Consider the following 57,671-nt stretch of genomic DNA (forward strand, 5'->3'; position numbering starts at 1 on the left):
CACCCGCTTCGACAAACTCGCCGTGCGCTACGCGGCCACCGTGCACGTCGCCGCCATCAACGAATGGCTGTGACCGACTTCGACACAGGCCCTAGACCGCCGGGTCCGACACCTCGGCGAGCCGGCGGCCGGCCGGACGCCGGTGCGGCAGCGCCGCCAGGCCCAGCACGAGCAGCAGCAGGACCACGCCGACCAGGAACGGCAGCGACAAGGTGGGCTGGCCGAGCCACTCCCACGGCACGTGCCAGCGCGGATGCGGCTCGTCCAGGTGGTGGGTGAGCATCAGCGGCACGCCCAGCAGGATCGGCGCGGTCCAGAACAGCATCGCGACGCCGTACAGGACCTTCGTCGGCCCCTGCACCAGCGGCCGCTGTCCCTCGATGCGCCGGCTGGCCCAGCCGAACAGCACCCAGCCGCCGACGGTGCCCAGCACGAAGCCGAGTAGCGCGGCGGGGTAGGCGGTGCCGGGGGTGGCGCGACTGAGGGTGATGTTCGTCGAGCCGTCGGCGGTGAGTTCCATGGCGAGGATGTGGTCGCCGCGTTCGGCGTACACGGTGACGTCGGAGGGGATGGACGCCCTGTCGCACTGCGGACTGCCGGAGACGCAGTCGTAAGCGTTGGCGTAGAAGGGCTCGTGGCGCTCCCACCCGGCGGCGTCCAGGCGTTGCCGTAGGTCGCGGAGGCCGCCGGCCGGCGTCTGGTCGAACGACGCGGTCAGCTCGGCCAGCGCGTACTCGCCGCCGTCGCCGAGCAGCAGCTCGGACATGAGGTCCTCGTTCAGCGGGTGGCTGTAGATGAGGAACACGGCGGGCGGGTCGTCCTGGTCGAGGTGGCTGACCTGCCGATCCGGATAGAGCTGCCCGACCACGGCGGCGAGGTCCCGGTGGTCGAGCGGGCGGGAGCCGAGCCACGCGAGCCAGGTGCCGAACGACCCGGCGAACAAACCGCAGACCACCGCGAAGACCGATGCCCAGGCCACCACGGTGCGGCTCGCCGGCCGTCCCAGCCGGGCGCGCAGACCATGGCGTACGAGATTCGCCGCCACCCGGGTGCGCCGGTGTGCCGCGCCGACGTCCCGTATTGTCTCCAGGATCTCGGCACCGCGCGCCCGGCGGTAGTCACGGGGGTAGGCAAGCAACAGCCAGCGGTGCATGGGTTTCTCCCTACGGGGCCGCGACGGCGGGGGTGTCAGGCGGTGCGGGGCCGCAGGGCGCGCAGCCGGGACTCGGCGGCGGACGCGAGCTGCCGCAGCCGTTCGGTCTGGCGGGCCAGCTCGGCCTGGCCGTCGGCGCGCAGCCGGTAGTAGCGGCGCAGCCTGCCGTCGACGACCTCTTCGTGGCTGAGTTCGACGAGACCCTGCGCGACCAGGCGGTCCAGCGCGGCGTAGAGCGTGCCCGGCAACAGGTTGACGCGACCGCCGGACAGACCGGCGACCTCCTGGATGATCCCGTAGCCGTGGCGCGGCTCGTCGGCCAGCGCGGTCAGGATCAGGAACGTCGCCTCGCGCATCTCACTCACCGAGGCAACATATACAGTCAATCAATACATCGTCAACGGTCGCCGAGCAGTCCGCGTTCGGTCAGGAAGGCGCGCAGCGTCCCGGCGTCCTCGGCGGACATCAGCCACCGGGGGATCACCGTGGCCGGCATCCCTCCCACGTACACGATCCAGAAATCAGGGGTCTCGGTGACGCGCTCCACGCCGTCCCAGGCGATGCCGCCGGACTCCGAACCGCTGCGCATCATGATGTTGCGGTCGTCGATGTCGTAGCCGCCCTCGACCGCGTAGCCGCCGGAGCGGCGCCGGGCCCGCCACCGCACCCACGGCGCGTACAGTATCGACAGCACACCTGCCACGATGAACGCGGTCCACAGCGACGCGAAGCGGCCACTCCGCTCCGACGCCTGCGAGGCGATCCAGCCGATCACCCCGATCGCGGCGAGGGCCGCGCCGATGTAGCCGAACCGGCGCAGCCGGGCGGCGGCGAGCGCGGCGGCCACCCGGGCCGGATAGGCGGGGTCGGCCGGTACGGCGAAACGGATCTGCACGCCCGAACGATAGTGCCCCGCCCGCCTGTCCCGGGCTGGACCCGCGTAGCGCGCCGGTCAGGTCCGGCGCAGCACCAGCGTCACGAAGCCGAGCACGCCCCGGTATCCGCGCAGCCACTGGTCGCGGTGCTCCCGGGCGGCGGCGAGCGCCCCGGCGGCGTCCGGATGACCCGGGTTGTCAAGCGCCCACTCGGTCAGCGACCCGGTCCACGACCACTCGTAGTCGTCCCACTCGGCGGTGTCGCTCACGTGCGCGTACACCGGGGTCCAGCCGACCTGCTCGGCGGCCGCGACCAGACCGGGCAGGTCGGTGTGGTCGTCGGGCTTCGCACCCAGCGCGGACAGCGCCTCCGGCGTCGGCGGCACCTGCCAGAATCCCTCGCCCACCATCAGGATGCCGTCGGCGTTCACGTGCCGGCCCGCCAGCTCCAGCGTCCCGGTGAACCCGCCGAACGCGTGCGTCGACCCGACACAGAGCACCAGGTCGTAGTCGCCGTCCGGCACGTACGACCGGGCGTCGCGCTCGTGCAGCGTGAGCCGGTCGGCGAGGCCGCGCACGGCGGCGGCCTCCGCGGCGCGCTCCAGCGCGTACGGGCTGAGGTCCACGCCGTCGGCGTGCCCGTCCGGGTAGTGCGCGAGGGCCTGCAACGCCCAGGCGGCCTCACCACAGCCCAGGTCGAGAATCCGGGCCGCCGGCCGGCGACCGGCCCGGCGCAGCAGCCGGTTGACGTTGACGCCGGAGAGCGGCGCCGCGATCGGGTGGTGCGAGTGCGCGATGCTGCTCAGGCGTTGACGGTCCATCGCCGCAGTCAACACGAGACGGCCCGGCCCGCGCACCCCGGTTGCCGCGGTGGTCAGAGCCGGCAGACGATGGTCGCGTCGTCGGTGGCGACGCCCTTGCGTGCCTCCGCCTGCCGGACCCGGTGAATGACCTCGGCCGGGCCGTCGGTCTCCAGCAGGCGCAGCAGGCCGGGCCAGTCGGTCAGCCCGAACGTGTCAACGAGCCGGCTCGCGCCGTTGCTGAGCAGCGCCGCCACTGTCACGCCGTCCGCCGGACCGCTGCCGGTCACCGCCTCGTCCACGACCGTCGGGTCGTCCTTCGCGACCCAGAACCCGCCAGGGCTGTTGCGGCGGGATCGCAGTTCCATCAGCAGCCGCCGGTACTCGTCGCCGCCCTCGGGCACGTCCTTCAGCCGCTCCTCGAAGGACCGGGCGATCACCACCTCACGCGGATCGTGCGCGACGACCGGCTCACCCGTCGTGCGGCCCACGACCGCCACCGCGTCGCCGAGGACCAGGTGCTCGACCAGGTCATCGGAGAACCGGAGCATCGCCACCGCCGCGAACGGGCTGATCGGATGGGCGACGTCGCACGTGTCGCGGTGCGCGTCGGTGACCCGCTCGACGCCCTCGGCCAGCACGTCGCGCAGGCTCCGCTCCTCGGCCAGCACGTCGCGCAGGCTCCGCTCCTCGGCCAGCGCGCCGAGCAGCGCGCCGCCGAGCCGGGTCGCGTACCAGGCGATGCCGTGGTGGCAGACCTCGTCCGCGCCGGCGATGCCGCCGGCGCCGTCGACCAGTACCAGGCCGCACGGTACGGCACCGGCGAAATCCTCGTTGCTGCGCCCGGGGTGCCCGGCGTCGGTCGCCAACGTCACCGTCACCACAGCCGTCTCCGTCCCTCGGGGTCAAGCCGGCGTAGTGAACACCCCGACGCCGCACCCTGGCAAGCCTTCACCGGAACGCTTGGGCGATAAAGGCGCATGTATCGCCGAAAAGGGAGTTTTTCGTTGCCCTGTCGATCAACAGCCGGGAAAGCGTGGGACTGCACCGCGTGGCAGCTCAAGATTTGCTCAAGTTCGATCGACATCGACGATGGGAATTCCCGCTGTTGCTAATCTCCGACCATCTGCAACCAACGGGGAGTGAAGATGAATCGAAGAATGCGTCTGATCGCGTCGGCCGCAATTTCCACCGCCCTTGCGCTCTTCGGAATGGCCGGGGTCGCCACGGCGGCGCCGGTGTCCGAGAAAACCGCGACCACATTCTCGTCGGTGAGCGCCTCTACGGCTCTCGACTCGGGCGCCCTGCTGGCGGCGTCCGACTACCGGAAAGAAGCCACCTCGTATTTCTCGGTAACCTACGCCGTGGCGGGGGGTGACAGCACGCCGTGCTCCGGCATGGCATTCGTCGGGCAGACGTGGAACGGCTACATCGAGGCGAGCACGACAGTTACCTGCTCCTTCGTGCCTGCATTCTCCACCACCGCCCGGGCGAAAATCACTCTTGGTCGTCTCGGCAGCGTCAAGTCGACGAAGAACTCCACGTGCGACAAGGCGAAGTTCTGCGCGGCGTCCACCAGTTACAACGGGGGCTCGAACGGCAAGACCTGGTGCAACGAGGCCTTCGCGACCGCAGCGAATTTTGTCAACCGCTCCGGATCCACGATCGTCTGCATCAATACCTGAGTGGATGAGTGAAGGGCGGCGGCCACGGATATCCGTGCCGCCGCCCCATTCGCTCAACGGGTCAGGGCCGGAGAGCTGGCGAGCGTCTTGTCGAGACGCACGCTCTTGGCGCTCCTGCCCTGGTCTGTGTCACGAATCGCGCGGCGGCTTCGTCTTCTGCGGGTGGAACGTCTCGTGGCGGGCCAGCATGGCGACGAACTCGCCGATCTTGCGCGTGCGGGTCTCCGCGCGCTTGACCGCGTTGAGCCGGTGGATGAGCGCGAACCGGTTGGCGCTGGTGAGCACGTCGAACATGGCCTGGGCAGCGGGCTCGGCCGCGATGGCGGCGAGCAGGTCGGCCGGCACCTGGGCCTCCGACGGCGGGGCGTAGGCCGCCGCCCACCGCCCGTCCGCCTTCGCGGCCTCCACCGCGGCCCGGCCCGCCGGCGTCATCCGCCCTTCCGCCTCCAGCCGGGCCACGTGCGCGACGTTGCGCTGCGACCAGGAGCTGCGCGCCCGGCGCGGGGTGAACCGGATCCAGGAGCTCTCGTGGTCGCGCTTGCGGGCCTGCCCGTCGATCCAGCCGAAGCACAACGCCTCGTCGACCGCCTGCTGCCAGGTCAGCGTGGTGACGGTGCCGCCCTTGCGGGTCAGGGCGAGCCAGACGCCGGGCGAGGTGTCGTGGTGGGCGGACAGCCACGCGCGCAGCGCGTCCGCATCGGCCACGATCAGCTCGTCCAACTCAGCGGTTCCCATGACCGGCAGGCTATGCCAGGGGTACGACGCTACGGCCGGACGCCCGGCTCAGCCGCCCGCTGATCCCCGTCGGCCGGCGGGTCGGCCGCCCGCCGCAGTCGCCGCCCGGCCACCAGAATCGCCACGCCCGCGCCGGCGAGCCCCGCGCCGATCAGCCCACCCCCGATCCCGGCCGCCGGATCGCGCTCACGGAACGCGTATCCCACGGCCGAGGTCAGGATCGACCCACCGAGGGCGATCGCCATCCACCCGCCGAGGATGTCCTCCTTGTCGGCGAAGGCGTTCGTGGTGATGAGGACGAGGAGCACCATGGCAGCGGCGACGCTGACGAGGAGCAGCGCCGCGAGGATCAGCACGGGGTCGCGCGGGAGCAGCCCGGCGGTCGCGGCGAGCACGTAGATGATCGCCGCCGCGATGAGGTTCGCGAGCACGTTCGTCATCACGTTCGCGGCGAAACTTCGTAGGCCGCCGCGCGCGGTGTCGTCGCTGATGGCGTCCCCCGATCGCCGTCGATGCCTTCCAGAGCGAGGCTAGGACGGCTGGGCGGCCCGGCACAACGCCCGGTGCCGACGGGTGTGGTCACGACATCCGTGAGTCGTGCGACTTCCGGGCGGCCAGCAACTCGTCCAGGTGCGCCTCGCTCCACGACCGGGCGGCCGCGACCAGTGTCAGCAGGCTTCGCCCCAGCGGCGTCAGCGCGTACTCCACGCGCGGCGGGTTCTCGTCGTAGGCGGTACGCGTGACAAGCCCGTCGCGTTCCATCGCCCGCAACGTCTCGGCCAGCACCTTCGGCGTGATCGTGCGCAGCGGCACCCGCAGTTCGGTGAACCGGCGCGGCCCGTGCTCCAGGCACAGCACCACCATCGCGGTCCACTTGTCGCCGATCCGCAGCGGCATCGTCAGCGACGGGCACGCGGGGTGGAACATCTCCGGATCGAGCGGCGTCACCGCCCGAGCGTAACCCGGTACCGTTGCGGTAACCGGCACCCGGCACCCTAGCGTCGCGCCATGACCAGCATCGCCGTCTTCGGCGCGGGCGGCCGGGCCGGCCGCGCGATCACCGCCGAGGCACACCGCCGCGGCCACCGCGTCACAGCCGTCGTCCGCGACCCCGCCCGCCATCCCGGCCTCACCTCCGCGGTACGCGGCGACGTCACCGACCCGGAGGCGGTCGCCTCGATCGGGTACGGGCACGACGCCGCCGTCCACGCGGTCAGCCCGGCCTCCGGGCCGCAGGCGCTCGCCGCCGTCGGCCTCGATCCGGGGTTCTTCGTCCGCGCGGCCGACGCGCTGCTGCACGGCCTGGCTCGCGCAGGCGTGCCGCGGCTCGTGGCGGTCGGCCTGTTCGCCACGCTCACCGACACGCACGGCCGGCCCCTCCACGACGACCCGGCCGTTCTGCCCGCCGAGCTGCGGCCGTTCGCGCTCAGCCACGCCGCCGGCCTGGACCGGCTCCGCGCGGCGGACACCACTGTCGACTGGCTCGTGCTCACCCCACCGGCCGCGCTGGCCGTGGACGGTCCCCGCACGGGGCGGTACCGCCTCGGCGGCGAGCAGGCTCCGGCACTCGCGCACCTGTCGTACGCGGATCTGGCGGTCGCGGCGGTCGACGAGATCGAGTCGCCGCGCCACCACCGCACGCGGGTGTCGGTCTTCGGGGACCCGCCGGTCTAGCCGCCCGCCGCGTTGTGCCGCGCGACCAGCGCCGGCAACTCGTCCAGCGAGTCGATGCGGAACAGGCACCGGTCGGCCACGTCCGGCATGTCGAGGATGTGGCCCCACGGTCCGCGCCGGATCAGGCACGCCGTCATGCCGGCGGCCATCGCCGGGGCGGCGTCGTTGTCCGGCCGGTCACCGACGTACAGGATCGCGGACGCGTCGCCGCCGCCCTCGCGGACCACCCGGTCGAAGAACTCCGGCGCCGGCTTCGCCACGCCCCAGGCCGCCGACGTGCCGATCACGTCCACCGGCAGGTCCAGCGCCCGCAGTGTCGCCTCGGCGTGCTCCGGCTGGTTGCCGGCCAGGCCGACCCGCAGGCCCTGCTCCCGCAGGGCTGCCAGGCACGCCCGCGCGTCCGGGTACAGATCCTCCTCGCCGAACGACTCCGGGTCACCGGCCGCGACCCGGCGCGCGAGTTCGGCGGTGAGGTCGAAGTCCGGCCGGAAGGCCCGGAACACCTCCTGGTAGTCCAGGCCCCGGGCGATCACCGCGCCGAAGACGGCGGAGAACGTGTGCCTTGGTACGCCGAGCCAGTCCGCCCAGGTCGCGAACTCGCGCGTCTCGTCGAGGATCGTCCCGCCCACGTCGAAGAAGACCGTCCGGATCATTCGCGGATCGTACTGTCGTTGATCAGCCTGTGGGGGACGCCCGGGTGGCGCAGACTGCCCGCATGAATCCCGCCTTCCTCCCCGAACCGCCGCAGAGCCCGGCGGCGAAAGCCGCTTACGAGGACGACCTCGCCGCGGACGGCTACGTCAACAACCTCACCCGCGTCTGGTGCTGGCGACCCGACGTGCTGATGTCGTTCCAGAACACGCGCACCGAGCTGCTGGCCGAGTCCACGTTGTCCCCGCGGGAGGTGGCCGTGCTGGTCACCGCCACCGCCGCCGCGCGGGGCGACTCGTACTGCTCGCTGGCCTGGGGCGCTCGGCTGGCCGGGATGAGCGACGAGGAGACCGCCGCCGGGGTGCTGCGCGGCGACGAGGCGGACCTGTCGGAGCGGGAGACGGCGCTGGCCGACTGGGCCCGCCGGGTCGTGACGGATCCGAACGCCACCACCGAGGCCGACACGCGACGCCTGCGCGACGCCGGCCTGAGCGACCGGGAGATCTTCGAGGCGACCACGCTGATCGCGTTCCGGCTGGCCTTCTCCACGGTGAACGACGCGCTCGGCGCCCGGCCGGACGCGCAACTGGCGGAGAAGGCGCCACGGCTCGTCCGGGAGGCGGTCACGTTCGGCCGCCCGGTCTGAACGAGCGCGCCCGCGACTCGGCCGGGGCCGCCTCGGGGCAGCGGCGCGCCACATGAGCGGAGATCATCGTCTGGTGACCGACACCGCCGTGTACACGTTGGCCGTTCCGCCGTTGTTCGCCGCCCTCGAGCCGGCACGCGACATCCTCATCGCCGGTGCCGGTGCCGGCGGCGGCTTCGACGTCTACGCCGGCCTGCCGCTGGCACTCGCGCTGTGGCAGGCCGGCAAGCGGGTGCACCTGGCCGGCTTCTCCTTCTCGGAGCTGGAGCTGCTCGACCGGCAGGTGTGGGTGGACGAGCACGTCGCGGCGATCCGGCCGGACACCCTCAGCCCGGACTGGTACTTCCCGGAGGGGCACCTGGCCCGCTGGCTGGCGGGCCGGGACCTGCCGTCGACCGTGTACGCCTTCCCGCCGCTGGGCGTGCAGCCGTTGCGTGAGGCGTACCGGCACCTGGTCGACCGGCTCGGCCTCGACGCGATCGTGCTCGTCGACGGCGGCACCGACATCCTGCTGCGCGGCGACGAGAGCGGCCTGGGCACCCCGGTGGAGGACATCACCAGCCTGGCCGCCGTGGCCGGGCTGGACGTGCCGGTCCGGTTGGTGAGCAGCCTCGGCTTCGGCATCGACGCGCACGACGGCGTCAACCACGTCGAGGTGCTGGAGAACCTTGCCGCGCTCGACCGGGAGGGCGGCTACCTCGGCGCGCTGTCCATTCCCGGCTCCAGCCGTGAGGCGGTGCTCTACCGCGAGGCGGTCGCGCAGGCCCAGGCCGCCACCCCGCACCGGCCGAGCATCGTCCAGGGGCAGATCGCCGCCGCCACCGGCGGGGCGTGCGGAGACGTACGGTTCAGCCGGCGCACCGGCGACGGCGACCTGTTCGTCAACCCCCTCATGGCGATCTATTTCTCCATCGACCTGCCCCGGCTCGCCGCCCGCTGCCTCTACCTCGACCGCATCGAGAACACGATCGGGCGGCGGCAGGTCGTCACCCGCATCGAGGCGTTCCGCGACGAGCTACGGGCCACCCGCATCCCCCGGGCGTATCCGCACTGACGCCCACGGCATGTCGTACCGGTGTGGGAGGGTCCGGACATGACGACGTTCGTGCTCATCCACGGTGGCGGTGGCAGCGCGTGGGACTGGCACCTGCTCGTTCCCGAGCTGGCCGCCCGGGGTCACGACGCGGTGGTGCCGGAGCTGCCGATCGGCGACCGGTCGGCGGGGTTCGCCGAGTTCCGCCAGGCGGTGATCGACGCCGTCGGCGAGCGCGACGACCTCGTGGTGGTCGGGCACTCGTACGGCGCGTTCACCGCATCGCTGGTCGCCGACCGGCTGCCGGTGCGCCTGCTGGTCCTGCTCACCCCGATGATCCCTCGACCTGGTGAGAAACCGGGGGACTGGTGGGGCAACACCGGCTACCGCGAGCCGGAAGGGCTCAGCGAGGAGCAGCAGTTCTACAACGGCGTGCCCGCCGAGATCGTCGCCGAGGCGCCGGCGCACGGCCGGGAGCAGGTCAGCACGGAGTGGGACGAGCCGTGGCCGCTGGTCGCCTGGCCGGACGTGCCGACGGCGGTGCTGATCGGCCGCGACGACCGGTTCTTCCCCGCCGACTTCCAGCGCCGGGTGGCCGCCGACCGGCTCGGCGTGGTCCCGGACGAGATCGACGGCGGTCACGCGGTGGCGCTCAGCCGTCCCGGCCCGCTCGCCGACCGGCTGATCGCCTACCTGGCGTCCTGACCGTCCGGCCGCCGGGTTCAGGAGGAGGCGCTCCTCGATGACCTCGCGGGCCTGCCGCCGCTGCCCGGGCCGGTCTGGCGACCATCCTGGCCCGGGTGATCAGGGCTGCGACGTCCGCCGGGCCAGATGGACCGTGACGTCGGCGGTGAGTTCGACCGCGTCCGGCAGGGCGTCCCGGATGCGGCGGAACGCCTGCTCGCGCACCGGTGGTGGCAGTTCGAGATAGGCCGAGACGGTCGACAGGAGACCGACGTAGTCGTCGGCGCTCGTCGTGATCCGCCGCTCGATCTCCGACTGGCGTACGTCGGTGAACCACTCGGACGCGCGCAGCTCGGTGCCGGGCCACTGCATCCCGGCCGCGGGTGGCGTCCCGTCCGGCGACGGGATCTCGTCGTCGGCGAGGAACTCGGACCGGGCCGCGGCCACCGCGTCGCGCAGCGCCGGGTCGGCCAGCCGCAGCGGCCCGCCGAACGAGGCGAACACCCCACCCGCCGCGAGCAGCGCGGCGATCCGCTCCCACCGCCGGTCCGGGTCGGTCCAGTGCAGGGCCGCCGCCGCGTACACCAGGTCGTGGCGCTCGTCGGCGCGCAACTGCTCGAACGCGGCCTGCCGGACCTTCACCCCGGCCGGGACGTGCCGGCGCAGTTCGGCGAGCATCGCGGGGTCCGGGTCGGTGGCGGTGACCGCGATGCCGCGCCGGGCGATCAGGCGGGTGGCCTTGCCGGTCCCGGCGCCGATCTCCAGGGCGGTCCGGACGGGCCGGTCCGCGTACGCCAGCACCAGGTCGGCGAGCTCCTCGGGGTAGCCGGGCCGGAACCGCTCGTACGCCTGCGCGACGGCTCCGAAACTCAACGCACGACCGGGCATGCCGAGCATCCTCCCACGAGCGTCCGCTCGTGCCGTGTTCTGGCAGGCGGTCCGGACGGGACCACACGAGACGACCACCATTGATAGGCTCCAATCTCGCTTCAGGGCTTACAGAAGGGTCGGTCATGCGGTTCTCACGGGTGGGCGCACGTCTGGTCACTGTCACTACTGCGGTGCTGACGCTGGGGGCGGTGACTGCCGCTCCGGCGGCCGCCGACGCCGGCAGTTGGCGGGCCTACGGCAACACGAACCCGATCACCTCCAGCTCCAGCGCCTGGAGGTGTGGCAACACCCACGCGATCGCCACCGACATGGTCGCCCAGGTCTGCGCGATCCGGTCGGCAGGCGGGGGTGCCGTGCAGGGAGCGGTGATCGTCCGCAACAACCGGTCCAGCCTCGGCCCGGCGGCCGCGTCGGTGTCGCTCTCGAACTACTACCGAGAGAGCCAGGGCTCTTGGACGTGCCCGTCCTCGGGAGTGGCGGCCAATTCCTGGTCCGTGTGTTTCGGGGCGACCATTCCCAGTTTGCCCAGCCTCGCCGCCACCGGCAACTCGCTGGGTGTGGGCCTCGGCAGCAGCGCGTTCGTCTAGGGCTCGCCGAGGTGACGAGATCCGGTGTCCGGTTCGGCGTTCAGCCGGAGCCCGGCCACCAGCACGAGGGACGGACATCATCGCGATGATCAGATACAACCTGAATAACCTGGAAAGGTCTGTTATGCGTTTTTCACGGCTGGGCGTACGTCTGGTTACTGTCATCACTGCCGCGCTGACGCTGGGGGCGGTGACCGCCGCGCCGACCGTGGCTGCCGCGCCCGCCGCGCCCGCCGCTGTCGCTGCCGCCGACGACGGCGCGTGGCGGGCCTACGGCAACACGAATCCGATCACGAGCAGTCCCAGCACCTGGAGCTGTGGCAGCACGGAGACGATCACCACCAACGTGATCGCCCAGGCCTGCGCGATCCGGACGGTGAATGGGGATCGGGTGCAGGGAGCGGTGATCGTCCGCAACAACCGGTCCACCCTCGCCAGCGTGTCCGCCTGGACGACGGTGTACCAGTTCAACGGATCCCTACTGGGTGAGTGGAAGTGCCCGTATTCGGGAGTGGCGGCCAATTCCTGGTCCGTGTGCTTCGGCGTGACCCGCACCTGGTCCAGCTCCGTCTTTGCCGGGGGGGCCGCGCTGGGTCTGGAACTTGGCACCAGCTCGCTCGTCTAGGGCCCCCACAGAATTGCTACCGAAGCTGAGCTCCGAGCGGTAACGAGGTCTCCGGTGTCCGGTTCGGCGATCGCAGCGGAACCCGGATGCCGGAGACCTCACCCTCGCCGCCTGCGTCGGCGCGGCGGTAGAGGTGCGGGGCGTCAGCGCGCGGCGCGCGGCACGGAGCCCGTCCGCCGGTCGCCGCCGGAGCGCTTGAGCAGTAACACGCCGCCGCCGATGAACACGAGGCTGAGCACGATCCCGACCAGGTTGCCCTGGGCGAGCGTGGAGAAGATGCCGAGCAGGCCCAGGATGACGGCCACGCCGCCGACCAGACGCATGAGGTAACGACCGACTGACTTGCCCCGTGAATCCACCATGGACGCTCGTCTACCCCTGCCGCGCCGCCGCGAAACGGGCGGCCGGGTCAGCGGTCGGCGAGCAGCCGTTCGCGGACCTCGCGGCGCAGGATCTTGCCGATCTGGGAGTACGGCAGCTCGTCGACGATCACGACGCGGCGGGGCACCTTGTAGCCGGCCAGGTGGGTGCGGCACGAGGTGCGGATCGCCTCCGGCGTGGCGGCCACCGCCGGGTCGACCACCACCGCGGCGACGACCTCCTCGCCGTCGTCGGTGGGCATCCCCACGGCGGCGGCCTCCCGTACGCCGGGGACGCGACGCAGCGCCTCCTCCACCTCGGACGGGTAGACGTTGAAGCCGCCGGTGATGATCAGCTCTTTGATCCGGTCGACCACCGTCACGAAGCCGTCGGCGTCCATGGTGACGATGTCGCCGGTCCGCATCCAGCCGCCGGGCAGCAGCACCTTCGCCGTCTCCTCCGGCCGGTGCCAGTAGCCGGAGAACACCTGCGGGCCGCGTACCAGCAGCTCGCCGGCCTCGCCCGGGGCGCGGTCGCGGGACGGGTCCTCCGGGTCGACGATGCGCACGTCGGTGGAGGGGAACGGCACCCCGACGGTGCCGGGACGGCGGGTCGGGGCGACCGGGTTGCCGACGGTGATCGGGGACGTCTCGGTCATCCCGTACCCCTCGACAAGCAGCCCGCCGGTCACCTGCTCCCACAGCTCCACTGTGGCCGGGGGCAGCGACATCGCGCCGGAGATCGCGTACCGGATGGAGGTGAGGTCGACGCCGCGCTCCCGGGCGGCGGTGGCCAGCTTCGCGTAGACCGGCGGCACCGCGGGCAGGAACGTCGGCGGTTGGCGCCGGACCGCGTCCAGCACCTGGTCGGCGTCGAAGCGGGGGAACAGCACCAGGGTGGCCCCGATGCTCACCGCGAAGGTGAGACAGAGCGTGAGCCCGTAGGCGTGGAACAGCGGCAGCACCGCGTACACCGTCTCCGCGCCGTCGCGCAGGCCCGGCACCCAGGCGCGGCCCTGCGCGGCGTTGGCGCGCAGGTTGCGGTGGGTCAGCACCGCGCCCTTGGGCTCGCCGGTGGTGCCACCTGTGTACTGGAGCAGCGCCACGTCGCCGGCCTCCGGCGCGGGATGTCCGGCGGGCAGCGGCCCGGCGGCGGCGACCAGCTCCGACCAGGGCAGCGCGCCGGGCGCGGGGGCGGTCATCGCGGCGCGGGCGGCGCGGACCTTCGGCAGCGGCGCCCGCAGCGCCCACCGCTTGAGCCGCGGCAGCGCCGCGGTGAGGTCGACCGACACCACGGTACGCACGGCGCCGCGTCCCGCCACCAGCGGCGCGACCTTGTCCCACGCGATCGCGACGGCGGCGCCGTGGTCGGTGAGCTGCCGGTCCAGTTCGTCGGCGGTGTAGAGCGGGTTGTGCTCGACGACGACCGCGCCGAGACGCAGCACGGCGTAGAAGGCCACCACGTGCTGCGGGCAGTTCGGCAACACCAGCGCGACCCGGTCGCCGGGCCCGACGCCGAGCCGGCGCAGCGCCTCGGCGGCGTGGGACACCTGGTCGGCCAGCTCGGTGAACGTGGTGGTGGCGCCGTAGAAGTCGAGCGCGACCCGGGGCCCGAACCGCCCGGCCGCCTCGGTGAGCAGGTCGACGAGCGAGCCGCCGGGCTCGGCGATGTCGGCCGGGACGCCGGGTGCGTAGCTACGGGTCCAGGGTCGCTGGGCGGTCGCGTCCATCGCCGTTACTCCTCGTCGCGCGGATGACGCCCCCAGCCTAACGTGACCGCCGGGTAACCTACGCTCACGTAGGTTGCCGCGTCGGTCACACCCGCCGCAGGTCAGCGGCGGCCGGTCGAGTGCTGGTGCATCGCCCGCCGGCCCTTGACGATCCCGACGACGATCACCGCGGCGAGCGCGATCACGCCGATGATGACGAACCAGCGGACCGCCTCCAGCAGCAGCCCGAGCAGGATGATCACACCGGCGGCCACGCCGACCACCCAGAGTAACGCGCGCATGTCCCAGCCTCCCGTCGTACGGTCGGCCAGGCGCTTTCCCGCTGGACGGGCGGGCATGCCGCCGCCGGGTGGATCAGTGCCGGGCCACGTACACGGTGTTCGCCGCCTCCCGGCCCTGCAACGGGTTCGGGAACCGGACGACGTGCGCCACCGAGGTCGGGAACACCTCGGTCAGCGTGCGCTGGAACGCCGGGTCCGGCGGGTCGTTCGACCACAGCGCGAAGACGCCCTCCGGGTGCAGCAGCGCGGCCAGCCGGCGCAGCCCGTCGACCGTGTAGAAGGCGGCATGGCTGGGGTGCAGCACCTGTCGGGGGGAGTGGTCCACGTCCAGCAGCACCGCGTGGAAGCGGCGCCCGGGCTCGTCGCTGTCGAAACCGCCGCCGGCGACCGCGGCGAAGAAGTCGGCCCGGACGAAGCGGGTACGCGGGTCGGTGGCCAGCCCGGCCGCGAACGGCAGCAGATCCCGCCGGTGCCAGTCGATCACGTCCTCGATCGCCTCGACCACCAGCAGCGACCGCACCCGGGGATCCTCCAGCGCGGTACGCGCGGTGTAGCCGAGCCCGAGCCCGCCGACCACCACGTCCAGCGCGTCACCGGTCAGCGGGGCCAGCCCGAGCCGGGCCAGCTCGATCTCCGCGACCGGGAAGGCGCTGGACATGAGGTACTCGTCGTCGAGCTTCACCTCGTACACGTCGGATTCCAGCGCCGGGTCGCGGCGCCGCCGCAGGCTGATCTCGCCGATCGGCGTCTCCCGCCAGGCCAGTTCCTCGAAACGCGCGCCCACCCGTGTCCTCTCCGCCGATCCGTCCCCGGGATGCTACCGGCCGGTCCCGGCCCGGCCCGGCGGAACGGCGGCGGCCGGCGGTCAGCCGGCCGGACGGGTGGCCACCACGACGGTGTCCAGCGCGTCGACGGTGCCGCCGTCGGTGGCCGGGACCGGCCGGCGAGCCGTCTCGGCCCGCCGCACGCGCAGCCCGGCCAGCCCGTCGACCACCGCCTCCGGCGTGAGCAGGATGGCCGGGTCCTGCGGGCCGCCGACGCCTCCGGAGAGGTTGGCCAGGTCGTGCCCGACCACCACGAGTGTGCCGCCGGGGCGCAGCGCGGACTTCGCCGCGGCGAGCACCCCGGCGAACTCGGGGGCGGGCAGGTGTAGGTAGCTGATCAGCACCAGGTCGTAGCTGTTCGGCACCGGCCGGTACGCGGTCACGTCCGCGACCCGCCAGTCGACTGTGACGCCCCGCGCGGCGGCCAGTTCCCGGCCCCGGTCGACGGCCACCGCGGAGAAGTCCACGGCGTTCACCCGCCAGCCCTGGCCGGCCAGCCAGACCGCGTTGCGGCCCTCGCCGGCGGCGATGTCCAGTGCTGAGCCGGGGGTCAGGCCGGCGACCGACTCGACCACGAATCGGTTGGGCTCAGCGCTCCACACCAGTCCGGGCGTGTCGGCGTACCGGCTGTCCCAGGCGCTGCTGTCCACTGTGTCCCCTCCTTCGGCGGCCCCACACCGCCATGGTGACCGTACCGGCCACGGCGAGCGCTCCCACGGCGAGTCCCCAGGCCGGCGGCAACTGCTGTGCGAGCACGAACACGCCCATCACCACGACGAACCAGCCGAATCCCCGGCGCAGCAGATCGGCCGGGATCCGGGCGGTGAGCCGGCCGCCGAGCAGGCTGCCGACGACGGCCGCGGCGGTGACCCCGGCGGCCAGCCCCCAGTGGATCTGCACGCTGGACAGGTAGCCGGCCAGACCGGCGAACGACTTCATCGCGATGACGACAAGCGAGGTGCCGACCGCGACCGGCATCGGCAGGCCGCCCAGCAGGGCCAGTGCGGGCACGACCAGGAAGCCGCCGCCCGCGCCGACCAGGCCGGTGACCAGGCCGACGACCACGCCGTCCCCGACCACCCGCAGCATCGGCAGCTCGTGCGGCACCGGCCGGCCCTCGGCGGACCGGCGGCCCCGGATCATCGCGACAGCGGTGGCGAGCATCATCAGGGCGAACCCGGTGAGCAGCAGACCGGCCGGGACGAACTCGGCCAGCCGGCCGCCCGCGTACGCGCCGGTCATGCCGGCCACGCCGAAGATGAGCCCGGTACGCCAGCGGACCCGGTTCGCAAGCGCGTGCGGCAGCACCGCGACGGCGCTGGTCACGCCGACGACGAGCAGCGAGGTGGCGATCGCCTCCTTGGCGGGCAGGTCGGCGACGTAGACCAGCAGCGGCACGGCGAGGATTGACCCGCCACCGCCGAGCAGGCCCAGCGTCACGCCGATCAGCACCGCACCGGCCAGCGTCAGCGCGAGCGTGGTCACCTGCGGTCCCCGTCGCGCAGCTGCCCCACGATGGTGTCCAGGTCGCAGCTCGCGCCGCGGTTGTACGGCAGCTTGCTCAGCATCATGCCCATGGCGCAGGTGTTCGTGAGCGCGGCGAACGTGAGGCCCGCGCCGATGAACGCGGCGACCCACTTCAGGCCCGGCACGAACACCGACCCGAGGATCGCGGCGAGCACGATCGAGCCGGCGACGAGGCGTACCTGGCGCTCCAGGTCCCAGCGGGCCTTGCCCTGGTTGACCTGCGCGCCGGTGGCCTGCCAGGCCAGCATGCCGCCGTCGAGCACCTTGAGGTTGGGCAGGCCGACGGTGGCCAGCGCCTGCCCGGCCTGGCCGGCCCGGGCGCCGGAGCGGCAGATCAGCACCACGTCCTCGTCCAGGTGGCCGCGCAGCTCCGCGCGGTGCTCCCGGAGCAGGTCCAGCGGCACGTTGTACGCGCCGGGGATGTGCGCGGCCTCGAACTCGCCGGGCATGCGCACGTCGAGCATCCGGGGCGCGCGGCCGGCGGCGATCAGCTCACGCAGGCCGGTCGCGTCGATGGTGGTGGGGGTGGTCGTGGTCATGCGGTTTCTCCTTCACGGGGTGTTCTCGGGCAGCGTCCAGCGCCGGCCGGCGTGGGGACACGCCGGCCGGGCGCCAGGGGAGAGGTCAGGCGGTGGGTGCCATCCGTACGCCGGCCGCCTCGGCCCGGCCGTACGAGTCGTCGATCAGCACCACGTCCCGGCCGGCGTTGGCGAGCAGGGACGCGGCGGCGGTGGCCCGGTAGCCGGAGCCGCAGTGCACCCAGATCGTCCCGGCGGGGATGTCGGCGAGCCGCTTCGGCACGTCGGGCAGCGGCACGTGCACCGCGCCGTCGATGTGCCCGGCCTTCCACTCGTTCGTCATCCGCACGTCGAGGACGACCTGCGGCTCGGGCAGCCCGGCCGGCGTCTTGCCGGCCTGCGCGGCGGCGAGCGCCGGGAAGTCGGCAACCGCCATCTCCCGCAGCTGCGACGGGTCGCTCGTCCACTGCTCGGGCTCGCCGGTGGCCTGGGCGGCCGGGCGGTCGATGCCGATGCGGACCAGTTCCCGCTGGGCGTCGGCGACCTGCTCCGGGGTCTGCGCCAGGAACGTGATCGGCACGCCCCAGTCGATCAGCCAGCCGAGCCAGGTCGACATCGGCCCGTCCAGGCCGAGGCTGACGGTGCCGGCCAGGTGCGAGGTCGCGTACGCCTTGCGGTGTCGCAGGTCGACCACCCACTCGCCGGCGGCGATGCGGCGGCGCAGCTCGTCGGCGTCGGCGCGGGCCACCGGCGTGAGGTCGACCGGGGCGGGACCGGCGGCGTTGGCGACGCCCATGTGGGCGTAGTACGCCGGGTAGGCGTCCAGCCCGGCCAGCGTCTCGGTGACGAACTGGTCGGCGGCGAGCCGCAGCACCGGGTTGGCCTGCTTCTCCCGGCCGATCGTCGACTCGGGGGCGTCGGCCTGGCTGGCCGAGCAGAAGCTGCCGAAGCCGTGGGTGGGCCAGACCTGCGCGCCGTCGGGCAGCAGGTCGGCGAGCTTGCGCGCCGAGGCGTACTGGTGGTGCGCCAGCTCGTGCGCGTACTGCTTGCCGAGCAGGTCGGTACGGCCGGTGGTGCCGAACAGCAGCGACCCGCCGGTGAACACGCCGACCGGCGTCCAGCCGCCGTCGTGCGCGTCGAGCACGTACGACAGGTGGTGGAACGTGTGGCCCGGGGTGCCGAGCACTCGCAGGCGCATCGTGTCCGACACCGGCACGGTGTCGCCGTCGGAGACCGCGGTCCGGTCGAACTCGACGGTGTCGGCGGCGGCCACCAGGTACTGCGCGCCGGTGATCCGGGCCAGTTCCAGGCCGCCGGAGACGTAGTCGTTGTGGATGTGCGTCTCGACCACGTGGGTGATCCGTACGCCCTTGGCGCCGGCCAGGTACAGGATGCGGTCGATGTCGCGCTGCGGGTCGACCACGATCGCCACCCGGCCGTCGGAGGCCAGGTAGCTGCGGTCGCCGAGCGAGGAGGTCGCGATGACGGACACGTCGAGAGTCATGCCGTTTCCTCTCTTTAGCCTATATACCCCGGGGGGTATGTGGGTTGCAGTCTGCGGCCTGGGATCTCCAGGCATGTGGTTACCCGCCCGCGTCGTCGTCACACGGCGCGGACGGGATTCAGCCGGTCAGGCGGGCGCCGTCGGGCCGGGTGAGAGCGTCGGGTCGGGGTGTGTCAGGCCAGGGACATGAAGAGCTTCTCCAGCTCCTCCTCGGTCATCTCCGGCTCCTCGCCCGCCTGGCGGGCGGCGTCGCAGTAGCGCATGCCGGAGGCGATGATCTTGAAGCCGGCCCGGTCGATGGCCTTGGAGACCGCGGCGAGCTGGGTCAGCGCGGCGCGGCAGTCCTCGCCGTTCTCCATCATCTCGATGACGGCGTTGAGCTGCCCCCGGGCCCGCTTGAGCCGGGTCAGCGCCTCGCCTGTCATCTCCGGTCGAAGATTCACGTCGTACCTCCTGCGCTCGAAGATACCCCAGGGGGTACCCGTGCCGCCACCCCGGATCAGGCTGCGGCCTGTGCCCGGACCTCGTCCATGTCCAGGGCGCGGACGGCCCGGATCAGCTCCTCCAGCCCGGCCGTCGGCAGTGCGCCCGGCTGGGCGAAGACCAGTACGCCGTCCCGGAACGCCATCAGCGTCGGGATCGACCGGATCTGGGCGGCGGCCGCCAGGGCCGGCTCGGCCTCGGTGTCGACCTTGCCGAAGACGATGTCCGGGTGCTGCTCGCTGGCCTTCTCGTAGACCGGGGCGAACGCCCGGCACGGGCCGCACCAGCCGGCCCAGAAGTCGACAAGCACGATGCCGTCCCGGTTGACGGTCTCCGCGAAGTCGGTGGTGGTCAACGCCACGCTGGCCATCGGTACCTCCGTTGGTTCGGTTCCGCCATGTGTAACACACCCCCGGGGGTATCCATTCCGCGGTGGCGACGCGATCCGGGCGTCGACACGCAGGGTCGCCGGGACATCGACGGAGCGCTTATCCTGTGCGCCGGCGATCCCGGCGGAAGGGACACGATGGCGTCGCGGCAGGACCAGCTCCACTCGTACCAGTTCACCGTCCAGCGGGCGGTCGCCGCGCTCGTGATGCGGGAGACGGACCCGCCGCGGTCACCGTTCCGCCGCTTGGCCGGCGCGGGTCTGGCCAGCATGCTGGTCGCGGCGATCGCGCTCGGCGGTACGGCGCTCTACGGCCTGTTCACCGGCGGCGGGGACTCCTGGCGCGAGACCGGCGCGGTGATCGTGGAGAAGGAGTCGGGGGCGCGGTTCGTCTACCGCGACGACAGGCTGCACCCGGTGCTCAACTACGCCTCCGCGCTGCTGATCATCGGGGCGGAACGGCCGAGGACGGTGCTGGTCGGCCGCCGCGCCATCGACGGCGTGCCGCGCGGCCTGCCACTCGGCATCGCCGACGCGCCGGACTCGCTGCCCGCCCCGGACCGGCTGGTCCGCGACGCCTGGACGCTCTGCTCGGTCACCGGCGACGAGGCCGGACGCGGGGAGGCCGGGCGTCCGGCGGCGGGGCGCGGCGAGGCCCGCTCGGTGCTGCTCATCGGGCGGGCGGCCACCGGCGGCCGGGCGCTCGGCGACCAGGGTCTGCTCGTCCGGCACCCGGACGGCGGCCTGCACCTGCTCTGGCACGACCGGCGCTACCTGCTGCGCGACACCGACCGGGTGCTGGCCGCGCTGGCCGCCACCCGGGAGCGCGCGGTGCCGATCGCGGCGGCGCTGCTGAACACGCTGCCGGCCGGCGCCGACCTGGCCCCGCCGCCGGTGGGTGAGCTGGGCGCGCCCTCCGAGCGGGTCACTGGCGCGACCGTGGGCGACGTCTACCTGGTGCGCAACTCCGGCGGCGGGCGGCAGTACGCGGTGGCCCAGCGCGGCGGCCTGGCCGGCATCACCGAGTTGCAGGCGGCGCTGCTGCTGGCCCGCACCGGCCAGGGTGAGCCGGAACCGATCACGCTCGGCCGGTTCGCGGCGTTGCCGAAACTGCCCGGCCTGGTCCCCGGCGGGCCGACCGCGCCGCCCGCGGTGCCGCCCGGGCTGGCCGCCGCCGAGGGGGGTGCGCTCTGCGCGCGGGCCGGCGACGACACCGGCGTACGCGAGATCCGTCTCGGCGTCACGGTGCCGGACCCGGCCGCCGCCGCTCGGCCGCCCGGCGGACGGGCCGGACCGGCCGACGAGGTGGTGGTGGAGCCGGGACGCGGCGCGCTGGTGGAGGCGGCCGCCTCACCGGGCGCGACGGGCGGCGCGATCTGCGTGGTCACCGACCTGGGCCGGCGGTACGCGCTGACCGGCGCGGACGTGCCGGCCATGCTCGGGTACGCGAACGTGCGCCCGGTGCGCCTGCCGGCGGGCATGGTGGACCTGCTGCCGGCGGGCAGCCCGCTGGATCCGGAGGCCGCCCGCACGGTGGCCGCGCCCGCCTGACCGGCCGGGCGGCGACGAGCGACCGCGAACGGCCGGGATAGTGCCCGCCACGGCGCGCGGCGGGGCCGGGAGGCGCTGGGGAGCGGGTCAGCCGGCGGGGCGGCGCAGCACCGTCACCGCGAAGCCGGCGTCGTCCCGCCAGGGCCGCAGGTCCCAGGTGGCGAAGCGGTGCTCGGGGCGCAGCCCGGCGGCCACCGCGTCGGCGTCGAGGTCGGCCACCGGGTAGCCGCGGTCGGTGGCGAAGCCGACCACCACCAGTCCGTCCGGGCGCACGTGCGCGGCGACGCGCCCCAGCACGTCCCGTTCGGTGCCCGGGGCGACGAACACCATCACGTTGCCGGCCAGCACCGCGGCGTCGAACGGCTCGGCCTCGCCCTGGGCGGCCAGGTCCAGCTCGGCCAGGTCGGCGACCAGGAAGCGGGGACCGGGGTGGTCGGCGCGGGCCGCCTCGACGAGCGTCGGGTCGGCGTCCACGCCCACCACGTCGTGCCCGCGCGCGGCGAGTGCGGCGGCGACCCGGCCGGTGCCGCAGCCGGCGTCCAGGACGCGGCCGCCGGGCGGCACGAGCGCGTCCAGCAGCCGCGCCTCACCGGTCAGGTCGGCGCCCTCGGCGGCGAGTTGGCGGAACCGGTCCACGTACCACTGCGAGTGGCCGGGATCCGTGTCTGTCACCCAGCGGGTCGGCTTGCCCATGAGGCCACCGTAGCTGATCTTGTGGCGGCGGGTCAGGCGAGCGCCAGGAACGTGCCGGCGGCGAGCGGCCCGCCCAGCGCGACGCCGGCCAGCACCTGCGGCCAGGTGTGGTCGGCCAGCCGTACCCGGGACCAGCCGACGGCCGCGACGAGGGCCCAGCCGAGGTTCGCGGCCGGGCCGGCCAGCGGCACCAGCACGGCGACGGTGGCGGCGGCGACCGCCGCGTGGATGCTCAGCTTCCACCAGTGGTTCACCAGCGCGCAGGCCGCGCCGACCACGAAGACCACCACGATCACGGCGAACAGTTCGGCCGGCGCGCGAACCGCTGCCAGCAGCAGCAAACCGGCCGCCACCGAGGCCAGCCCGATCGACAGCGGCCGGGCCCGCTGTGTGCGGTCGCCGACGTGCCGGTCGGTGAGGCGCCCCCGGCGTACGCCGTGCACGAGCACGCCGATCGGAATGACGGCGCAGAACGTCAGCGCGATGCCGCCCCAGAGCAGGAACTGGCCCGCCGAGTGGCTGACGCGGGCGGCGGCGATCAGCGGCAGCGCCGTGACCAGGACGGTCGGGGCGAGCGCCTCGGTGAGCAGCCGGGCCGCCCGCGCGCCGGCCCGGCGCTCCCCTGATGCTCGCACCCGATCATCCTGGCACGGACGCTCAGCCCTTCTCGGCCCCGCTGGTGAGCCCCTCGGTGAGCATCCGTTCCCCGGCGAAGAACAGCACCACGATCGGCAGGGTGAGGATGACCGAGCCGGCCATCAGCACGGTCTTCGGCACCTCCACCCCGTCGGCCAGCAGCGACAGGCCCAGCGACACGGTCCACCGGTCCGGCCGGTCGACCATGAACAGCAGCGCGAACAGGTACTCGTTCCAGGCGATCATGAAGTCGTACAGCGCGACGGCCATCACCGACGGCGCGGCCAGCGGCAGGCTGACCCGGCGGATGATGCCGAGCCGGCCCGCGCCGTCGATCGCCGCCGACTCCTCCAGGCTGATGGGGATCGTCTCGAAGTAGTTCTTCAGCATGTAGACCGACACCGGCAGCGTCTGCGAGATGTAGACGAGCACCAGGCCGGTCAGCGACCCGCGCAGCCCGGCCCGGGTGAAGACCACGAACAGCGGGATCGCGATGACGATGGACGGGAACAGGTAGACCGCCAGGAACAGCGCGCTGACCTGCCGGCGGCCGAAGAACCGCAGGCGGGACACCGCGTACGCGCCGGGAATGGCGATCACCAGGGTGAGCGCGGTGGCGGCCAGCGCCACCAGGCCGCTGTTGCGGATGAACGTGAGGAAGCCCTGGCCGCCGTCGGAGACGGACTTCAGCACCTCGGCGTACGTGGCGACGGTCAGCTCACCGAACGGCACCCAGAGCGAGCCGGGTTCGAGCAGCAGGCGTTCGATCGGGCGTACCGACAGCACCAGCATGTACCAGAACGGCAGGAGCGTGACCACCAGGAACCCGGCGATCACCAGCCGGCGCAGCCAGCGCAGGCTCACCGTCTCGATCCGGTTCCGGTCCATCACGCCTCCCGTCGCGCGCCGAAGAAGCGCAGGTAGATCGCCACGAACACGAGCAGCACCACGGCGAGCACGACGGCCTGGGCGGCGGCCGCGCCGATGTCGGTGCGGGCGGTGAGGAACTGGTAGACGCGGACGCTCACCACCTCGGTGCCCGCCGCGCCGCCGGTGAGCAGGTAGACGTCGTCGAACTTGTTGAACGTCATGATGAACCGCAGGACGCCGATCAGCGCGATCACCGGCATGAGCTGCGGCAGCAGGATGTGCCGGAACCGCTGGGTGGGCGTGGCCCCGTCGACCCGGGCGGCCTCCTCCAGCTCGCCCGGTACCGCCTGGAGCCGGGCCAGCAGGAACAGGAACGCGAACGGGAAGTAGCGCCACGCCTCGAACGCGATCACCGTCCACAGCGCGGTGGACTCCTGGGACAGGAACGGCACCGGCTGATCCCAGCCGAGGAAGCGCCGCCCCCAGTCGTTGACGATGCCGAGCTGGGGGTCGAGCATCACCTGCCAGACGAACGTCATGGCGACCACCGGCGCCACGTACGGCAGCAGCATCGACGCGCGGACCAGCGTGCGCCCCCGGAACGGCCCGCGTACGGCCAGCGCCGCCACCAGGCCGACCACTATCGAGCCGGCGGTGCCGCCGACGCTGTAGAGCACAGTGGTCCAGAGCGTGTCGGCGAACCCGGGCGTGTGCAGCACCCGGTCGATGTTGTCCAGCGTCAGCTCGCCGAACAGGCCGGTCTTGCGCAGTGTGGCCAGGCGTACCCGCTGGAAGGCCAGCACCACCGTCCAGACGATGGGTATGCCGATCACCGCGAGCACGACGAGCAGGGTCGGGGCGACCAGCGCGAGCCCGGCGCGGGACTCGCGGCGGCGCAGCGTCAGCGGGCGTCGGCCGGGTCGGCGGGGTCGCTCCGGTGCGGGGGAGCGGCCGGCCTCCGGCGCGGTGGTGGTCAATTGACGCCCTTGGCTATCGCCTCGACGTCCTTGCGGGCGCGTTCGGCGGCGGCGCGGGCGTCGGACTTGCCGCCGACCACGTCGGCGAGCGCCTTGGGTACGGGCAGCTCACCGAGGATGGCGCCGACCAGCTTGCCCTGGTTCTCGGTCAGGCCCCAGCGCTGGAACGTGTCGGGGCTGCGCCGCAGCGTGGCGAGCACGTCCTCGCCGTACACCTCGGACAGCGGCTTCTTGGTGTCCACTCCGGCCGGGCTGGTGTTCCAGGCGGTGCGGAACTTCTGCTTGTCCTCTCGCGTGCCGGTGCGCACCGGGAAGCGCCCCTCGGGGGACATGCCGAACCAGCGCGGGTAGCCGTCGGAGAGCATGTACTCCACGAACGACTGCGCCGGGTCGGCCGCGCCGTCGAGCACCGACCAGGAGCTGACCTCGCCGTACTGGGCCGGCTCGGTGCCGTTCGGGCCCTTGATCGCGGTGACGAACCCGCTGTTGCGCGCCAGCCACGCCGGGTCGGACTGGCACTGCGGGCAGGTGGGACGGGCGTCGGCGCGCAGCCCGGCCAGCTCGTCGAGGATGAACGGCGACCAGATCAGCATGGCCGCCTTGCCGGCGAAGTAGGTGGCCCGGGTGGTGTCGACGTTCTGGGCGCCCTTCACCGAGTGGTTGCGCATCAGGTCGCCGTAGAAGCGGAACGCCTCGACGCACTCGGGGGAGTCGAGCGTGACAGTGCCGGAGTCGTCGGTCAGCCGGCAGTTGTTCGCCAGCGCCAGGTGCTCGAACGTCTGCTGGGTGAACACGTCGCCGGGGGCGGTGGCCGCGGTGATGCCGGCGACGCCGCCGGTGTTCAGCTTCGCCGCCGCGGCGGCGATCTTCTCGTACGTGTCGGGCGCCGGCAGGCCGGCGGCGGCGAACAGGTCCTTGCGGTAGACGAGCAGCTGGCCCCACCCGTCGCTCGGTACGGCGAGCTGCTTGCCGCCGTCGCCGGTGAGTTCCAGCGCGCGGGGCGTGAACGTGTCCCGGCCGAGCCGGTCGATCACCGCGCCGTTGGCGTCGGCGTCGACCAGTTCGTTCGCGGACAGCGTGCGCACCCCGGCCAGGGAGACCGAGCCGACCACGTCGGGCAGGTCGCCGGCGGCGGCGCTGGAGGCGATCAGGGCCGGGAACTGGTCCTCGTTGACGGTGACCAGGTTGACCTTGACGCCGGTCTTGGCGGTGTAGTCGGCGATGATCGCCTTGGTGGCGTTCACGCGGTCCGCCACGTCTTCCAGGCTCCAGACGGTGATCTGCGAACTGTCGGATTTCTGCCCGTCGTCGCTGCATGCGGCCACGCCGGTCCCGGCCAGTGCCAGGATCAGGCTGATTGCGAGCCGCCGCGTGGAGGGTGATGACATCGGTGGCACTCCTCTCGAAAGAGCACGGCCTGCCGCTAATACCCATCGATTCCTCAATCTAATCACATATGCCCATTTCTTAGGTTAGAATCGGGGCCGGTACTTTCTTCGGAGCGACGCCATGAGCAACTGGGTTGTCTCTCTGGCCGGGCCCCGGCACGTACGCCTGGAGCCCTGCCCCACGGACCGGCTCGGTCCGGGTCAGGTCCGCGTCCGCACCCGCTACTCGGGCATCTCCGCCGGCACCGAACTCACCCTCTACCGGGGCAGCAATCCGCGTCTGCGCAAGGACTGGGACTCAGTTAGCCGCATGTTCGTGCCCCGGCAGACCACGCCCGCGTACCCGGTGGTGGGTTTCGGCTACGAGGAGGTCGGCGAGATCGTCGAGGTCGCCCCCGACGTGGCCGGGCGGCGGCCCGGCCAGCTCGTCTGGGGCATCTGGGGGCACCGCGCCGAGGCGGTGCTCCCCGCGACGGCCGCTCGTCCGCTGCTGCCCGGCCTCGACCCGCTCGCCGCCGTGTTCGCCCGGCCCGGCGCCATCGCGCTGACCGCCGTGCTCGCCGGTGACCTGCATCTGGGCGACTGGGTGGGCGTCTTCGGGCAGGGCGTGATCGGGCTGCTCGGCACGCGCCTGGCCGCGCTCTCCGGCGCCCGCGTGGTCGCCGTCGACCGGATGCCCGGGCGGCTCGCGCACGCCACCCGGCTCGGCGCCCGCCGGGTGGTCGACGCCGCCGCCGACTCGCCCGCCGCCACGCTGCGGGCGGCCACCGACGGCCGGGGCGCCGACGTCTGCCTGGAGCTGTCCGGGTCGTACCCGGCGCTGCACGAGGCGATCCGCGCCACCGCCCACGCCGGCCGCGTCGTGGCGGCCGGCTTCTACCAGGGGTACGCCCACGGGCTGGAACTCGGCGAGGAGTTCCACCACAACCGGATCCAGCTCGTGGCCGCCCAGGTCTCCGGGCCGGACCCGGCACCCGGCACGGCCGGCCGGTGGTCCGGGACGCGGATCGCTGACACCTTCATGGACCTGGTGGCCGAGGGCAGCGTCGACCCGCTGCCGCTGGTGAGCCACGTCGTCGACGCGGGCGCGGTGGCCGACGCCCTGGCGTTGCTCGACCGCGGTGACGGTGACGTCCTCCAAGTGGTGCTGAGGTTCTGATGGACATTCCGCTGGCCTGCCAGGAGCAGTTGCTTCCCGGCGCCGACCTGACCCAGAAGTACGCCCTCGCCGTGTCCCTCGGCTACCAGGGCATCGAACTGCGCGGCCGGGGCGACCACGCCCTGGCCCGGCGGCGCCCGGAGCTGCGCCGCGCCCGCGCCGCCGGGGTGGTCATGCCGACCGTCTGCGTCGAGATGGACCACTTCATCGGCGACTTCGACCCGGTCCGCTCCCGCGACGCGGTGGACAACCTGCGCTCCCAGCTCTCGGTGATCGCCGAGCTGGGCGGCGTCGGCGCGATGACCCCGGCCGCGTGGGGCATGTTCTCCCGCCGGCTGCCGCCGTTCGAACCACCCCGCTCGGCCGAGGGCGACCGGCGGGTGCTCGTCGACGCCCTGGGCGAGCTGGCCGGGCACGCCCGCGCCGAAGGGGTCACCATGTTCCTCGAGCCGCTCAACCGGTACGAGGACCACATGGTCAACCGGCTCGACCAGGCGGTCGAGCTGTGCCGGGCGGTCGGGTCACCGGCGCTGCGGGTGGCCGCCGACACCTACCACATGAACATCGAGGAGGACGACCCGCACGCCGCGCTGCGCGCCGCCGCGCCGTACCTCGGGCACGTCCAGGTCAGCGACTCCAACCGGCACCAGCCCGGCGCCGGGCACCTGGACTGGGGCGCGTTGCTGGCCACGCTCGACGCGATCGGCTACACCGGGTGGCTGGCGCTGGAGTGCCGGCTACGCGGCGAGCCGGTCGCCGCGCTGCGCCAGGCCGCCACCGCGCTGGCCCAGGCCCGTCCCCGGCGGGCCGCCGCATGACGCTGACCACCGGGGTACGCGCCGACGCCGAGCGGCACGCCCGGCTGCGCCGCCTCGCACTGGCCACCCTGGACGCCAACTGGGAACACGACCACACGGTCCCCTCCCGCACGCTCTACCCGCACCAGTGGAGCTGGGACTCGGCGTTCATCGCGATCGGCCTGGCCCACGTCCGCCCCGACCGGGCCTGGCGGGAGCTGCGCACGCTGTTCGCCGCGCAGTGGGTCGACGGGCGGGTGCCGCACATCGTGTTCAACCCGGCCTCACGCGCCGGGCCGTACTTCCCCGGGCCGCAGTTCTGGGACTCGGCACGCGCCGACGGCGCACCGGTCCGGGCCACCTCCGGGATCGTCCAGCCGCCGGTGCACGCCCCGGCCGCCTGGCTGGTGCACCGCCGCGCACCCGGCGAGGCGTCGGTGGCCGCGCTGCGCCGGCTCTACCCGAGGCTTGTCGCGCAGCAGCGCTACCTGACCGGGCGGCGCGACGCCGGGGGCGGCGGGCTGGCCGCGATCGTGCACCCGTGGGAGTCCGGGCTGGACAACAGCCCGGCCTGGGACGCGCCGCTCGCAGGGGTGCCCGCCGACGAGGCGGTCATGCGCGCGTACCGGCGGCACGACACCGCGCACGCCGACGCGGCGCAGCGCCCCACCGACCTGGACTACGCGCGCTACGTCGCGCTGGTGGAGTCCTACCGGGCCGGCCGCTACCGGGACGAGGGACTGCTCGGCCGGCACCCGTTCCTGGTGGAGTGCCCACTGGTGAACGCCGCCCTCGGCGTCTCCGAGTACGCCCTCGCGCGCATCGCCTCGGTGATCGGCGCCGACCCGGGGCCGCACCGCGACCGGGGCGCCCGGATCACCGAGGCGCTCGTGGCCCGGCTGTGGGATCCGGTCACCGGCACGTTCCGTCCCCGCGACGTGCGCGCCGACCGGCTCGTGCCCGCCCGTACCGTGCTCGGGCTGATGCCACTGGCGCTGCCCGAGCTGCCGACCGCGCAGGTGTCCGCGCTGCTGGCCGAGGCGTGCTCGCCGCGCTTCGGGCTGGCCGCCCGGATGGACCGGCCGCTGCCCACGTACGACCGCACCGCGCCGGACCTCGAGCCGCTGCGCTACTGGCGTGGCCCGAGCTGGATCAACACCGGCTGGCTGCTCTGGCAGGGACTGCGTACCCACCGCCGGGCGGACCTGGCCGCCGGGCTGCGCGAGTCGATGCTCGACCTGGTCGACCGGGCCGGCTGCCACGAGTACTTCCACCCCGACACCGGCGCCGGTCTCGGCTCACCGGCGTTCAGCTGGACCGCCGCGCTGGTGCTCGACGCGCTCGCCCAGGAGTGACACCGGCGGGCGCCGGGTACGCCGACGCCCACCAGGTCCCGTGCGGGCTCAGGCGATGCCGGACGGGGCACCACCACCGATGCGCAGCGCACTCATCGGCGTGTCGTCGACCGCGTAGCCGAGCGCGTCGACCACCTCGACCACGCCGCTTACCTGCCGGGCCAGCCGCACCGCGAGTTGCGCCGTGGAGCGGCGCTCCACCTGGCCGGTGAGCGTCACCACGCCCCGGTCCACTGTCACGTCCACCACGCCGTCGCGGACGCCGAGGCTGCGCCACAGCACCTCCTCGACCACGTCGCGGCGGATGCCGGCGTCCGGGCGCAGATGCACCTTGAGCAGGTCGCCACGGGTGACGATGCCGACCAGGCGGCCGAGGTCGTTGACCACAGGCAGCCGCTTCACGCCGCGCGCGTCCATCAGCCGGGCCGCCTCCACGATCGTCGCGTCCGGCGTGATCGTGACCGGGGGAGCGGTCATCAGGTCGGCGGCGAGCGTCGCGTCGGCCTTCGCCCGCGCCTCGCGGCGGTGCCGGTCCGGCAGGATCCGCCGCTCCCGGGGCTGGCCCAGGAACTCCACCTTGTACATCAGGTCCGCCTCGGACACCACACCGAGCACCCGGCCGGACTCGTCCACCACCGGCGCCGCCGTGACGTGCCGGTCGGTCAGCACGTCGACGATCTCCCGGTACTCCGTGCCCTCCCGCACCGACGCCACGTTCCTGGTCATCACGTCCTGTACCTGCCACGTACGCATGGCGAACCTCCCGTTGTCCGCCTCCGACGCTAGGCGGCGACCGTGGGCCGGGGCAGGGGCGCAAAGACCAGGTCAGGGGGCCGGAGGTCCCGAATCACCCAGCCGCGACCGGTTCGGCGACCTCGTCGAGGGGCGGCTCGGCGGTCAGCAGCTCGGCCGGCACCGGCTCGACCTGCACCCGGCAGTCGTGGAACGTCGGCGCCGCGCCCAGGTCGGTGTCCCGGACGCCGGTGACCGCGTTGACAGTGGACCGGCCGGGGCTGCGCCGCGCCCAGTACGCCTTGTAGGTGAACGCGCACCCCGGCCGGCCCGCCTCGTCCACCGCCACGGCGGCGAGGAACGCGCCCCTGTCGTTGTGCACGCGCACCGCGTCGCCGTCGGCGAGCCCGCGCGCCGTCGCGTCGGCCGGGTGCAGGTGCACCAGGGGCGGCCCGGCGCGGCGGGCGTGCCAGGGCAGGGAGGCGAACGTGGAGTTCATCAGGTAGCGGTTGGCCGGGGTGAGCAGTGTCAGCGGGAACCGGCGGGCCAGCTCCGGGTCGGCCGCCTCGGCCGGTGGCGTGTAGCCGGGCAGCGGGTCCACCCCGAGCGCGGCCAGTGCCGGGTCGTGCAGCCGGGCCCGCCCGTCCGGGGTGGGGAAGCCGCCCTCGGCGTACGGCGCGGAACCCACCGGCACGCCGGTGAGCCGGGCGTACGTGCGCTCGCGCAGCTCCTCGTACGTGATCGGCGCGTCGGCCAGCAACTGCCTGGCCAGGTCCTCGTCGCTGTCCCGGAACGCCGGATGGTCGACGCCGAGCGCGGCGGCGATCCGCCGGAAGATCTCGGTGTTCGGCAGCGCCTCGCCGGGCGCGCGGGTCACCGGCAGGTTCAGCGTCGTGTAGTGGTGCCCGTAGGACGTCTGCAGGTCGAGGTGTTCGGGCTGCATGGTGGCCGGGAGCACCACGTCGGCGTAGTCGCAGGTGTCGGTCCAGCGCTGCTCCAACACGACGGTGAAAAGGTCGGCGCGGGCCAGCCCGGTGAGCAGCCGGGCCTGGTCCGGCGCGGTCGCCGCCGGGTTGGCGTTGAACACCACGAGCGAGGTGACAGGCGGGTCGGCCTCCCCGGTGAGCACGGCGGCCAGCCGGCTCATGTTCAGCGTCCGGGCCGGTGGGGCCGGCATGCCGCGCGGCCGGATCACCGGGCCGTTGTCGACCGGGTGGTGGCCGCTGGTGGTCACCAGCGCCCCGCCGCCGGGGTACCGGAAGTCGCCGGTGACCAGCGGCAGCGCGCAGATGGCCCGGATCGCCTGCCCGGCGCCGTGGTGGCGTTGCAGGCCCAGCCCGACCCGTACCGCCGTCGGCCGGGTGGTGGCGATCCGGTCGCCGAGGCCGCGTACCGTCTCGGCCGGTAGGCCGCACTCGGCGGCGGCCCGCTCCACCGGCCACTCGTCGAGCCGGGCGGCCAGCTCCGGCCAGCCGGTGGTGTGCGCGGCCAGCCACGCTTCGTCGGCCGCCCCGGCGTCGCGGACGTGCCGCATCAGCCCCAGCGCCAGCGCCGCGTCGGTGCCGGGTAGCGGCGCGACGTGCTCGTCGCCGCGGGCCGCCGTGTCGGTACGCAGCGGGTCGATCGTCACCACGTACGCGCCGCGCTCGCGGGCCTGCTGCACGAACGGCCACAGGTGCAGGTTGGTGACGAGCGGGTTGGCGCCCCAGAGCACGATCAGCCCCGCCTCGACGATCGACTCCGGCTCGAAGCCGACCGAGGCGCCGTAGAGCGAGCGCAGCGCCGCCCGCGCCGCCGCCGTGCAGATGGTGGTGTCCAGCCACGACGCCCCCAGATGGGCGAAGAGGCGGGGGCCCATGGTCCAGCCCTGGACCAGGCCCATGGTGCCGGCGAAGTAGTAGGGCAGCACCGACTGCGGGCCGTCCCGCTCGATGCTCGTCCGCAGGCCGGCGGCCACCCGCTCGACTGCCTCGTCCCAGCTCGCCGGCCGGTACGCGACCCGGCCGGCGCCCTTCGGTCCGGTACGCACCCAGGGCGTGGTGAGCCGGTCCGGCCCGTTCACCGCGTCCAGGTAGCGGTTCACCTTGCCGCAGAGCGCGCCCCTGGTGAACGGGTGGTCCCGGTCGCCGCGCAGCGCGACCGCCCGGCCGTCGTCGACGGTGAGTTGCCAGACGCAGGTGTCCGGGCAGTCCAGCGGGCAGGCGCCGGGGTGGGTCGTGAGGGATCCCATGCGCGGATGCTACCGATGCGACAGGCCACCCGGCCTCCGGCTTTCCCGCCACCCGGTGGGTGGGGCGTTTGGCCGGTGCGGGGGGCGGGTACCCGCCGGGGCCGACCGCGTGGCGTGGTGCCCGCCGGCGGCGAGGGGAGGGGTGGGATGCGGTTCCCCCTGTTCGTCGAGGCGGTGGCGCGGCGGGCCGAGTTGCCCACCGACGAGGCGGCGACCGTCTCCCGGGCGGTGTTGCAGACCCTCGCCGACCGGATCACCGCGGACGAGGCGACGGACCTGGCGGCGCAGCTGCCGGACGACGTGGGCGGCTATCTGGAGCCCGCGGGCACCGCCACCACGGGTGGCGCCGTCGACTTCCTGTACCGCGTGGCCGAACGCGCGGCGGTGGACCCGGCGGTCGCCGAGGTGGGGGCCGTGGCGGTGCTCGCCACGTTGCGCGACACGGTGACGGTGGGGGAGTTCCACGACCTCGTCGCGCAGCTCCCGAAGGGCTTCGACGCCATGGTGGACCCCATCCCACGCCCGCCGTACGATGTCTGAGCACGCTCCCCGCGATCCGGGTTGAGCTGCGGCACCGAGGCCGCCGCCACGAAGATTCGACGGCCAGGAAGTATTTTCACCGTAAAATAATTCGTGGGCGGTCACGTACGCTGAAAATCGTCTACGCGCTAGAGGGATGATCGGACGAATTCCTCCATCCGACGTTCCAGGGTGCCTTCCTCCCTTCGGGTCAAGCCTGATCGGCCCCCTTCCGGCCCGGGCTGTGAGCCATATTCTGCTTCCAATGTGAAGTCCTGGGGGGGATCAATGATCACATTCGTCGATCGCTGCTGCGTGCCTGTCGTCTGTGGAGCACAACCCGCTTCCTGACATGGCAGAGACGATGATCATCAATCGTTTCGGCGCGATCTCGGCGGTCCACGGCGGACGTCCGGCCCTTCTCGGTGAGACCCACGAGGTCACCTACACCGAGCTGGCCGGGGCGGCCGGCGGGCACGCTGCCGTGTTCGCCGCCGCGGGCCTGCGCGCCGGAGACCGGATCGCGCTGCTCACCGCACACGGCACACCGACCGTGGCGGCGCTGCTCGGCGCCCTCGCCGCCGGGTGCGCGTACGTGCCGCTGGATCCGGGCTTCCCCGTCGCGCGGCTGCGCCACATGGTCGACGCCGCCGGGGTCACCGTCGTGGCCTGCGCCGCCGAGCACCGCGACCTCGCGTCCACGCTGGCCGGTGGCCGTGCGGTGGTGCCGCTGGACGAGGTGCCGCCGGCCCCGCTGCGCCCGGTCGCCGCCGACCCGGACGCGCTCGCGTACGTGCTGTTCACCTCCGGCTCCACCGGCGTGCCCAAGGCGGTCGGGCAGACCCACCGCAACCTGGCCCACCTCGTCGACAACCAGATCGCCGCGCTCGGCGTCGGCCCGGACGACCGGCTCAGCCTGCTCGCGTCGTTCAGCTTCGACGCCGCCATCCCCGACCTGTACCCGGCGCTGCTCACCGGCGCCGCAGTCGTACCGGTCGACCTGCGCCGCCAGGGGCTCGCGCACGCCGTCGAACAGCTCGACCGGCACCGCGCCACGGTGCTGCACTGCACGCCCACCGTCTACCGCTTCCTGCTCGACACGCTCGGCGCGCGCCGGCTGCCCACGGTGCGGGCGGTACTGCTCGGCGGTGAGCAGGCCACCTGGACCGACGCGGCGCGCGGCCGGGACCGGTTCGCCCCCGGCTGCGTGCTCGTCAACGGCTACGGCGCCACCGAGATGACGTTCGCCGCCCGGCACGCGCAGCAGCTGTCCGAGGTGGACCCGGACGCCCGCGGGCCACTGCCGGTGGGCACCGCCTTCCCCGGCTACCGGCTGGACCTCGACCCGGACACCGGCGAGATCGTGGTGCACAGCCGCCACCTCGCCCCCGGCTACCTCAACCAGGACAGCGACCGCTTCGGCGTCGACGCCGACGGGGTGCGGTCGTACCGCACGGGTGACCTGGGCCGGCTGCTGCCCGGCGGGGAGCTGGTCTGCCTCGGCCGGCTCGACCGGCAGGTCAAGGTGCGCGGGCACCGGGTCGAGCTGACCGAGATCGAGGCCGTGCTGTCCGCCCAGCCCGGCGTCGCGGGCGTCCGCGCCGTCGTCCGGGCCGGCGAACTGCTCGCGTACGCCCGCCCGGCCGGCGCCCGCCCCGACCCGGTGGCGCTGCGCGCGGCGCTGATCGCCGCGCTGCCCGACTACGCGGTGCCCCGCGCGGTGGTGGTGGTCGACGAGTTCCCGCTCACCGTCACCGGCAAAATCGACGAGCGGGCGCTGCCCGACCCGGTCACCGAGGTGCCGGCCGAGGAGGCCCCGGCCACCGAGACCGAGCGCGCCGTGCACGACATCTGGTGCGCGGTGCTGGGCCGCGACGCGGTCGCCCGCACCGCCAGCTTCTTCGACGTGGGCGGGCAGTCGCTGCTGCTGGGCCAGGTGCAGCAGCGCCTCGCCGAGCGGTTCGGCGTACGGCTGCCGATGCTGCGCCTGTTCGACCACCCGAGTATCGCCGCCCAGGCGGCGCTGCTGGACGCCCCGCCCGAGGCGGTCCGCGCCCCGGTGCTGCCCGCGCCCGCCGCGCCGGTCCGCGCCGCCCGCGAGTACACCGGCGACGAGATCGCCGTGGTCGGCGTCGCCGGGCGGTTCCCCGGCGCTCCCGACGTGGCCACGTTCTGGTGGAACCTGTGCACCGGCGTCGACTCGGTGCACGACCACACCGACGAGGAGCTGGCCGCGCTCGGCGTCGGCCCGGCCCTGCGCGCCGACCCCCGGCACGTCCGCGCCACCGGCCGGCTCGACGGGGTGGCCGACTTCGACGCCGAGTTCTTCGGCTTCGGCGCCGACGAGGCCGCCCGCACCGACCCGCAGCACCGGCTGTTCCTGGAGACCGCCTGGGAGGCGCTGGAGGACTCCGGGCACGACCCGGCACGCTTCCCCGGCCTGGTCGGCGTCTACGCCGCCACCTCGGCCAACCGCTACTTCCTGTTCCACCTGATGGACAACCCGGCGGTGGTCGGCGACGTCGACCCGGACGACTGGGAGGCCCGGCTCGTCGGCCGCCAGTTCACCGACCACCTGCCCGGTCAGGTGGCCTACCGGCTCGGCCTGACCGGCCCGGCGATGGCCGTGCAGAGCGCCTGCTCCAGCTCGCTCGTCGCGGTCTGCGTGGCCGCGCAGAGCCTGGCCGACTACCAGTGCGACCTGGCGCTGGCCGGCGGCTCCACGGTGATGTGGCCCCGGCACCGCTCGGGCGGGCTCGCCTCGCCCGACGGCCGGTGCCGCGCCTTCGACGAGGCCGCGAACGGTTCCGGCTTCGGCTCCGGCGCTGGCGTTGTGGCGTTGCGCCGGCTCGCCGACGCGCAGGCCGACGGCGACCGCATCTACGCGATCCTGCCCGGCTGGGCGGTCACAAACGACGGCCCGGACCGGGCCGGCTTCGCCGTGCCCGGCCCGGCCGGACAGGCCGCCGCCGTCGCGACCGCGCTGGCCACCGCCGAGGTCGCACCCGGCGAGGTCCGCTTCGTCGAGGGCCACGGCAGCGGTACGCCGCTCGGCGACGCCATCGAGGTCGCCGCGCTGCACGAGGTGTACGCGGGCGCCGCGCCCGCCGACTCCACGGCGCTCGGCTCGGTGAAGACGAACATCGGTCACCTCGACGCGGCCGCCGGCATCGCCGGGCTGATCAAGACGGTGCTGGCCGTCCGGCACGGGGTGATCCCGCCGAACCTGCACTTCACCCGCCCGCACCCGGAGATCGACCTGGCCGCCGGACCGTTCTACGTGCCCACCAAGGCGCGGGACTGGCCGGACGACGCGCGCCGGGTCGCCGGGGTGAGCGCGTTCGGTCTGGGCGGCACCAACGCGCACGTCGTGGTGGAACAGCCACCGCCGGCCGAACCGGCCGACCCGCCCGGCGAGGGGCCGTGGCTGCTGCCGGTGTCGGCGCGTACCCCGGCAGCGCTGCGGGCCGCGCTGGAACGGCTGCGGGCCCACCTGGCCGGGGCCGTCCCGGCGCTGCCCGACGTGGCCGCCACGCTGGCGCTGGGCCGGCGGGCGTTCGCCCACCGGGCGGCGGTGGTCGCCGCCGACCTGCCGTCCGCGCTGTCCGCGCTGGACGTGCTGCTCGACACCGGCGCCCGCCTCGCCGGTGACGGCGGGCCGCTGCGCGAGACGGCCGCCGAGTGGGTCGCCGGGCACGACGTCGACTGGCACGCGCTGCACCCCGAGGGCACGGTGCGCCGCACCGAACTGCCCACCTACCCGTTCCAGCGCCGCCGGCACTGGATCGACCCCGTGCAGAAAGGTCCACGGTGAACTGGTTCGTCTCCGCCGGAAGCCGACCCGAGGCGCCGGTGCGTTTGTTCTGCCTGCCCTACGCCGGAGCGGGCGCCAGCGCGTTCCGGCGCTGGGCGGACGAGTTCGGCGCCGGTGTCGACGTGGTGCCGGTGCAACTGCCCGGCCGGGAGAACCGGATCACCGAGGACCCCCGCTTCCACGTCGCCGACGTGGCCGACGCGATCGCCTCCCGCGCCGACCGCCCGTACGCGATCTACGGCCACTCGATGGGCGGACGGCTCGGCTTCGACGTGGTCCGCGAGCTGCGCCGCACCGGCCGCCCGCTGCCGCTGCGGCTCTATGTCGGCGGCGCCCGCGCCCCGCACATCGACGGGCCTGGTCCGTTCGACGGGTTGTCCCGGGCGAGCGACGAGGAACTGCTGCGCCGCCTCGGCGACGGCGGCGGCCTCCCCGCCGAACTGCTCGACCACCCCGAGCTGGTGGAACTGCTGCTGCCGCTGCTGCGCGCCGACTTCGACCGGGTCGACAGCTACCGCCACGTACCGGGCGAGCCGCTGCCGGTGCCGATCGTCGTGTTCGCCGGCCGTACCGACCGGGCGGTCAGCCGGGAACAGAGCGCCGCCTGGGCCGACCACACCGCCGCCGGGTTCGCCCTGCACGAGCTGGACGGCGGGCACTTCTTCCTGCACGACCGGCTGCCCGAGCTGGCCGCGCTGATCCGGGCCGACCTGACCGCCGCGCCAACAGACACCCGCCCCGGCACGCCGGACGCGGGTCCGGACCCGGTGCGCGCCGCCGGTCGCGGGACCGCCGGCGCCGCGCACCGGGTTCCGCTCGGCGACACCGGCTGGTCGGTGTGGCGCGACGCGGTGCTGCGGACCACCGGCTTCCCGGCCGGCGGACTGGAGCTGTTCAGCGCGCCCCGGGCCGCCGCGGCGGCTGACGAGCTGCTGGCCACCGGCGCCGGTGCGGACCGGTTCGACAAGGAGTTCGAGGAGGCGCTGCGCGCCGGCGCGCAGCGGTTCAGCGAGCTGGCCGCCGACCCGCTGCTGCGCGAGGCGGTCACCTGGCAGAACCGGGGCGCGCTCGTCGCCTTCGACGGGCTGGTCCGGGGCGGCGCCGACGCGGCCCGCAACGTACGCCGCCGGGACCGCGAGCGGGCGCTGCTGAAGTACTGGCAGCGCTATTGCGGCAAGAACGAGACGGTCGGCTTCTTCGGCCCCAGTTGCTGGGTCGCCGTCGATCCCGCACAGCTGGAGGTTGCCCTGGTCAACCCCGGCGAGAGCCTGACCCGGCGGCGCTGGGTGTGGTTCGAGTCGTGGGCGCTGTCCGCGTACGCCGAACGGATCGGCGCGGACCCGGCGGTGCGGCGGTGGTGGCCGCCGATGCTGCGGGCCCACCTGGCCGTCCGGGACCGGGACGTGCTGCGGCCCGGCCGCCCGCCGCTGACGCTGACCCCGGTCGAGGCGGCGCTGCTGCGCGCGGCCGACGGCCGGCGGGCCGCCGCCGACCTGGTGGCCGACCCGGCGATCGGGCTGCGCCGCCCGGAGGACGGGTACGCGCTGCTCGACCGGCTGGCCGAGCGGGAACTGATCACCTGGGACGCGGCCCTGCCGGTCAGCCCGGACGCCGAGCGGGTGCTGGCCGCGCGGATCGACGCGATCGGCGACGAGCCGGCCCGCGCCGCCGCCCGCGCCGGGTTCGACCGGCTGCGCGCCGCCCGCGACGCGGTGGCCGCCGCGGCCGGTGACGCGGACCGGCTGCGTGCCGCCCTGGACGCGCTGGACGCCACGTTCACCGAGCTGACCGGCGTGCCCGCGGTACGCCGGGCCGGGCAGATGTACGCCGGCCGCACGGTCTGCTACGAGGACAGCGCCCGGGACCTCGACGTGGTGTTCGGCGCGCCGCTGCTGGCCGAGCTGGCCGCGCCGCTGGACGTGCTGCTGCGCGCCGCCCGCTGGCTTGCCAACGCGCTCGCCCGCGCCTACCTGGACGTGCTGCGCGGCCTGTACGAGGAGCTGCGCGCCGAGTCCGGCGCCCCGGTGCCGCTGGCCGACCTGTGGTTCCTGGCCCAGGGCATGTTCTGGGGCGACGGGGAACGGCCGGTCGACGCGGTCGCGGCGGACTTCGCGGCCCGCTGGGCCGGACTGTTCGGCCTGGACACGCTGCCCGCCGGCACCACAGACGTGCGGCTGCGCGCGGCCGACCTCGCCGACCGGATCGACGCGGTGTTCCCCGGCACCGGTCCGGAGTGGTCCAACGCCGCCATGCACAGCCCCGACCTGCAGATCTGCGCCACCGACGCGGACGCGCTGCGGCGCGGCGACTACACGGTGGTGCTCGGTGAGCTGCACGCCGCCTGGTCGTCGTTCGACTGCGCCGTGTTCACCCCGTCGCACCCGGACGTGGAACGGCTGCGCGACGCGCTCGCCGCCGACCTCGGGCGGCGGCGGGTCCGGCTGCTGTTCCCGGCCGACTGGCCGCGGCGGACCAGCCGCACCGCCGAGTCGCTGACCGGCCCGACCGACAGGCACCTGGCGTTCCTCGACGCGCCCGGCGCCGACCCGGCCCGCGTGCTGCCCACCGTCGGCCTGGTCGTCGACGAGGTGGACGGCGAACTGGTGGCCACCGCCACGGACGGGCAGCGCTGGCCGCTCGTCGAGATCTTCGCCGAGCCGCTCAGCGCGCACGCCGTGGACGGGTTCAAGCTGGTCGCCGCCGCGCCGTACACGCCCCGCATCACCGTGGACCGGCTGGTGCTGGCCCGGCAGACGTGGCGGACCACGGTGGGCGAGAGCGGCCTCGCCGTACCGAACGGCGAGCGGGACCGGTTCCTCGCCGTCCGGGACTGGCGGCGCCGCCTCGGCCTGCCCGAGCAGGTGTACGTCAAGCTCGGCACCGAGACCAAACCCTGCTTCGTGGACCTGTCCGCGCCGGCGTTCGCCACCACGCTCTGCGCGATGGTGCGCGCCGCCCGGGTCGACGGCGGCGACGACGTGTCGTTCACGGTGAGCGAGATGCTGCCCGGCCCGGAGCAGGCGTGGGTGCCCGACGGCCGGGGCCGCCGCTACTTCAGCGAGCTGCGCCTGCACATCACCGACACCGGGCGGGAGGACCACCGGTGAGCCACCTGCTGCCCCTGGGCGACACCGGCTGGTCGGTGTGGCGGGACGTGGTCCTGCGTACCGCCGGGTTCCCGGCCGCCGGGCTGGACCGGTTCGCCGCGCCCGACTGCGCCGCCGCCGCGGACGCGCTGCTCGCCGGCGACACCGGCGCCGAGGTGTTCGGCAAGGCCCTGGCCGACGCGTTCGCGGAGTCCTCCGCGGTGGCCGGTGAGCTGGCCGGCGACCCGCTGCTGCGCGAGGCGGTGACCTGGCAGAACCCGGACATGCTGATCGCGCTGGACGGGCTGCTGCGCACCGACCCGGGGGTGCGCAACGTCCGCCGCCGCAAGCGTGAACTGAGCCTGCTGCGCTACTGGCAGCGCTACTGCGGCAAGGCCGAGACCATCGGCTTCTTCGGCCCGGTCTGCTGGGGCACGTTCGACACGTCCCGGCCCGGCGTGACCACCGTGCCCGGCGAGACGCTGGTGCACCGGCGGCGGGTCTACTTCGAGGCGTGGGCGCTCATCGCGTACGCCGACCGGCTCGCCGACGACCTCGCGGTGCGCCGCTGGTGGGCGCCGGCCCTGCAACCCCACCTGACCGTCGCCGGGCGGGAACTGCGCTGGCCGATGCACCCGCCGATCGCGCTGACCCCGGTCGAGGCGTTGGTGCTCGGCGCCTGCGACGGGCGGACGCCCGCGCTGGATCTGGCGCGGCGGCTGTGCGACGCCGGTGAGGTGCACAGCGCCGACGACGTCTACCTGCTGCTCGACCGGTGGGTGGAGCGCGGCCGGCTCAGCTGGGGCGCGAACCTGCCGATCGCGCCCGACGCCGAGCGGGTGCTCGAAGCGCGGATCGCCGCGATCGGCGACGAGCCGGTCCGCGCCGCCACGGCGGCCGGGTTCGGCCGGCTGCGCGCCGCCCGCGACGAGGTGGCCGCCGCGGCCGGCGACCCGGACCGGCTCGGTGCCGCGCTCGCCGCCCTCAACGCCGAGTTCACCGCCGTCACCGGCCGCCCGGCCACCCGGCACAGCGGGCAGATGTACGCCGGCCGCACCGTCTGCTACGAGGAGACCGCCCGCGACCTGGAGTTCCGGATCGGGTCGGCGGTCGTCGAGGCGCTCGCCGAGCCGCTGGCGGTGGTGCTGCGGACCGCCCGCTGGTTCACCGCCGAGGTGGCCACCCGCTGCGGCGAGGTCTTCGCCGAGCTGCACGAGGAACTGGCCGCCGACGGCGAGCCGGTGCGGCTGGCCGACCTGTGGCTGCTGGCCCAGGGCACGCTCATCGCCCCGGACGGCCCGATCGGCCGGGCCGGGGCCACGCTCACCGCGCGCTGGGCCGAGCTGTTCGGCCTGGCCGACCTGCCCGCGGGGCAGGCGGAGCTGCGGCTGTGCGCGGCGGACCTGACCGAGCGGGCCCGGGAGCTGTTCCCGGCCGAGACGCCCGGCTGGCCGTCGGCCCGGCTGCACAACCCGGACGTGCAGCTCAGCGCCGCCTCGCCGGAGGCCGTCGAGCGCGGCGACTTCCTGCTGGTGCTCGGCGAGCTGCACCCGGCGTCCGTCGCGTTCGACAGCGCGGTGCTCAGCCCGTTCCACCCGGACCCGGCCGCGCTGCGCGCCGACCTCGACGCCGACCTGGGCCCGGTGCGGCTGCGGGTGCTCTGGCCGGACAGCTTCCCCCGCCGCACCACGCGCACCACGTACGCGCTGACCGGCCCGGCCGACCGCCAGCTCGGCATCGACACCGCGCACGGCGCCGACGTGGATCGCCTCGTCCCGGCCACCACGGTGCTCGTCGAACGCACCGGCGACACGCTCACCGCGGTCTTCCCCGACGGCGCCCGCTGGCCGCTGATGGAGGTGTTCGCCACGCTGCTCGGCTCGCTGCTGCTGGACGCGTTCAAGCTGCTCGGCGCCGCCGCGTACACGCCCCGCATCACCATCGACCGGCTGGTCGTGGCCCGGCGTACCTGGCGCACCACGGCAGGGGCGTGCGGGCTGGGCGGCCACCCCGACGAGACCGCCCGCTACCTGGCGGTACGCCGCTGGCGCGCCGAGACCGGCCTGCCCGAGCGGGTGTTCGTCAAGGTCGGCACCGAGATCAAACCCTGCTACGTGGACCTGACCGGCCCGCTGTACGCGCAGTCGCTGTGCGCGATGGTCGACGCGGCGCTGCGTACCGGCCCGGACGTGCCGGTGGTGGTCTCCGAACTGCTGCCCGCACCCACCGAGGCGTGGGTGCCCGACGCGCGGGGCCGCGGTTACGTCAGCGAACTGCGCCTCCAGATCACCGACCCGGCCGAGCACCTTGGAGCACTCCGGTGACCGACACCCTGACCGCCGGCGTCGTCCACGGCAGCGACCTGCCCTGGCCGGACGCCACCCTGGCCGACCTGATCACCGCGCAGGCGGCCCGTACCCCGGACGCGGTGGCGGTGCGCCAGTGGGACACCCGGCTCACCTACCGGCAGCTCGTCGACCGGGCCGCCGGGGTGGCCGCCGCGCTGCGCGAGCACGGCGCCGGCCGGGGCGACCGGGTCGGGGTGTGCGGCGCGCGTACCCCCGACCTGGTGGTCACGGTGGTCGGCGTGCTGCTCGCCGGGGCCGCGTACGTGCCGCTGGAGCCCGGCGGCCCCCGGGCCCGGCTGCGCGGCATCGCCCGCGACGCGGGCGTCCGCCTGGTGGTCGGCGACGCGGCGGCGGCCGAGTTCGGCGACGAGCCCGGCGTGACGGCCTTCGGCCTGCCCGGCCCGGCTCCGCTCGTGCCCTGCCCGGCCCGCCCCGGCGACCCGGCGTACGTGCTGTTCACCTCCGGCTCCACCGGCCGCCCCAAGGGCGTGCTGACCACCCACCGCAACGCTGTCGAGTTCGTCACCGGCGTGACCGCGCTGACCGGCGCCGACGCCTCGGTCCGCAGCCTCGGCATCGCCTCGCTCGGCTTCGACGCGGCCACCATGGACCTGTTCGTGCCGCTCACGCTCGGCGGTGCGGTGCAGCTGCTCGGCGCCGACGACCGGGCCGACCCGGTACGGCTGGCCCGGTTCGTCGCCGAGCACGAGGTGACCTGGGGCTTCATCACCCCGACCGTGCTGGCGTTGCTGGACCCGGCCGCGTTCCCGACGTGGCGGGTGCTGCTCTGCGGCGGCGAGGCGGTCCCGGCCGAACTGGTCGCCCGCTGGGCGCCCGGCCGGCGGTTCCTCAACGGCTACGGCCCGACCGAGACCACGGTGCTGGCGGTGACCTGCGACCTCACCCCGGCCGACACCGACCCGATGCCGATCGGCCGGCCGCTGCCCAACCACCGGGCGTACGTGGTCGACGCCGACCTGCGGCCGGTGCCGGCGGGAGAGACCGGTGAGCTGCTGATCGGCGGGCCCGGCCTGGCCGACGGCTACCTCAACCGGCCCGGCCTGACCGCCGGGCGGTTCGTGCCCGACCCGTTCGGCGACGTCCCCGGCGAACGGCTCTACCGCACCGGCGACCTGGTCCGGCAGGGCCCGGACGGCCGGATCGTCTATCTCGGCCGCGCCGACCGGCAGGTCAAGGTGCGCGGCCAGCGCATCGAGCTGGGCGAGATCGAGGCGGTGCTGGCCGCCCACCCGGGCGTCGAGCGGGTAGCCGTGGAGGCGGTGCCCGGCCCGGCCGGCGCCGAGCTGGTCGCGTTCCTCACCCCGGCCGGGGCGCCGGACCACGACGAGCTGCGGGCGTACGCGCACACGCGGCTCACCACCGCGATGCTGCCCGCCCGGACGGTGCGGCTGGACGCGCTGCCGGTCAGCGCCACCACCGGCAAGCTGGACCGGCCGGCGCTGCGCGAGCTGGCCACCACCGCCCCGGCCACCGTGGACGACGCGCCCGCCGACGACGACCCGGTGACGGCGGCGGTCCGGCGCGTCTGGACCCGGCTCCTCGGCGCCGCGCCCGCCCCGGACAGCGACTTCCTCGCCGCCGGCGGCAACTCGATCGCCGCGATGCGGCTGGTCGCGGCGCTGCGCGCGGAACTGGGCCGGCACGTTGACACGCGGGTGCTGTTCGCCGACCGCACGTTCGCCGCGCTGGTGGACCGGGTCCGCGCCGCCGACCCCGCCGACGCCGACGGGCTGACCACCGGCAACCCGCCGACGCTGTCCCCGCCGCAGCGGCGGCTGTGGTTCATGGACCAGCTCGCCCCGTCCAGCGCGCCCTACAACATCGCGGTCGCGCACCGGCTGCGCGGGCCGCTTGACGTCCCCGCGCTCGGCGCCGCGCTGCGGGCCGTCGCCGAACGGCACGACGTGCTGCGCTGGCGCATCCCGTGCAACGGCGGCGTGCCGTACGCGGTCCGCGAGGAACCGACCGACGTGGCGGTGCCGGTGGTCGACCTGACCGGCTCCGCCGACCCGGACGGTGAGCTGGCCGGCATGCTCGCGGCCGGCGCCGGGCACGCGTTCGACCTCGCCACCGGCCCGCCCTGGCAGGTGACCGTGTACCGGCTCGCCGCGCGGGAGCACGTGCTCGCGATCACCGTGCACCACGCGGTCTTCGACGGCTGGTCCGAGGCGCTGCTCTACGACGAGCTGGCACTCGCGTACGCCCGCGCCCTCGGCCGGTCCGTGCCGGGCCGCCCGCCGCTGCCCGCCACGTACGCCGACTACGCGGTGTGGCGGGCCGACCGGGACCGGCGCCGGGGCGAGACGGACCTGGCCTGGTGGACCGCGCACCTGACCGGCGCGCCGACGGTGCTGGACCTGCCCCGCGACCGTCCCCGCCCGGCCGTGCAGACGTACGCCGGGTCGGAGGCCGCGGTGCGGCTGGACGAGACCGCCGACCGGGCCGTACGCGACCTGGCCGCCCGGCGCGGCACCACTGTCGCGGCGGTGCTGCTTGCCGCGTTCGGTGAGCTGCTGCGCCGGGTCACCGGCGGCGACGAGCACGTGCTCGGCGCGATCGTCGCCGACCGGCGACTCGCCGCGTTCGACGAGGTGATCGGTTTCTTCATCGACACCGTGCCGGTGCGGGTCCGCTCCGGCGGCGCGAGCTTCGCCGAGCAGGTCGACCGGGCCGCCGCCGAGCTGCACGAGGTCACCGCCCACCCGGGCGCGCCGCTGGAACGCATCGTCGAGACGCTCGGCGTGGGCCGGGACACCTCCCGTGCCCCGCTGGTGCAGGTGCTGTTCAACGTGCTCAACTTCGTCGCGCCCCGGCTGGCGCTGACCGGCCTGGCCGTCGAGCCGGTGCCGGTGCCCAAGCCCGGGTCGCCGTTCGACCTGACCGTCTACGTGGTGGAGCGCGACGGCCGGGCCGGCGTCGAGGTGGTGCACAACCCGGACCTGTTCGAGGCCGACCGGATCGAAGCACTCCTGGCCGACCTGGCCGCGCTGGTCGGCGCGCTCGCCGCCGACCCGGACACGCCGGCCGCCGAGGTGGCGCCCGAACTGCCCCGCCCGGCGGTGCGGGTCGCGGCGCTCGGCGCGATGACGGTCGCCACCGCCGAACCGGCCCGCCCGCCGTTGCCCGCCGGCTCGGACGCGCTCACCGGGACCGAGGAGCTGATCGCCGGGATCTGGCGGGACGTGCTCGGCCGCGACGCGGTGGGCGTGAGCGACAACTTCTTCGACATCGGCGGCCACTCGATGGCCCTGGCCGCCGTGCACGCCCGCCTCACCGAGGCCACCGGCCGCTCGGTCACCATGCTCGACCTGTTCCGCCACCCGACCGTACGGGCGCTCGCCGCAAGCCTCGACGGGGCCGCCGACCGGCCGGAACTGGCCCGCGCCGCGATGCGCGCCGCCGCCCGGCGGGGCCGCGCCCGCCGGACCCCGCCACCCCGCCGACCTCACCAGTGACGCGATCCCTTGTGAATGAAGGAACCCCCATGCAGAACGACATTCCCGCCGACGACGGCGTCGAGCCCATCGCGATCGTCGGGCTCGCCGCCCGGCTGCCCGGCGCGGCCGACGTCGACGAGTTCTGGCGCAACCTGGTCGACGGCGTGGAGTCGACGACCGAGCTGACCCGCGAGGAGCAGCTCGCCCGCGGCGCCCAGCCGCAGGAGGTCGACGACCCGGGCTGGGTCAACCGCGCCCCGCTGGTGGACGGCTACGACGAGTTCGACGCCGGGCTGTTCGGGATGACCGCCCGCGAGGCCGAGATCACCGACCCGCAGCACCGGCTGTTCCTGGAGACCTGCTACACGGCGCTGCAGGACGCCGGCTACGACCCGGGCCGCTACGACGGCGCGGTGGGCGTCTACGCCGGCACCGGCGGCAACACGTACCTGCACCGCAACGTGTACCGCAACAAGCGGGTCGGCGGGAACCCGCACGGCGCGGTCTCGCTGGCCACCGGCAACTCGCCGAACTACGTGGCCACGAACGTGTCGTACCGGCTGGACCTGCGCGGCCCCAGTCTCACCGTGCACACCGCCTGCTCCACCTCGCTGGTGGCGTTCCACCTGGCCTGTGAGGCGCTGCGCAACGGCGAGTGCGACATGGCCCTCGCGGGTGGCGTCAACATCGAGCTGCCGCACGTCGGCTACCTCGGCATGGACGGCTTCACCTCGCCGGACGGGCGGTGCCGGCCGTTCGACGCCGGAGCGAACGGCACGGTGTGGGGCAGCGGGGTCGGCGTGACGCTGCTCAAGCGGCTCTCCGACGCGATCGCCGACGGCGACACCATCCGCGCGGTGGTGCTCGGCAACGCCATCAACAACGACGGCGCCGGGAAGGTCGGCTTCACCGCCCCCAGCATCGACGGGCAGATGGAGGCCATCGCCCAGGCCGTCGCGCTGGCCGGCGTCGACCCGCGCAGCATCAGCTACGTCGAGGCGCACGGCACCGGCACCGCGCTCGGCGACCCGATCGAGGTCGCCGCGCTGTCCGCCGTCTACACGAAGGACACCGACGAGCGCGGCTGGTGCGGCATCGGCTCGGTGAAGTCGAACATCGGCCACCTCAGCCAGCCCTCCGGCATCGTCAGCGTGATCAAGACGGTGCTGGCGATGGAGCACGGGCTGATCCCGCCGACCATCAACTACGAGAGCCCGAACCCGGCCATCGACTTCGCCGACACCCCGTTCTACGTGGCGAACACGCTGACCAAGTGGGACACCGACGGCGGGCCGCGCCGCGCCGGCGTCAGCTCCTTCGGCATCGGCGGCACCAACGCGCACGTGGTGCTCCAGGAGGCCCCGGCCGCCGGTCGGCAGGAGCCGCCGGTCCGCCCGGCGCACCTGCTCCAGGTGTCGGCGAAGACCCCGACCGCGCTGGACACCGCCGTGCGGCGGCTCGCCGACCACCTGGACAGCGGCGGCGACGTCGCGCTGGCCGACGTGGCGCACACGCTGCGGGTCGGCCGCCAGGCGTACGCCCACCGCGCCGCTGTCGTCGCCGGTGACCCGGCGTCCGCCGCCGCCGTGCTGCGCGAGCGGCGCAAGGGTCACCGGGGCGTCGCCGAGGGCCCCGCGCCCCGGGTGGCGTTCCTGTTCAGCGGCCAGGGCTCGCAGTACGCCGGGATGGGCGCCGAGCTGTACGCGCAGGACAGCGCGTACGCCGCCGCCGTCGACCAGTGCGCCGACCTGCTCCGCCCGGAACTGGGCCTGGACATCCGCGACCTGATCCTGGGCCGCGACCCGGAGGCGGCGGACAAGCTCACGGAGACCCGCTACACCCAGCCCGCCCTGTTCACTGTCGAGTACGCGCTCGCCGCCGCCTGGCGGGCCGCCGGGGTGGCCCCGGCCGCGATGATCGGCCACTCCATCGGCGAGTACGTCGCCGCGACTGTGGCCGGGGTGTTCGACCTCGCCGACGCGCTGCGCGTGGTGGCCGCCCGGGGCCGGCTCATGCACTCCCTGCCGGCCGGTTCGATGCTGGCGGTCACGCTCGACGAGTCGGAGGTGACCGGCAGGCTGCCCGAGGGCCTGTCGGTGGCCACGGTCAACGGCCCCGGCACCTGCGTGGTGGCCGGCGAGACGGCGCTGGTGGAGGAGTTCGCGGCGAGCCTCGGCGGCAAGAACAAGTCGAAGGTGCTGCGCACCTCGCACGCGTTCCACTCGCCGATGATGGACCCGATCCTGGACGAGTTCACCGCGCTGATGGCCACCGTGCCGCTGCGCGCCCCGGCGGTGCCGTTCGTGTCGAACGTGACGGGCACCTGGATCACCGAGGCGCAGGCCACCGACCCGGCGTACTGGGCCGCGCACCTGCGCCGTCCGGTCCGCTTCGGCGCGTGCGTGGCCACGCTGCTCGCCGAGGGCACCTGGGCGCTGGTCGAGTGCGGCCCCGGGCGGCAGCTGGCCAACCTGGCCCGGATGCAGGTCGCCAAGGCCGGCGAGGCGCAGCGCGCGCTGACCCCGCTGGGCAGCCTGCCCGGCCCCGGCGACCAGACCGGCGATCTGGCCGCGCTGCTCGGCACGGCCGGCGCGCTCTGGTGCGCCGGGGTGCCGGTGAGCCTCCCGGCCGACCCGCACGCGCGGCGGGTGCCGCTGCCGACGTACCCGTTCGAGCGGCGCCGCTACTGGATCGACCCGGACCCGGAGCAGGAGCTGGCGGCGGCGCCCGCCGAGACCGGCCCCCGCCCGCTGCCGGAGTGGTTCGCGGTGCCGGTGTGGCGGCAGGCCGCCCCGGCCCGCACCGCCGAGCCGCTGGGCCGCTGCCTGGTGCTGGCCGACGGCCCGCGCGGGGACGCGCTCGTGGCCGCGTTGCGCGCCGCCGGCGACGACCCGGTCGAGGTACGCGCCGGTGAGGCGTTCACCGTCACCGCGAACGGCTTCCGGCTGCGCCCCGGCGTCCGCGCCGACGCCGAGGAACTGGTCGCCGCGCTCGGCGCGGACCTGCCCCGGCGGATCGTGCACGCGTTCGCGCTCGACGGTGAGCCGGCCGGCATCGACACGGCGGCCGCCTGGGCGGCGCAGGAGCGCGGCTTCTTCGGCGCGCTGCACCTGGTGCAGGCGCTGGCCGGCGCCGGTGTGACGGCCGACGAGGCGGGCGTACGCCTGGACCTGGTCACCACCGGCGTCGGCGACGTACGCGGCGACGACCTGACCCGCCCCGAGCACGCCACGCTGGCCGGCCTGGCCCGGGTGCTCCCGGCCGAGCTGCCCGGCCTGACCGTGCGGCTGCTCGACACCGACCCGTCCGCGCGCGGCGTCGCCGCCCTGGTGGCCGAGCTGCGCAGCCCGGTCGACGCCGAGCACCCGGAGGTGGCGCTGCGCGGCGACCGCCGCTGGCTGGCCGGCTACGAGCAGGTCACAGTGGGCGCCGAGGACGAGCCGGGCGTGCTGCGCGAGGAGGGCCGCTACCTGATCACCGGCGGTCTCGGCGGCATCGGCGTCACCCTCGCCGAGGACTTCGCCCGCCGGGCCCGCGCCAAGCTGGTGCTGCTGGCCCGTTCCGGGCTGCCCGGGCGCGAGGAGTGGGACGCGCACCTGGCTGTGCACGGCGGCGCCGACCGGGCCGGGCGGGCCATCGCGGCGATCCGCCGGATGGAGGCCGCCGGCGCCGAGGTGCTGGTGCTCGCCGCCGACGTGACCGACGCGGACGACCTGCGCCGGGTCCGCGAGGAGGCGGAGCGCCGCTTCGGCGGGCTGGACGGCATCGTGCACGCCGCCGGTCTGCCCGGTGGCGGCATGGCCGAGGTGAAGGAGCGCGACGAGGCGCGGCGTGTGCTGGCCCCGAAGCTGGCCGGCACCCTCGCGCTGGCCCGGGTCTTCGGCGACCTGCCGCTGGACTTCGTCGTGCTCTGCTCCTCGATCACCGCGGTGATCGGCGGCTTCGGCCAGGTCGACTACTGCGCCGCGAACAACTTCCTGGACGCCTTCGCGCGCTCCGGCACCGGGTTCCGCGCACCTGTGGTGTCGCAGAACTGGGGCGGCTGGGCCGAGGTCGGCATGGCGGTGGAGACCGCCGCGCCGGCTGCGTTCCGGGCCGCCGGGCGCGACACCGTCACCACTGCGGTCGCCCACCCGGTGCTCACCACGATGGTCGCCGGCCCGGACGGCACGGTGCTGCACGGCCTGGTCTCGGCCGACACCCACTGGCTGCTCGACGAGCACCGGATCGGCGGGGTGCCGGTGGTGCCGGGCACCGCCCACCTGGAGTCGGTACGCGCCGCCGTGGTGGCCGCGCTGCCCGCGCCGGGGCCGGACGCCGCGGTGGAGCTGCGCGACGTGGTGTTCCTGGAGCCGTTCTCGGTGCCGGACGGCACGGTGGCCCAGTACCGGGTGGAGCTGACCCGGACCGAGGACGGCACCGACTTCACGGTCGCCAGCCTCGCCGCCGGGCAGGCCCGCACCCACGTGCGCGGCAGCGCCGGGTGGACCACCGAGGCGGCCCCGCCGGCCGTCGTGCCCGCGGTGGCCGGGCGGCGGGTCGACGACGACGCCTCGTTCGGCCGGGGACGCACCAGCATGCTCACCTTCGGGCCACGCTGGGCGGCGCTGGCCGAGCATCACCTCGCCGACGGCGAGGAACTGGCGAGGGTGCAGGCGCCCGCCGCCGCGCTCGGCGACCTGCCCTCCTGGGGGATGCACCCGGCGCTGCTGGACGTGGCCACCGCGTTCGGCCGGGGGCAGGGCTCCGGCACCTACCTGCCGCTGTCGTACGGCCGGATCGTGGTGCGCGGCGCGCTGCCGGCGACGTTCCACAGTCACCTGCGGCACCGGCCCGCAGCCACCGACGAGGTGGTCGCCGCCGACCTGTCGCTGCGCGACCCGGACGGGCGGGAGCTGGTAGCGGTCAGCGACTTCGTGCTGCGCCGGGTCGACCAGAACGCGGTCACCGGCAACCTGGCCGAGGCCCCGGCGGCGGGCGGTGACGCCCCGGCCCCGGTCACCGAGGACATCCGCCCGGTCGACGGTGCGGAGGCGTTCCGCCGCAGCCTCTCCGCCGGTCTCGGCGCCCAGGTGGTGATCACCACCCGCACCGTGGCCGACATCCGGCGCCGCGCGGCCCGGGTCACCACCGACAGCATCGCCGAGGAGACCGACGCGCCGGCCGGCACGGCGGCGGCCACCGGCGGCGGCTCGGCCGCGCCCGGCACCGAGCTGGAGAAGACCATCGCCCAGGTGTGGCGCGACGGTCTCGGCGTCACCGACGTCGGCGTGGACGACGACTTCTTCGCCCTGGGCGGCAACTCGCTTGTCGCCGTGCAGCTCATCGCCGCCATGCGCAAGGCGACAGGCGTGCGGCTGCCGATGCGCAGCCTCTTCGAGACCCCCACTGTGGCCGGCCTGGCCGCCCGGATCGAGGAGCTGCGCGCCGAGGCGCCCGCCGACGCGCCGGCCGCCCCGGCTGCCATCCCGGCCATCCCGCGGCTGCCCCGCGGCTGACACCCCCGACCAAGGAGACACCGCACCATGAGCGAGACAACCGCGACGCTGCCGGTCGTCGTCGAGAGCGACGGCCGGGCGCTGACCGACCTGATCGCGGCCCGGCGCGCCGAGCTGCGGGACACCCTCGTCGCCAGTGGAGGGCTGCTGTTCCGCGGCTTCGACGTGGGCGGCGTGGACGGCTTCGACCAGGCCGTCCGCGCGCTCGCCGGCGAGCCGCTGACCTACACCGAGCGCTCCTCGCCCCGGCACTCCATCAAGGGCCGGGTCTACACCTCGACCGACTACCCGCCGGACGAGGAGATCTTCCTGCACAACGAGAACTCGTACCAGGCGCGCTGGCCGCTGACGCTGTTCTTCTACTGCGTCACACCGCCGGACACCCAGGGGGCCACGCCGCTGGCCGACGTGCGCCGGGTGTACGAGCTGATCGACCCGGCGGTGCGCGAGGAGTTCGTCCGCCGTCGGTGGATGCTGGTGCGCAACTTCCACGGCGACTTCGGCACCCGCTGGCAGGAGGTGTTCAACACCGAGAGCCGCACCGAGGTCGAGGCGTACGCGGCGGACAACGGGATCACCGTGGAGTGGGTCGGCAAGGACGGCCTGCGTACCCGCGCGGTCCGCGACGTGGTGCACCACCGGCCCGGGTCGGACACGCCGCGCTGGTTCAACCACGCCACCTTCTTCCACCTCAGCACCCTGCCGACTGACTACCAGGAGGGGCTGCTGGCCATGTTCGGCGCCGACGGGCTGCCGTCGAACACCTACTACGGCGACGGCGGCGAGATCCCCGCCGACGTCATGGACCACCTGCGCGCCGCCTACCGGGCCGCCACCGTCCGCTTCGACTACCAGCGCGACGACGTGCTGGTGGTGGACAACATGACCGCCGCGCACGGCCGGGAACCGTTCACCGGTCCCCGCAAGATCGCCGTGGCGATGGCCGAGCCGTACACCCCCGAGACCGCTGGAGCGAACTGACATGGCCGAACCCCGATTCCTGGTCGTCCGCAACGACGAGGAGCAGTACTCGATCTGGTCGGCCGACCGGGACCTGCCCGCCGGCTGGCACGACACCGGCTTCGCCGGCAGCCGCGAGGAGTGCCTGGCCCACGTCGACGAGGTCTGGACCGACATGCGTCCCCGCTCGGTGCGCGAGGCCCTCTCATGAGCACGAGCCAGGAGTGGACCTTCCCGGCCTCCTACGCCCAGGAGCGGGTGTGGATGGCCAACCAGCTCGACGCCGGCTCGCCGGTGTTCAACGTGTCCTTCCCGTGGCTGTTCCCGGCCGGCGTGGACGCCGGCACGGCAGGTGACGTGGTCAACCGGGTCGTCGCCCGGCACGAGGCGCTGCGTACCCACCTGCGGACCGACGACGGCGCGCTGGTGCAGGTCGTGCGCGCCCACGAACCGGCGCCGCTGCCCGTCACCGACATCACCCACCTGCCGGCCGGTGAGCAACGGGCCGAGTTCGAGCGCATCCGCGGCGAGATGGCCCGCACGCCGATCCCGCTGGACGCGGCACCGCTGTGGCGGGCCCGGCTGATCCGCATGACCGAAGGGCTGGCACTGGCGTTCGTGGTGCACCACGCCGTCTTCGACAGCCACTCGGCGGTGCTGTTCCACGCCGAGCTGGTCGCGTTCTGCGAGGCCGCGCGCACCGGCGCCGAGCCCGCCGTGCCCGAGCTGCCCATCCAGTACGCCGACTTCGCGGTCTGGCAGCGCCAGCAGCTCACCGGCGGGGAGCTGGACCGGCAGCTCGCCTTCTGGACCGGTCACCTGGCCGGCGCGCCGGCGGTCACCGGACTGCCGCTGGACCGGCCCCGCCCGGCCCAGCTCGGCTTCGCCGGTGACGAGGTGCGCTTCACGCTGCCCGACGGGCTGCTGGACCGCGTCGGCGCGCTGGCCACCGGCGCGCAGGCCACCCCGTACATGGTGCTGCTGGCCGGATTCGCGGCGCTGCTGTCGCGGATCTCCGGCGACACCGACGTGGTGGTCGGCGTCTCCACCGCGGGCCGGGACAACCCGGAGCTGGCGCCGCTGATCGGCATGTTCGTCAACCCGGTGGCGCTGCGCTGCGACGTCTCCGGCGACCCGGCGTTCGCGGCGCTGCTCGGCCGGGTCCGCAACGGCCTGATCGACGCGATGGAGCACGGGCAGACGCCGTTCCAGAAGATCGTCGAGGCGGTCGACCCGCAGCGTGACCCGTCGGTGCAGCCGATCTTCCAGACCGCGCTGAACTGGATCCCGGACTCCGGCCTCGACCCGGTGGAGCTGGGCACCACGAAGGACGACCTGGCCTTCGACATCACCACCGGCGACTGCCGCCTGGTGTACCGCACCGAGCTGTTCGACCGGGCCACGGCCGAGACCGTGGTCAGCCGCTACGTGCGGCTGCTCGCCGCCGCCGTCGCCGAGCCGGAGCGTACGGTCGGCGCGCTGCCGCTGCTCACCGACACCGAGCGGGACCGGGTGCTCGAAGCCTGGAACGACACCGCCCACGACGTGCCGGTCACCACTGTGGTCGACGAGGTGCAGCGGCAGGCCGCCGCCACCCCGGACGCGGCGGCGCTGGTCTGCGACGGCGTGACGCTCGGCTACGGCGAGCTGAACACCGCCGCGAACCGGCTGGCCCGGCTGCTCGTGGCGCGCGGCGCCGGCCCGGAGACCCGGGTCGCGCTGGCACTGCCCCGCTCCTGCGACCTCGTCGTGGCGATGCTCGCGGTGCTCAAGGCCGGCGCCGCGTACGTGCCGGTGGACACCGCGTACCCGGCCGGCCGGATCGCGTACCTCCTGGCGGACGCCGCGCCCGCGCTGGTGGTGACCGCGCCGGACACCGCCGCCCTGGTGCCCGGCGACGCGCTGGTGCTCGACGGCGAGGTCGGCTCCGACCAGCCCGGCGACGACCTCACCGACGCCGACCGGGTCACGCCGCTGCGCCCGGAGCACCCGGCGTACGTGCTCTACACCTCCGGCTCCACCGGCCGCCCGAAGGGCGTGGTGGTCGAGCACCGGGCGGTGACCGCATATCTGGCCTGGGCCCGCGCCACCTACCCGGGCCTGGCCGGGGTGGCGCTGCTGCACTCGCCGGTGTCGTTCGACCTCACCGTCACCGGCCTGCTCGGCACGCTCACCGCCGGCGGCACGGTACGGCTCGCCGCGATCGACGACCCGGCCGCCCGCGCCGGTGGCCGGCCGGCCTTCCTCAAGGTCACGCCGAGCCACCTGCCGCTGCTCGACGGCGAGCTGTCGCCCACCGCCGACCTGGTGATCGGCGGCGAGGCGCTGACCGGGGAGCAGCTCGCCACCTGGCGGGCCGCGCACCCCGACGTGGCGGTCGTCAACGAGTACGGCCCGACCGAGGCCACTGTGGGCTGCGTCGCGGCCCGGATCGCTCCCGGCGAGCCGGTCCCGGCCGGTCCGGTGCCGATCGGCACGCCCACCTGGAACACCAGGGCGCTGCTGCTCGACGCCGCGCTGCGGCCGGTGCCGCCGGGCGTGGTGGGGGAGCTGTACGTCACCGGCACCCAGCTCGCCCGCGGCTACCACGACCGGCCCGGCCTGACCGCCGAACGGTTCCTGCCCTGCCCGTACGGCCCGCCCGGCGCCCGGATGTACGCCACCGGCGACCTGGCCCGCTGGCGCGCCGACGGCACACTCGACTACCTGGGCCGCCGCGACGACCAGGTCAAGGTGCGCGGCATGCGGATCGAGCTGGGCGAGGTGGAGGCCGCGCTGCTGGCCCACCCGGACGTGCGCGCCGCCGCCGCGGCGGTCCGCACCGACGGCGGTGAGCCGATGCTCGTCGGCTACCTGGTGGGCCCGGCCCACGAGGACTCGGTCCGCGCCGAACTGGCCCGCGAGCTGCCCGCGCACCTGGTGCCGGCCGCCCTGGTCCGGCTGGACGCGCTGCCGCTGACGCCGAACGGCAAGCTGGACCGCGCCGCGCTGCCCGCCCCGGCGGCGGCCGAACCGGCGCAGGACAGCTTCGTCGCGCCCCGCACCGAGGCCGAGGCCCTGGTCTCGGAGGTGTACGCCGACATCCTCCAGGTGGAGAAGGTCGGCGCCCTGGACGACTTCTTCGCCCTCGGCGGCAACTCGCTGCGCGGCATGCGGGCGATGGCCCGGATCCGCGCGGAGGTGGACGTCGACCTGCCCATGCGGGCGCTGTTCAGCAGCCCCGTGGTGGCGGACCTGGCCGCCCAGATCGAGGCGCGGATCGCCGCCGAACTCGACGGGCTCTCCGACACCGAGGTCGCCGCGCTGCTCGCGGCGGAAGAGGGAACCAACTGATGACCGACCTGAAGGATCCGGCCCGCGAGGCGGCCCGGCAGGCGCTGATCGCCCGACGGCTACGCGCCCGCCAGACCGCCCCCGCGGCCCGGATCACCCCCCGCCCGTCCGGCGCCGAGGTGCCGCTGTCGTACGCCCAGGAGCGGGTCTGGTTCATGGACCAGCTCGCCCCGGGCGAGGCGGCGTACCACATCGCGGTGCCGCTGCGGGTACGCGGGCCGCTCGACGTGGACGCGCTGCGCGCCGCGCTGACCGGGCTCGCCGAGCGGCACGAGTCGCAGCGCACCCGCTTCCCGGCCGACGCCGACGGCCGTCCCACAGTGGTCGTCGCGGACACCGCCGACGTGCCGCTCACTGTGGTGGACGCACCCGACGAGGCGGCCGCGCAGGCGCTCGTCGACGCGGCGGCGGCCGAGCCGTTCGACCTGGCGAACGGGCCGCTGCTGCGGGCCCTGCTGATCCGGCTCGCCGCCGACGACCACGTGCTGTTCCTCGCCCAGCACCACATCGTCGGCGACGGCTGGTCGGTGGACGTGCTGCTGCGCGACCTGATCACGCTCTACCGGGGCGGTGAGCCGCCCGCCCTGCCGATCCAGTACGGCGACTTCGCCGTCTGGGAGGCGCAGGAGCTGGACGGCCCGCAGGCCCGCGCGCACGTCGACTACTGGAAGCAGCGGCTGGCCGGCATCACCCCGCTGGAGCTGCCGCTGGACCGGGCCCGCCCGGCCACCCAGACCTACCGTGGTGACTTCGTCGAGTTCCAGCTCGACCCGGCCGCCACCGAGGCGCTCAACGCGCTCACCCGCGACAGCGGCGGCACGCTGTTCATGACGCTGCTCGCCGCGTACCAGGTGCTGCTGGCCCGGCACGCAGGCCAGGACGACTTCGCCATCGGCGCGTCGGTGGCCGGCCGGTCCGCGCCGGAGCTGGAGAACGTCGTCGGCATGTTCATCAACATGCTGCCGCTGCGCGCCGACCTGGCCGGCGACCCGACGTTCGCCGAGCTGCTGGAGCGCACCCGCCGTACCGTGCTCGACGGGTTCGAGCACGGCGAGGTGCCGTTCGCCAAGGTGGTCCACGAGCTGGGCCTGCCGCGTGACGTCAGCCGCTCCCCGGTGTTCCAGACGATGTTCGTGCTGCAGAACTACGAGATGGGCCGCTTCCGTGGCGTGTCCCGCACCGACGAGGTCACGTTCTCCTGGACCCCGATGGAGTTGCGGGCCACCCGGTTCGACTTCGAGCTGCACGCGGTGGAGACCGTCGACGGGCTCTGGGGCAAGCTGGTCTTCAACACCGACCTGTTCGACCGGGCCACCGTGGAGCGGATGGCGCAGCGGTGGACCGCCCTGCTGGACGCGGTGGTCGCCGCGCCCGACACCCCGGTGTCGCGGCTGCCGCTGCTGCCCGCCGCCGAGCGGGAGCTGCTGGCCGCCTGGAACGACACCGCGGCGGACTTCCCGCGCGACGAGACGCTGCACGGCCCGATCGAGCGGCGTGCCGCGGTCACCCCGGACGCGGTAGCGGTCACCATCGACGGGCACAGCCGCACGTACGCCGAGCTGAACGCGCAGGCCAACCGCGTCGCGCACCGGCTGCGCGCGGCGGGCGTCGGCCCGGAGACCCTGGTCGGGGTCTGCGCGGAACGCTCCGTGGAACTGGTCGCCGGCCTGCTCGGCGTGCTCAAGGCCGGCGGCGCGTACCTGCCGCTGGATCCGGAGTACCCGGCCGACCGGCTCGCGTTCATGGTCGGCGACGCGGACGCGCCGGTGGTGCTGGTCCAGTCGCACCTGCGCGACGTGCTGCCGGACACCGGCGCCACGGTGCTCGAACTCGACGACGCCACGGTCTGGGCCGGTCAGCCCGAGACCGACCCGGCGCCCGCCGCCGGTCCGGAGAACCTGGCGTACGTCATCTACACCTCCGGGTCCACCGGCCGCCCGAAGGGCGTGCCGAACACGCACCGGGGCATCGTCAACCGGCTCGACTGGATGCAGAAGACGTACGGCCTCGGCGCCGACGACGCGGTGCTGCAGAAGACCCCGGCGAGCTTCGACGTGTCGGTGTGGGAGTTCTTCTGGCCGCTGCGCACCGGCGCCCGCCTGGTGCTGGCCAAGCCGGGCGGCCACAAGGACGCCGGCTACCTGCGTGACCTGCTGGTGTCCGAGCGGATCACCACCGCCCACTTCGTCCCGTCGATGCTGACCGTCTTCCTCGCCGAGGACGGCGTGGAGGCGGCCACCGCGCTGCGCCGGGTGATCTGCTCCGGCGAGGAGCTGCCGCTGGCCTCGGCGGCCGACTTCACCGCCCGGCTGCCCTGGTGCGGCCTGCACAACCTGTACGGCCCGACCGAGGCGGCCATCGACGTGACCGCCTGGGCCTGCGAGCCGGGGCGGCTCGCCGAGGTGACGAGCGTGCCGATCGGCGCGCCGATCGCCAACCTGCGGCTGCACGTGCTCGACCCGTCCGGCGCGCAGTGCCCGGTCGGGGTGGCCGGTGAGCTGCACATCGGCGGCGTCGGGCTGGCCCGCGGCTACCACCGCCGGCCGGCGCTGACGGCGGAGAAGTTCGTCCCGGACCCGAACTCCTTCGAGCCGGGCGCCCGCCTCTACCGCAC

The 57,671-nt window shown here is 74.4% G+C and carries 48 protein-coding genes (1 of these 48 running past the window's edge); 21 read left to right on the top strand and 27 right to left on the bottom strand.

The annotated features are described in order from the left end of the window. Positions 1-91: 91 nt before the first annotated feature. Genes AB0D28_RS09430 through AB0D28_RS09450 form a run of 5 tightly spaced genes read right to left on the bottom strand, consistent with a single transcriptional unit; the run spans position 92 to position 3,709 of the window. Positions 92-1,153 carry a hypothetical protein gene (locus AB0D28_RS09430; protein WP_357383935.1) on the bottom strand — a complete coding sequence of 354 codons (1,062 nt, stop codon included), beginning with the start codon at positions 1,151-1,153 and terminating at the stop codon, positions 92-94. Between the two features lie 35 nt (positions 1,154-1,188). Further along, complete coding sequence (locus AB0D28_RS09435; RefSeq protein ID WP_357384279.1) at positions 1,189-1,509, bottom strand: PadR family transcriptional regulator; 321 nt, start codon at positions 1,507-1,509, stop codon at positions 1,189-1,191. 41 nt (positions 1,510-1,550) lie between these two features. Beyond that, positions 1,551-2,048, bottom strand: coding sequence for a YcxB family protein (locus AB0D28_RS09440; RefSeq protein WP_357383937.1), 498 nt, complete (start codon positions 2,046-2,048; stop codon positions 1,551-1,553). 57 nt (positions 2,049-2,105) lie between these two features. Further along, positions 2,106-2,849 carry a class I SAM-dependent methyltransferase gene (locus AB0D28_RS09445; protein WP_357383939.1) on the bottom strand — a complete coding sequence of 248 codons (744 nt, stop codon included), beginning with the start codon at positions 2,847-2,849 and terminating at the stop codon, positions 2,106-2,108. 53 nt (positions 2,850-2,902) lie between these two features. After that, positions 2,903-3,709: a hypothetical protein gene (locus tag AB0D28_RS09450; protein WP_357383941.1), complete on the bottom strand. Its 807-nt coding sequence runs from the start codon at positions 3,707-3,709 to the stop codon at positions 2,903-2,905. 279 nt (positions 3,710-3,988) lie between these two features. Here AB0D28_RS09450 and AB0D28_RS09455 point away from each other — a divergent pair, with 279 nt between their 5' ends. Beyond that, complete coding sequence (locus AB0D28_RS09455) at positions 3,989-4,513, top strand: hypothetical protein (protein WP_357383943.1); 525 nt, start codon at positions 3,989-3,991, stop codon at positions 4,511-4,513. A gap of 129 nt (positions 4,514-4,642) precedes the next feature. On the opposite strand, the gene AB0D28_RS09460 is transcribed toward AB0D28_RS09455, so the two are convergent. From AB0D28_RS09460 to AB0D28_RS09470, 3 genes are all read right to left on the bottom strand, one after another. Then, positions 4,643-5,248 carry a YdeI/OmpD-associated family protein gene (locus AB0D28_RS09460; protein ID WP_357383945.1) on the bottom strand — a complete coding sequence of 202 codons (606 nt, stop codon included), beginning with the start codon at positions 5,246-5,248 and terminating at the stop codon, positions 4,643-4,645. A gap of 29 nt (positions 5,249-5,277) precedes the next feature. Beyond that, complete coding sequence (locus tag AB0D28_RS09465; protein WP_357383947.1) at positions 5,278-5,688, bottom strand: diguanylate cyclase; 411 nt, start codon at positions 5,686-5,688, stop codon at positions 5,278-5,280. Between the two features lie 139 nt (positions 5,689-5,827). Continuing rightward, a complete protein-coding gene (locus AB0D28_RS09470; RefSeq protein ID WP_357383949.1) occupies positions 5,828-6,196 on the bottom strand; it encodes a helix-turn-helix domain-containing protein in 369 nt (122 codons plus the stop codon). A 60-nt stretch (positions 6,197-6,256) separates the two neighbouring features. On the opposite strand from AB0D28_RS09470, the gene AB0D28_RS09475 reads away from it, so the two are divergent. Beyond that, positions 6,257-6,922 carry an NAD(P)H-binding protein gene (locus AB0D28_RS09475; protein ID WP_357383951.1) on the top strand — a complete coding sequence of 222 codons (666 nt, stop codon included), beginning with the start codon at positions 6,257-6,259 and terminating at the stop codon, positions 6,920-6,922. Here the strand turns inward: AB0D28_RS09475 and AB0D28_RS09480 are convergent. After that, positions 6,919-7,575 carry an HAD family hydrolase gene (locus AB0D28_RS09480; protein WP_357383953.1) on the bottom strand — a complete coding sequence of 219 codons (657 nt, stop codon included), beginning with the start codon at positions 7,573-7,575 and terminating at the stop codon, positions 6,919-6,921. The genes AB0D28_RS09475 and AB0D28_RS09480 overlap by 4 nt on opposite strands. A gap of 62 nt (positions 7,576-7,637) precedes the next feature. On the opposite strand from AB0D28_RS09480, the gene AB0D28_RS09485 reads away from it, so the two are divergent. From AB0D28_RS09485 to AB0D28_RS09495, 3 genes are all read left to right on the top strand, one after another. Beyond that, positions 7,638-8,219, top strand: coding sequence for a hypothetical protein (locus AB0D28_RS09485; RefSeq protein ID WP_357383955.1), 582 nt, complete (start codon positions 7,638-7,640; stop codon positions 8,217-8,219). 73 nt (positions 8,220-8,292) lie between these two features. Further along, positions 8,293-9,273 carry a DUF1152 domain-containing protein gene (locus AB0D28_RS09490; RefSeq protein WP_357383957.1) on the top strand — a complete coding sequence of 327 codons (981 nt, stop codon included), beginning with the start codon at positions 8,293-8,295 and terminating at the stop codon, positions 9,271-9,273. A 39-nt stretch (positions 9,274-9,312) separates the two neighbouring features. Then, on the top strand, positions 9,313-9,957 hold the full coding sequence (locus AB0D28_RS09495) for an alpha/beta hydrolase (RefSeq protein ID WP_357383959.1): 645 nt from the start codon (positions 9,313-9,315) through the stop codon (positions 9,955-9,957). A gap of 99 nt (positions 9,958-10,056) precedes the next feature. On the opposite strand, the gene AB0D28_RS09500 is transcribed toward AB0D28_RS09495, so the two are convergent. Beyond that, positions 10,057-10,824: a class I SAM-dependent methyltransferase gene (locus AB0D28_RS09500; RefSeq protein ID WP_357383961.1), complete on the bottom strand. Its 768-nt coding sequence runs from the start codon at positions 10,822-10,824 to the stop codon at positions 10,057-10,059. A 125-nt stretch (positions 10,825-10,949) separates the two neighbouring features. Here AB0D28_RS09500 and AB0D28_RS09505 point away from each other — a divergent pair, with 125 nt between their 5' ends. Further along, positions 10,950-11,414 (top strand): hypothetical protein, encoded by a 465-nt coding sequence (locus AB0D28_RS09505; protein ID WP_357383963.1) that lies wholly within the window; start codon positions 10,950-10,952, stop codon positions 11,412-11,414. An 85-nt stretch (positions 11,415-11,499) separates the two neighbouring features. Beyond that, complete coding sequence (locus tag AB0D28_RS09510; RefSeq protein WP_357383965.1) at positions 11,500-12,039, top strand: hypothetical protein; 540 nt, start codon at positions 11,500-11,502, stop codon at positions 12,037-12,039. Positions 12,040-12,182: 143 nt separating this feature from the next. On the opposite strand, the gene AB0D28_RS09515 is transcribed toward AB0D28_RS09510, so the two are convergent. The 10 genes from AB0D28_RS09515 to trxA all read right to left on the bottom strand — a co-directional run bounded on the left by AB0D28_RS09515 (position 12,183) and on the right by trxA (position 19,635). Then, positions 12,183-12,401, bottom strand: a complete 219-nt coding sequence (locus tag AB0D28_RS09515; protein WP_357383967.1) for a hypothetical protein — start codon at positions 12,399-12,401, stop codon at positions 12,183-12,185. 47 nt (positions 12,402-12,448) lie between these two features. Further along, positions 12,449-14,128: a long-chain-fatty-acid--CoA ligase gene (locus AB0D28_RS09520; RefSeq protein WP_357383969.1), complete on the bottom strand. Its 1,680-nt coding sequence runs from the start codon at positions 14,126-14,128 to the stop codon at positions 12,449-12,451. A gap of 101 nt (positions 14,129-14,229) precedes the next feature. Next, complete coding sequence (locus AB0D28_RS09525; protein WP_357383971.1) at positions 14,230-14,409, bottom strand: hypothetical protein; 180 nt, start codon at positions 14,407-14,409, stop codon at positions 14,230-14,232. 73 nt (positions 14,410-14,482) lie between these two features. Further along, the gene (locus AB0D28_RS09530; protein ID WP_357383973.1) at positions 14,483-15,193 is read right to left on the bottom strand and encodes a spermidine synthase; all 711 of its coding nucleotides are present in this window, start codon (positions 15,191-15,193) and stop codon (positions 14,483-14,485) included. 81 nt (positions 15,194-15,274) lie between these two features. Beyond that, positions 15,275-15,883, bottom strand: a complete 609-nt coding sequence (locus AB0D28_RS09535) for a class I SAM-dependent methyltransferase (RefSeq protein ID WP_357383975.1) — start codon at positions 15,881-15,883, stop codon at positions 15,275-15,277. Next, a complete protein-coding gene (locus AB0D28_RS09540; protein WP_357383977.1) occupies positions 15,822-16,718 on the bottom strand; it encodes a sulfite exporter TauE/SafE family protein in 897 nt (298 codons plus the stop codon). Before AB0D28_RS09540 ends, AB0D28_RS09535 begins: the two co-directional genes overlap by 62 nt. Further along, a complete protein-coding gene (locus tag AB0D28_RS09545) occupies positions 16,715-17,299 on the bottom strand; it encodes a rhodanese-like domain-containing protein (RefSeq protein ID WP_357383979.1) in 585 nt (194 codons plus the stop codon). Before AB0D28_RS09545 ends, AB0D28_RS09540 begins: the two co-directional genes overlap by 4 nt. An 85-nt stretch (positions 17,300-17,384) precedes the next feature. Continuing rightward, positions 17,385-18,782, bottom strand: coding sequence for an MBL fold metallo-hydrolase (locus AB0D28_RS09550; RefSeq protein WP_357383981.1), 1,398 nt, complete (start codon positions 18,780-18,782; stop codon positions 17,385-17,387). A 173-nt stretch (positions 18,783-18,955) separates the two neighbouring features. Further along, on the bottom strand, positions 18,956-19,225 hold the full coding sequence (locus AB0D28_RS09555; protein ID WP_357383983.1) for a metal-sensitive transcriptional regulator: 270 nt from the start codon (positions 19,223-19,225) through the stop codon (positions 18,956-18,958). A gap of 56 nt (positions 19,226-19,281) precedes the next feature. After that, complete coding sequence (trxA, locus tag AB0D28_RS09560) at positions 19,282-19,635, bottom strand: thioredoxin (RefSeq protein ID WP_357383985.1); 354 nt, start codon at positions 19,633-19,635, stop codon at positions 19,282-19,284. Positions 19,636-19,791: 156 nt separating this feature from the next. Here trxA and eccB point away from each other — a divergent pair, with 156 nt between their 5' ends. Next, a complete protein-coding gene (gene eccB / locus AB0D28_RS09565) occupies positions 19,792-21,204 on the top strand; it encodes a type VII secretion protein EccB (protein ID WP_357383987.1) in 1,413 nt (470 codons plus the stop codon). An 87-nt stretch (positions 21,205-21,291) separates the two neighbouring features. Here eccB and AB0D28_RS09570 read toward each other — a convergent pair whose 3' ends face one another. From AB0D28_RS09570 to AB0D28_RS09590, 5 genes are read right to left on the bottom strand one after another with little or no spacing between them, the layout of a single operon-like run. Continuing rightward, positions 21,292-21,897, bottom strand: a complete 606-nt coding sequence (locus AB0D28_RS09570) for a class I SAM-dependent methyltransferase (RefSeq protein WP_357383989.1) — start codon at positions 21,895-21,897, stop codon at positions 21,292-21,294. A 32-nt stretch (positions 21,898-21,929) separates the two neighbouring features. Further along, a complete protein-coding gene (locus AB0D28_RS09575; protein ID WP_357383991.1) occupies positions 21,930-22,532 on the bottom strand; it encodes a phosphatase PAP2 family protein in 603 nt (200 codons plus the stop codon). A gap of 22 nt (positions 22,533-22,554) precedes the next feature. Further along, positions 22,555-23,421, bottom strand: coding sequence for a carbohydrate ABC transporter permease (locus AB0D28_RS09580; RefSeq protein WP_357383993.1), 867 nt, complete (start codon positions 23,419-23,421; stop codon positions 22,555-22,557). After that, positions 23,421-24,380 carry a sugar ABC transporter permease gene (locus AB0D28_RS09585; protein ID WP_357383996.1) on the bottom strand — a complete coding sequence of 320 codons (960 nt, stop codon included), beginning with the start codon at positions 24,378-24,380 and terminating at the stop codon, positions 23,421-23,423. Before AB0D28_RS09585 ends, AB0D28_RS09580 begins: the two co-directional genes overlap by 1 nt. Next, a complete protein-coding gene (locus AB0D28_RS09590; protein WP_357383998.1) occupies positions 24,377-25,768 on the bottom strand; it encodes an extracellular solute-binding protein in 1,392 nt (463 codons plus the stop codon). The genes AB0D28_RS09585 and AB0D28_RS09590 overlap by 4 nt, the downstream gene beginning before the upstream one ends. A gap of 121 nt (positions 25,769-25,889) precedes the next feature. Between AB0D28_RS09590 and AB0D28_RS09595 the strand changes: the two genes are divergently transcribed. From AB0D28_RS09595 to AB0D28_RS09605, 3 genes are read left to right on the top strand one after another with little or no spacing between them, the layout of a single operon-like run. Then, entirely contained in the window at positions 25,890-26,927 is a 1,038-nt protein-coding gene (locus AB0D28_RS09595; protein ID WP_357384000.1) for a zinc-binding dehydrogenase, read from the top strand. Beyond that, a complete protein-coding gene (locus AB0D28_RS09600; protein ID WP_357384002.1) occupies positions 26,927-27,745 on the top strand; it encodes a sugar phosphate isomerase/epimerase family protein in 819 nt (272 codons plus the stop codon). The genes AB0D28_RS09595 and AB0D28_RS09600 overlap by 1 nt, the downstream gene beginning before the upstream one ends. Further along, complete coding sequence (locus AB0D28_RS09605) at positions 27,742-29,079, top strand: hypothetical protein (RefSeq protein ID WP_357384004.1); 1,338 nt, start codon at positions 27,742-27,744, stop codon at positions 29,077-29,079. The genes AB0D28_RS09600 and AB0D28_RS09605 overlap by 4 nt, the downstream gene beginning before the upstream one ends. Before the next feature lie 48 nt (positions 29,080-29,127). Here AB0D28_RS09605 and AB0D28_RS09610 read toward each other — a convergent pair whose 3' ends face one another. Both AB0D28_RS09610 and AB0D28_RS09615 read right to left on the bottom strand, forming a co-directional pair. Then, positions 29,128-29,832 carry a CBS domain-containing protein gene (locus tag AB0D28_RS09610; protein WP_357384006.1) on the bottom strand — a complete coding sequence of 235 codons (705 nt, stop codon included), beginning with the start codon at positions 29,830-29,832 and terminating at the stop codon, positions 29,128-29,130. A 94-nt stretch (positions 29,833-29,926) separates the two neighbouring features. Beyond that, positions 29,927-32,041: a molybdopterin-dependent oxidoreductase gene (locus tag AB0D28_RS09615; protein ID WP_357384008.1), complete on the bottom strand. Its 2,115-nt coding sequence runs from the start codon at positions 32,039-32,041 to the stop codon at positions 29,927-29,929. A gap of 147 nt (positions 32,042-32,188) precedes the next feature. On the opposite strand from AB0D28_RS09615, the gene AB0D28_RS09620 reads away from it, so the two are divergent. The 10 genes from AB0D28_RS09620 to AB0D28_RS09665 form a co-directional block, all read left to right on the top strand. Further along, positions 32,189-32,581, top strand: coding sequence for a DUF2267 domain-containing protein (locus tag AB0D28_RS09620; RefSeq protein WP_357384010.1), 393 nt, complete (start codon positions 32,189-32,191; stop codon positions 32,579-32,581). A 331-nt stretch (positions 32,582-32,912) separates the two neighbouring features. After that, positions 32,913-36,374: an AMP-binding protein gene (locus tag AB0D28_RS09625; protein WP_357384011.1), complete on the top strand. Its 3,462-nt coding sequence runs from the start codon at positions 32,913-32,915 to the stop codon at positions 36,372-36,374. Continuing rightward, entirely contained in the window at positions 36,371-39,481 is a 3,111-nt protein-coding gene (locus tag AB0D28_RS09630) for a thioesterase domain-containing protein (RefSeq protein WP_357384013.1), read from the top strand. The genes AB0D28_RS09625 and AB0D28_RS09630 overlap by 4 nt, the downstream gene beginning before the upstream one ends. Further along, on the top strand, positions 39,478-41,784 hold the full coding sequence (locus AB0D28_RS09635; RefSeq protein ID WP_357384015.1) for a lantibiotic dehydratase: 2,307 nt from the start codon (positions 39,478-39,480) through the stop codon (positions 41,782-41,784). Before AB0D28_RS09630 ends, AB0D28_RS09635 begins: the two co-directional genes overlap by 4 nt. Continuing rightward, positions 41,781-45,284 (top strand): amino acid adenylation domain-containing protein, encoded by a 3,504-nt coding sequence (locus AB0D28_RS09640; RefSeq protein WP_357384017.1) that lies wholly within the window; start codon positions 41,781-41,783, stop codon positions 45,282-45,284. The genes AB0D28_RS09635 and AB0D28_RS09640 overlap by 4 nt, the downstream gene beginning before the upstream one ends. Before the next feature lie 29 nt (positions 45,285-45,313). Next, a complete protein-coding gene (locus AB0D28_RS09645) occupies positions 45,314-50,764 on the top strand; it encodes an SDR family NAD(P)-dependent oxidoreductase (RefSeq protein ID WP_357384019.1) in 5,451 nt (1,816 codons plus the stop codon). A gap of 27 nt (positions 50,765-50,791) precedes the next feature. Beyond that, positions 50,792-51,745 (top strand): TauD/TfdA family dioxygenase, encoded by a 954-nt coding sequence (locus tag AB0D28_RS09650; protein WP_357384021.1) that lies wholly within the window; start codon positions 50,792-50,794, stop codon positions 51,743-51,745. A gap of 1 nt (position 51,746) precedes the next feature. Beyond that, positions 51,747-51,935 carry an MbtH family NRPS accessory protein gene (locus AB0D28_RS09655; protein WP_013285950.1) on the top strand — a complete coding sequence of 63 codons (189 nt, stop codon included), beginning with the start codon at positions 51,747-51,749 and terminating at the stop codon, positions 51,933-51,935. After that, positions 51,932-55,057: an amino acid adenylation domain-containing protein gene (locus AB0D28_RS09660; protein ID WP_357384023.1), complete on the top strand. Its 3,126-nt coding sequence runs from the start codon at positions 51,932-51,934 to the stop codon at positions 55,055-55,057. Before AB0D28_RS09655 ends, AB0D28_RS09660 begins: the two co-directional genes overlap by 4 nt. Then, positions 55,057-57,671, top strand: the 5' end (the start) of a protein-coding gene (locus AB0D28_RS09665) for an amino acid adenylation domain-containing protein (protein WP_357384025.1). 2,872 nt of this gene lie beyond the right edge of the window; only the first 2,615 of its 5,487 coding nucleotides appear in the window; it begins with the start codon at positions 55,057-55,059; its stop codon lies beyond the right edge, outside the window. Before AB0D28_RS09660 ends, AB0D28_RS09665 begins: the two co-directional genes overlap by 1 nt.

It is taken from the genome of Micromonospora sp. NPDC048169 (assembly GCF_040652815.1).
In the GTDB taxonomy this organism is placed as follows: domain Bacteria; phylum Actinomycetota; class Actinomycetes; order Mycobacteriales; family Micromonosporaceae; genus Micromonospora.

Bases quoted from the DNA above. Each gene is read 5' to 3' on its own strand.
- trxA (WP_357383985.1), bottom strand. From the start codon at position 19,635: ATGGCCAGCGTGGCGTTGACCACCACCGACTTCGCGGAGACCGTCAAC.
- AB0D28_RS09465 (WP_357383947.1), bottom strand. From the start codon at position 5,688: ATGACGAACGTGCTCGCGAACCTCATCGCGGCGGCGATCATCTACGTG.
- AB0D28_RS09655 (WP_013285950.1), top strand. From the start codon at position 51,747: ATGGCCGAACCCCGATTCCTGGTCGTCCGCAACGACGAGGAGCAGTAC.
- eccB (WP_357383987.1), top strand. From the start codon at position 19,792: ATGGCGTCGCGGCAGGACCAGCTCCACTCGTACCAGTTCACCGTCCAG.
- AB0D28_RS09545 (WP_357383979.1), bottom strand. From the start codon at position 17,299: ATGACCACGACCACCCCCACCACCATCGACGCGACCGGCCTGCGTGAG.
- AB0D28_RS09605 (WP_357384004.1), top strand. From the start codon at position 27,742: ATGACGCTGACCACCGGGGTACGCGCCGACGCCGAGCGGCACGCCCGG.
- AB0D28_RS09495 (WP_357383959.1), top strand. From the start codon at position 9,313: ATGACGACGTTCGTGCTCATCCACGGTGGCGGTGGCAGCGCGTGGGAC.
- AB0D28_RS09460 (WP_357383945.1), bottom strand. From the start codon at position 5,248: ATGGGAACCGCTGAGTTGGACGAGCTGATCGTGGCCGATGCGGACGCG.
- AB0D28_RS09660 (WP_357384023.1), top strand. From the start codon at position 51,932: ATGAGCACGAGCCAGGAGTGGACCTTCCCGGCCTCCTACGCCCAGGAG.
- AB0D28_RS09485 (WP_357383955.1), top strand. From the start codon at position 7,638: ATGAATCCCGCCTTCCTCCCCGAACCGCCGCAGAGCCCGGCGGCGAAA.
- AB0D28_RS09550 (WP_357383981.1), bottom strand. From the start codon at position 18,782: ATGACTCTCGACGTGTCCGTCATCGCGACCTCCTCGCTCGGCGACCGC.
- AB0D28_RS09580 (WP_357383993.1), bottom strand. From the start codon at position 23,421: ATGGACCGGAACCGGATCGAGACGGTGAGCCTGCGCTGGCTGCGCCGG.
- AB0D28_RS09505 (WP_357383963.1), top strand. From the start codon at position 10,950: ATGCGGTTCTCACGGGTGGGCGCACGTCTGGTCACTGTCACTACTGCG.
- AB0D28_RS09645 (WP_357384019.1), top strand. From the start codon at position 45,314: ATGCAGAACGACATTCCCGCCGACGACGGCGTCGAGCCCATCGCGATC.
- AB0D28_RS09625 (WP_357384011.1), top strand. From the start codon at position 32,913: ATGGCAGAGACGATGATCATCAATCGTTTCGGCGCGATCTCGGCGGTC.
- AB0D28_RS09515 (WP_357383967.1), bottom strand. From the start codon at position 12,401: ATGGTGGATTCACGGGGCAAGTCAGTCGGTCGTTACCTCATGCGTCTG.
- AB0D28_RS09590 (WP_357383998.1), bottom strand. From the start codon at position 25,768: ATGTCATCACCCTCCACGCGGCGGCTCGCAATCAGCCTGATCCTGGCA.
- AB0D28_RS09620 (WP_357384010.1), top strand. From the start codon at position 32,189: ATGCGGTTCCCCCTGTTCGTCGAGGCGGTGGCGCGGCGGGCCGAGTTG.
- AB0D28_RS09445 (WP_357383939.1), bottom strand. From the start codon at position 2,849: ATGGACCGTCAACGCCTGAGCAGCATCGCGCACTCGCACCACCCGATC.
- AB0D28_RS09430 (WP_357383935.1), bottom strand. From the start codon at position 1,153: ATGCACCGCTGGCTGTTGCTTGCCTACCCCCGTGACTACCGCCGGGCG.
- AB0D28_RS09650 (WP_357384021.1), top strand. From the start codon at position 50,792: ATGAGCGAGACAACCGCGACGCTGCCGGTCGTCGTCGAGAGCGACGGC.
- AB0D28_RS09435 (WP_357384279.1), bottom strand. From the start codon at position 1,509: ATGCGCGAGGCGACGTTCCTGATCCTGACCGCGCTGGCCGACGAGCCG.
- AB0D28_RS09595 (WP_357384000.1), top strand. From the start codon at position 25,890: ATGAGCAACTGGGTTGTCTCTCTGGCCGGGCCCCGGCACGTACGCCTG.
- AB0D28_RS09475 (WP_357383951.1), top strand. From the start codon at position 6,257: ATGACCAGCATCGCCGTCTTCGGCGCGGGCGGCCGGGCCGGCCGCGCG.
- AB0D28_RS09615 (WP_357384008.1), bottom strand. From the start codon at position 32,041: ATGGGATCCCTCACGACCCACCCCGGCGCCTGCCCGCTGGACTGCCCG.
- AB0D28_RS09480 (WP_357383953.1), bottom strand. From the start codon at position 7,575: ATGATCCGGACGGTCTTCTTCGACGTGGGCGGGACGATCCTCGACGAG.
- AB0D28_RS09600 (WP_357384002.1), top strand. From the start codon at position 26,927: ATGGACATTCCGCTGGCCTGCCAGGAGCAGTTGCTTCCCGGCGCCGAC.
- AB0D28_RS09525 (WP_357383971.1), bottom strand. From the start codon at position 14,409: ATGCGCGCGTTACTCTGGGTGGTCGGCGTGGCCGCCGGTGTGATCATC.
- AB0D28_RS09520 (WP_357383969.1), bottom strand. From the start codon at position 14,128: ATGGACGCGACCGCCCAGCGACCCTGGACCCGTAGCTACGCACCCGGC.
- AB0D28_RS09610 (WP_357384006.1), bottom strand. From the start codon at position 29,832: ATGCGTACGTGGCAGGTACAGGACGTGATGACCAGGAACGTGGCGTCG.
- AB0D28_RS09570 (WP_357383989.1), bottom strand. From the start codon at position 21,897: ATGGGCAAGCCGACCCGCTGGGTGACAGACACGGATCCCGGCCACTCG.
- AB0D28_RS09510 (WP_357383965.1), top strand. From the start codon at position 11,500: ATGATCAGATACAACCTGAATAACCTGGAAAGGTCTGTTATGCGTTTT.
- AB0D28_RS09455 (WP_357383943.1), top strand. From the start codon at position 3,989: ATGCGTCTGATCGCGTCGGCCGCAATTTCCACCGCCCTTGCGCTCTTC.
- AB0D28_RS09500 (WP_357383961.1), bottom strand. From the start codon at position 10,824: ATGCCCGGTCGTGCGTTGAGTTTCGGAGCCGTCGCGCAGGCGTACGAG.